The organism is Pseudomonas sp. N-137, assembly GCF_034555295.1.
Taxonomy (GTDB): Bacteria; Pseudomonadota; Gammaproteobacteria; order Pseudomonadales; family Pseudomonadaceae; genus Aquipseudomonas; species Aquipseudomonas rhizophila.
In genome coordinates this window covers 1-57,508 of sequence record NZ_JAXUDQ010000004.1, presented here as the reverse complement: position 1 = coordinate 57,508, position 57,508 = coordinate 1, and the positions used below count along the sequence as shown (strand labels likewise).

General features: G+C 59.9%; 52 protein-coding genes. 27 read left to right on the top strand and 25 right to left on the bottom strand.

What is annotated here, in order from left to right; all coding sequences use genetic code 11:
* Positions 1-58: 58 nt before the first annotated feature.
* The 4 genes from T3A99_RS00635 to T3A99_RS00620 all read right to left on the bottom strand — a co-directional run bounded on the left by T3A99_RS00635 (position 59) and on the right by T3A99_RS00620 (position 6,738).
* A complete protein-coding gene (locus tag T3A99_RS00635; RefSeq protein ID WP_322833858.1) occupies positions 59-3,775 on the bottom strand; it encodes a calcium-binding protein in 3,717 nt (1,238 codons plus the stop codon).
* A gap of 138 nt (positions 3,776-3,913) precedes the next feature.
* Positions 3,914-4,543, bottom strand: coding sequence for a LysE family translocator (locus T3A99_RS00630; protein WP_047229631.1), 630 nt, complete (start codon positions 4,541-4,543; stop codon positions 3,914-3,916).
* Positions 4,544-4,604: 61 nt separating this feature from the next.
* Positions 4,605-5,954 (bottom strand): NCS2 family permease, encoded by a 1,350-nt coding sequence (locus T3A99_RS00625; RefSeq protein ID WP_076383799.1) that lies wholly within the window; start codon positions 5,952-5,954, stop codon positions 4,605-4,607.
* A 343-nt stretch (positions 5,955-6,297) separates the two neighbouring features.
* Positions 6,298-6,738, bottom strand: a complete 441-nt coding sequence (locus T3A99_RS00620; protein ID WP_047229629.1) for a MarR family winged helix-turn-helix transcriptional regulator — start codon at positions 6,736-6,738, stop codon at positions 6,298-6,300.
* An 82-nt stretch (positions 6,739-6,820) separates the two neighbouring features.
* Between T3A99_RS00620 and T3A99_RS00615 the strand changes: the two genes are divergently transcribed.
* Positions 6,821-7,987: a PLP-dependent aminotransferase family protein gene (locus tag T3A99_RS00615; protein ID WP_322833857.1), complete on the top strand. Its 1,167-nt coding sequence runs from the start codon at positions 6,821-6,823 to the stop codon at positions 7,985-7,987.
* Between the two features lie 143 nt (positions 7,988-8,130).
* On the opposite strand, the gene T3A99_RS00610 is transcribed toward T3A99_RS00615, so the two are convergent.
* From T3A99_RS00610 to T3A99_RS00590, 5 genes are all read right to left on the bottom strand, one after another.
* Entirely contained in the window at positions 8,131-8,502 is a 372-nt protein-coding gene (locus tag T3A99_RS00610) for a glutathione S-transferase N-terminal domain-containing protein (RefSeq protein ID WP_047229660.1), read from the bottom strand.
* A 105-nt stretch (positions 8,503-8,607) separates the two neighbouring features.
* Positions 8,608-9,153 (bottom strand): GTP cyclohydrolase I FolE, encoded by a 546-nt coding sequence (gene folE / locus T3A99_RS00605; RefSeq protein ID WP_003204506.1) that lies wholly within the window; start codon positions 9,151-9,153, stop codon positions 8,608-8,610.
* A 77-nt stretch (positions 9,154-9,230) separates the two neighbouring features.
* Positions 9,231-9,788, bottom strand: coding sequence for a Smr/MutS family protein (locus tag T3A99_RS00600; RefSeq protein ID WP_025214971.1), 558 nt, complete (start codon positions 9,786-9,788; stop codon positions 9,231-9,233).
* A gap of 74 nt (positions 9,789-9,862) precedes the next feature.
* A complete protein-coding gene (locus T3A99_RS00595) occupies positions 9,863-10,183 on the bottom strand; it encodes a hypothetical protein (RefSeq protein WP_047229627.1) in 321 nt (106 codons plus the stop codon).
* A 131-nt stretch (positions 10,184-10,314) separates the two neighbouring features.
* Positions 10,315-10,905, bottom strand: a complete 591-nt coding sequence (locus tag T3A99_RS00590; protein ID WP_047229626.1) for a cysteine hydrolase family protein — start codon at positions 10,903-10,905, stop codon at positions 10,315-10,317.
* A gap of 266 nt (positions 10,906-11,171) precedes the next feature.
* Here T3A99_RS00590 and prmB point away from each other — a divergent pair, with 266 nt between their 5' ends.
* The gene (prmB, locus tag T3A99_RS00585; RefSeq protein ID WP_107321766.1) at positions 11,172-12,080 is read left to right on the top strand and encodes a 50S ribosomal protein L3 N(5)-glutamine methyltransferase; all 909 of its coding nucleotides are present in this window, start codon (positions 11,172-11,174) and stop codon (positions 12,078-12,080) included.
* A gap of 161 nt (positions 12,081-12,241) precedes the next feature.
* On the opposite strand, the gene T3A99_RS00580 is transcribed toward prmB, so the two are convergent.
* Positions 12,242-13,030, bottom strand: coding sequence for a hypothetical protein (locus T3A99_RS00580; protein ID WP_076383800.1), 789 nt, complete (start codon positions 13,028-13,030; stop codon positions 12,242-12,244).
* A 99-nt stretch (positions 13,031-13,129) separates the two neighbouring features.
* A complete protein-coding gene (locus T3A99_RS00575) occupies positions 13,130-14,095 on the bottom strand; it encodes an alpha/beta hydrolase (RefSeq protein WP_047229659.1) in 966 nt (321 codons plus the stop codon).
* A gap of 143 nt (positions 14,096-14,238) precedes the next feature.
* Here T3A99_RS00575 and aroC point away from each other — a divergent pair, with 143 nt between their 5' ends.
* Genes aroC through mtnC form a run of 5 tightly spaced genes read left to right on the top strand, consistent with a single transcriptional unit; the run spans position 14,239 to position 18,379 of the window.
* Positions 14,239-15,330 carry a chorismate synthase gene (aroC, locus tag T3A99_RS00570; protein WP_288913108.1) on the top strand — a complete coding sequence of 364 codons (1,092 nt, stop codon included), beginning with the start codon at positions 14,239-14,241 and terminating at the stop codon, positions 15,328-15,330.
* Positions 15,331-15,364: 34 nt separating this feature from the next.
* Positions 15,365-16,510, top strand: a complete 1,146-nt coding sequence (locus T3A99_RS00565) for an MFS transporter (protein ID WP_047229622.1) — start codon at positions 15,365-15,367, stop codon at positions 16,508-16,510.
* Positions 16,507-17,127, top strand: a complete 621-nt coding sequence (locus tag T3A99_RS00560; RefSeq protein WP_107321768.1) for a methylthioribulose 1-phosphate dehydratase — start codon at positions 16,507-16,509, stop codon at positions 17,125-17,127. The genes T3A99_RS00565 and T3A99_RS00560 overlap by 4 nt, the downstream gene beginning before the upstream one ends.
* An 18-nt stretch (positions 17,128-17,145) precedes the next feature.
* Positions 17,146-17,691 carry a 1,2-dihydroxy-3-keto-5-methylthiopentene dioxygenase gene (locus T3A99_RS00555; protein ID WP_047229620.1) on the top strand — a complete coding sequence of 182 codons (546 nt, stop codon included), beginning with the start codon at positions 17,146-17,148 and terminating at the stop codon, positions 17,689-17,691.
* A gap of 4 nt (positions 17,692-17,695) precedes the next feature.
* On the top strand, positions 17,696-18,379 hold the full coding sequence (gene mtnC, locus T3A99_RS00550; protein WP_274091340.1) for an acireductone synthase: 684 nt from the start codon (positions 17,696-17,698) through the stop codon (positions 18,377-18,379).
* Positions 18,380-18,421: 42 nt separating this feature from the next.
* Here the strand turns inward: mtnC and T3A99_RS00545 are convergent, their stop codons facing one another.
* On the bottom strand, positions 18,422-18,700 hold the full coding sequence (locus tag T3A99_RS00545; protein WP_042732342.1) for a DUF3509 domain-containing protein: 279 nt from the start codon (positions 18,698-18,700) through the stop codon (positions 18,422-18,424).
* Positions 18,701-19,054: 354 nt separating this feature from the next.
* On the opposite strand from T3A99_RS00545, the gene T3A99_RS00540 reads away from it, so the two are divergent.
* The 4 genes from T3A99_RS00540 to T3A99_RS00525 all read left to right on the top strand — a co-directional run bounded on the left by T3A99_RS00540 (position 19,055) and on the right by T3A99_RS00525 (position 22,432).
* Positions 19,055-20,881, top strand: coding sequence for a long-chain-acyl-CoA synthetase (locus T3A99_RS00540; protein ID WP_322833856.1), 1,827 nt, complete (start codon positions 19,055-19,057; stop codon positions 20,879-20,881).
* A gap of 94 nt (positions 20,882-20,975) precedes the next feature.
* Entirely contained in the window at positions 20,976-21,494 is a 519-nt protein-coding gene (locus tag T3A99_RS00535) for an ankyrin repeat domain-containing protein (RefSeq protein ID WP_047229617.1), read from the top strand.
* Positions 21,495-21,638: 144 nt separating this feature from the next.
* On the top strand, positions 21,639-22,169 hold the full coding sequence (locus tag T3A99_RS00530; RefSeq protein WP_076383801.1) for a hypothetical protein: 531 nt from the start codon (positions 21,639-21,641) through the stop codon (positions 22,167-22,169).
* 71 nt (positions 22,170-22,240) lie between these two features.
* The gene (locus T3A99_RS00525) at positions 22,241-22,432 is read left to right on the top strand and encodes a PLDc N-terminal domain-containing protein (protein ID WP_047229615.1); all 192 of its coding nucleotides are present in this window, start codon (positions 22,241-22,243) and stop codon (positions 22,430-22,432) included.
* 63 nt (positions 22,433-22,495) lie between these two features.
* Here T3A99_RS00525 and T3A99_RS00520 read toward each other — a convergent pair whose 3' ends face one another.
* From T3A99_RS00520 to gcl, 9 genes are all read right to left on the bottom strand, one after another.
* Positions 22,496-23,701, bottom strand: coding sequence for an MFS transporter (locus tag T3A99_RS00520; protein ID WP_322833855.1), 1,206 nt, complete (start codon positions 23,699-23,701; stop codon positions 22,496-22,498).
* Between the two features lie 161 nt (positions 23,702-23,862).
* Positions 23,863-24,861, bottom strand: coding sequence for a sulfate ABC transporter substrate-binding protein (locus tag T3A99_RS00515; RefSeq protein ID WP_047229613.1), 999 nt, complete (start codon positions 24,859-24,861; stop codon positions 23,863-23,865).
* Positions 24,862-24,955: 94 nt separating this feature from the next.
* Positions 24,956-25,777 (bottom strand): ion transporter, encoded by an 822-nt coding sequence (locus T3A99_RS00510; protein ID WP_047229612.1) that lies wholly within the window; start codon positions 25,775-25,777, stop codon positions 24,956-24,958.
* Between the two features lie 21 nt (positions 25,778-25,798).
* Positions 25,799-26,701, bottom strand: coding sequence for an urea transporter (locus T3A99_RS00505; protein WP_322833854.1), 903 nt, complete (start codon positions 26,699-26,701; stop codon positions 25,799-25,801).
* Positions 26,702-26,824: 123 nt separating this feature from the next.
* Positions 26,825-28,240: a pyruvate kinase gene (pyk, locus tag T3A99_RS00500; protein WP_322833853.1), complete on the bottom strand. Its 1,416-nt coding sequence runs from the start codon at positions 28,238-28,240 to the stop codon at positions 26,825-26,827.
* Positions 28,230-29,510, bottom strand: coding sequence for a glycerate kinase type-2 family protein (locus T3A99_RS00495; protein ID WP_047229609.1), 1,281 nt, complete (start codon positions 29,508-29,510; stop codon positions 28,230-28,232). The genes pyk and T3A99_RS00495 overlap by 11 nt, the downstream gene beginning before the upstream one ends.
* A gap of 150 nt (positions 29,511-29,660) precedes the next feature.
* Positions 29,661-30,551, bottom strand: coding sequence for a 2-hydroxy-3-oxopropionate reductase (locus tag T3A99_RS00490; protein WP_047229608.1), 891 nt, complete (start codon positions 30,549-30,551; stop codon positions 29,661-29,663).
* A 155-nt stretch (positions 30,552-30,706) separates the two neighbouring features.
* Positions 30,707-31,489 carry a hydroxypyruvate isomerase gene (gene hyi, locus T3A99_RS00485; protein WP_047229607.1) on the bottom strand — a complete coding sequence of 261 codons (783 nt, stop codon included), beginning with the start codon at positions 31,487-31,489 and terminating at the stop codon, positions 30,707-30,709.
* Positions 31,490-31,626: 137 nt separating this feature from the next.
* Positions 31,627-33,402, bottom strand: a complete 1,776-nt coding sequence (gcl, locus tag T3A99_RS00480) for a glyoxylate carboligase (protein WP_047229606.1) — start codon at positions 33,400-33,402, stop codon at positions 31,627-31,629.
* Between the two features lie 266 nt (positions 33,403-33,668).
* Between gcl and T3A99_RS00475 the strand changes: the two genes are divergently transcribed.
* Together T3A99_RS00475 and T3A99_RS00470 are read left to right on the top strand one after the other, a co-directional pair.
* On the top strand, positions 33,669-34,109 hold the full coding sequence (locus T3A99_RS00475) for a heme-binding protein (RefSeq protein WP_322833852.1): 441 nt from the start codon (positions 33,669-33,671) through the stop codon (positions 34,107-34,109).
* A 211-nt stretch (positions 34,110-34,320) separates the two neighbouring features.
* Entirely contained in the window at positions 34,321-34,779 is a 459-nt protein-coding gene (locus T3A99_RS00470) for an REP-associated tyrosine transposase (protein WP_274091348.1), read from the top strand.
* A 130-nt stretch (positions 34,780-34,909) separates the two neighbouring features.
* On the opposite strand, the gene T3A99_RS00465 is transcribed toward T3A99_RS00470, so the two are convergent.
* Positions 34,910-35,515, bottom strand: coding sequence for a TetR/AcrR family transcriptional regulator (locus T3A99_RS00465; protein WP_188252411.1), 606 nt, complete (start codon positions 35,513-35,515; stop codon positions 34,910-34,912).
* A 131-nt stretch (positions 35,516-35,646) separates the two neighbouring features.
* On the opposite strand from T3A99_RS00465, the gene T3A99_RS00460 reads away from it, so the two are divergent.
* Entirely contained in the window at positions 35,647-36,561 is a 915-nt protein-coding gene (locus tag T3A99_RS00460) for a DUF808 domain-containing protein (RefSeq protein WP_322833851.1), read from the top strand.
* A gap of 133 nt (positions 36,562-36,694) precedes the next feature.
* Here the strand turns inward: T3A99_RS00460 and T3A99_RS00455 are convergent, their stop codons facing one another.
* Together T3A99_RS00455 and T3A99_RS00450 are read right to left on the bottom strand one after the other, a co-directional pair.
* Positions 36,695-37,483 carry a VacJ family lipoprotein gene (locus T3A99_RS00455; protein WP_076383809.1) on the bottom strand — a complete coding sequence of 263 codons (789 nt, stop codon included), beginning with the start codon at positions 37,481-37,483 and terminating at the stop codon, positions 36,695-36,697.
* Positions 37,476-38,774 carry a serine/threonine protein kinase gene (locus T3A99_RS00450; RefSeq protein WP_160893106.1) on the bottom strand — a complete coding sequence of 433 codons (1,299 nt, stop codon included), beginning with the start codon at positions 38,772-38,774 and terminating at the stop codon, positions 37,476-37,478. Before T3A99_RS00450 ends, T3A99_RS00455 begins: the two co-directional genes overlap by 8 nt.
* A gap of 440 nt (positions 38,775-39,214) precedes the next feature.
* Here T3A99_RS00450 and T3A99_RS00445 point away from each other — a divergent pair, with 440 nt between their 5' ends.
* The 3 genes from T3A99_RS00445 (at position 39,215) to T3A99_RS00435 (ending at position 42,350) form a co-directional block, all read left to right on the top strand.
* Entirely contained in the window at positions 39,215-40,066 is an 852-nt protein-coding gene (locus T3A99_RS00445) for a glycine betaine ABC transporter substrate-binding protein (RefSeq protein ID WP_322833850.1), read from the top strand.
* A 317-nt stretch (positions 40,067-40,383) separates the two neighbouring features.
* Positions 40,384-40,695 (top strand): DUF485 domain-containing protein, encoded by a 312-nt coding sequence (locus T3A99_RS00440; protein WP_047229599.1) that lies wholly within the window; start codon positions 40,384-40,386, stop codon positions 40,693-40,695.
* Positions 40,692-42,350 (top strand): cation acetate symporter, encoded by a 1,659-nt coding sequence (locus tag T3A99_RS00435; protein ID WP_047229598.1) that lies wholly within the window; start codon positions 40,692-40,694, stop codon positions 42,348-42,350. Before T3A99_RS00440 ends, T3A99_RS00435 begins: the two co-directional genes overlap by 4 nt.
* 306 nt (positions 42,351-42,656) lie before the next feature.
* Here T3A99_RS00435 and gltA read toward each other — a convergent pair whose 3' ends face one another.
* Complete coding sequence (gene gltA / locus T3A99_RS00430) at positions 42,657-43,946, bottom strand: citrate synthase (protein WP_003204440.1); 1,290 nt, start codon at positions 43,944-43,946, stop codon at positions 42,657-42,659.
* Positions 43,947-44,310: 364 nt separating this feature from the next.
* Between gltA and sdhC the strand changes: the two genes are divergently transcribed.
* The 10 genes from sdhC (at position 44,311) to brnQ (ending at position 57,331) form a co-directional block, all read left to right on the top strand.
* Positions 44,311-44,685, top strand: coding sequence for a succinate dehydrogenase, cytochrome b556 subunit (gene sdhC, locus T3A99_RS00425; RefSeq protein WP_024780620.1), 375 nt, complete (start codon positions 44,311-44,313; stop codon positions 44,683-44,685).
* Positions 44,679-45,047: a succinate dehydrogenase, hydrophobic membrane anchor protein gene (sdhD, locus tag T3A99_RS00420; RefSeq protein ID WP_047230490.1), complete on the top strand. Its 369-nt coding sequence runs from the start codon at positions 44,679-44,681 to the stop codon at positions 45,045-45,047. The genes sdhC and sdhD overlap by 7 nt, the downstream gene beginning before the upstream one ends.
* Before the next feature lie 3 nt (positions 45,048-45,050).
* A complete protein-coding gene (gene sdhA, locus T3A99_RS00415; RefSeq protein ID WP_047230489.1) occupies positions 45,051-46,823 on the top strand; it encodes a succinate dehydrogenase flavoprotein subunit in 1,773 nt (590 codons plus the stop codon).
* An 11-nt stretch (positions 46,824-46,834) separates the two neighbouring features.
* Complete coding sequence (locus T3A99_RS00410; RefSeq protein ID WP_047230491.1) at positions 46,835-47,539, top strand: succinate dehydrogenase iron-sulfur subunit; 705 nt, start codon at positions 46,835-46,837, stop codon at positions 47,537-47,539.
* A gap of 262 nt (positions 47,540-47,801) precedes the next feature.
* Positions 47,802-50,633: a 2-oxoglutarate dehydrogenase E1 component gene (locus T3A99_RS00405; RefSeq protein WP_047230488.1), complete on the top strand. Its 2,832-nt coding sequence runs from the start codon at positions 47,802-47,804 to the stop codon at positions 50,631-50,633.
* A 42-nt stretch (positions 50,634-50,675) separates the two neighbouring features.
* Positions 50,676-51,899: a 2-oxoglutarate dehydrogenase complex dihydrolipoyllysine-residue succinyltransferase gene (odhB, locus tag T3A99_RS00400; RefSeq protein WP_047230487.1), complete on the top strand. Its 1,224-nt coding sequence runs from the start codon at positions 50,676-50,678 to the stop codon at positions 51,897-51,899.
* A gap of 109 nt (positions 51,900-52,008) precedes the next feature.
* On the top strand, positions 52,009-53,454 hold the full coding sequence (gene lpdA / locus T3A99_RS00395) for a dihydrolipoyl dehydrogenase (protein WP_047230486.1): 1,446 nt from the start codon (positions 52,009-52,011) through the stop codon (positions 53,452-53,454).
* A 196-nt stretch (positions 53,455-53,650) separates the two neighbouring features.
* Complete coding sequence (gene sucC / locus T3A99_RS00390; RefSeq protein WP_003179235.1) at positions 53,651-54,817, top strand: ADP-forming succinate--CoA ligase subunit beta; 1,167 nt, start codon at positions 53,651-53,653, stop codon at positions 54,815-54,817.
* Positions 54,817-55,701, top strand: coding sequence for a succinate--CoA ligase subunit alpha (gene sucD / locus T3A99_RS00385; protein ID WP_014339581.1), 885 nt, complete (start codon positions 54,817-54,819; stop codon positions 55,699-55,701). Before sucC ends, sucD begins: the two co-directional genes overlap by 1 nt.
* 316 nt (positions 55,702-56,017) lie before the next feature.
* Positions 56,018-57,331 (top strand): branched-chain amino acid transport system II carrier protein, encoded by a 1,314-nt coding sequence (gene brnQ, locus T3A99_RS00380; RefSeq protein WP_047230485.1) that lies wholly within the window; start codon positions 56,018-56,020, stop codon positions 57,329-57,331.
* Positions 57,332-57,508: the final 177 nt, after the last annotated feature.

The following is a 57,508-nucleotide window of genomic DNA, read 5'->3' as shown; positions in this document are numbered from 1 at the left end:
ACAGGTGCACTACATATGTATGGCGTGTGAAAGAAACCGTCGAAGACGTTCTTCAAGGTCAGGTAGGTTCGGGAGACGCCTCAGCCAATGAGAGGAACCAGCTCAATTGCGAGAGCCTTATGCCGAAGACTGCGCTCAGCGCTAACGCCCGCGCAAACATCACTGAGTTGTCCAAAGTGAAGCCTTCTATCAGCTCCACGCATTTTTCCCGCAACAGACGAAGTGTGTCATCACCCAGGGGCGGTGTCTGATTGAGCCCCTCGCGGGCCAGATCCTGATAGATCTTGAGGGCGTGGTCACACAGGTCTGTTTTTCTCAGGTTCGCCGCCTCAATGACTCGGGACTTATCGGTGTCAAGGATCCATTTACGGGTTCTGAGGTTGTAGCTCAGTGTGCCGGGAGACCCATCTTTGACAGCAACGTGAAGAACCTTCAGTTCTTCGGATGTCAGGCTCGACAGTTCGCTGGGCAATGGGATGTTGGGGTCAGTGAGCGGGGCAAAATACCGGCCATCAAGCGCTTCTACATAAACCCGCTCAAACAGGCTGTCGACAGCATGAACAACGCCTTGTGCAGTGATGACTCGTATCGGGTCGACAAGGTCATCAGCTTCATAGACGGGAAGATGGATGGTGGTTCCACCTATTTGCAGCAGGTTGGAGGACAGTTTTATCTCGACTTGGCCCAGGCGCGTGGCATCCAACTCCCATAGGGAGGCACGGGGTAACCGAGGATTGGCGCCGGCCAATGCACCTGGCGTGGACAGGCGTAACGTCATGTTCGGGCTCAGGTGAACCAGGTAGGTGGCGCCTTCGCCAATCAGGACTTCGATACCCGTTTGTTCCGTGGGCGATGTCAGCAGGGCGCAGGTTGCCCAACTGCGCATGTAATAAGGTTTTTTGTCCAAGGGTTGTAGATAGGCGTACTTCTTTTTGGTAGGCGTCAATGGCAATGGAACGTCTGTTTTCCATTCCACCGGATCTTTCCCTATGAATGTTTCGTCCAGCAACAGGCCATAGTCGGGCGAGGGTTGGACCATACGGTACGACGAGCCGTCGTTCAGGGTGAGGATAAAAGTATGATGCGAACCGAGGGCGGAAAATGCACGCCGACCGGTCTTCGCGTTTTGCGCGCTATAGCGCTCATCGGAACTTGCCAGATTTTTCAATACGACTTGGCGAACACCAAAGTGCAAGGTCAGGCCACATTCGCCATATTTGATGCTGTCCCCTTCATCTTTCTGAGTGACATGAGCCTTGTAGTAGGCCTCGATACGGGTCAGCTCGGCGTTGGCGTAGTTAAGATGAAGGGTGGTGGAAAATTCGCTTTTTTGTTTGACCTTGAGTGTGGTCAGTTCATTGAGATGTGAAACATAGTAGCTGGTGTCTTTGTCATGGCTGATCGGCTGCTCGCTTCGATCAGGCAGGATAGCCGGGTTGCGGGGTGTGCCTGGCTGCACCACAACTGTTTCAATGTCGAGCGGGCTGCTGGATTCGATCGTATCGGGCAGGTCGGGTACCAAATGGTAGCCATCCTGGGTGATGAACGTCAGTCTGTTGTTTTGTAAGGCTCTTGGAAAAGCAGAGTCTTCATAGACTTCCCTGATGGTGACTTTGCGAAACTCCCGGTCGCTTGCATCAAAGCATGAAGTAATGACCAGATGACCGTCTTCAATTCGCCAGCTTTCAATCAGGTCAGCTCTCCAGTCCAGTGCGATGACGCTATTGTCCACACCATTTTCGGTGATGGAAACGTGGCCGGGTTTATGAGCGATGGCATAGATATCCTCACCCGGTCCGCCGTCTGCGTTGCGGTTATTTCCATTGAGAATGAAAATTCGGTCATCTCCCGCGCCGGCGTCGATTGAATCGTTGCCGCGGGACCTGATGATGTTTGGGCCGGCTGTCCCCTTGATGATGTTGGCACCACCCTCGGGAATTTCTACGTTTTCAATGCTTTCAAGGTCCGCATGGCGATGAGGCTTGCTCTGCGTGTCATGACTTTTTTGAGTGATGATGGACACTTGCCCGGCGTCCAGGTCGACCTGGTAACCCAGACGCGGCTCCTGATGACTGCTGCTACGGCCCGACAACACCACGGTGTCGTTGCCCAAGCCACCCACCAGGTTATTTGCTGACGTTTCACTGAGGGTTTCCGTGGAGCCTTCAAAGATAAACACGTCGTCTTTTGTGCCCCCGGTCAGTTTTTTAACGCCCGCCCCGTAGTGAAAGACGTTTGGCTTGTTTTCGACGCCTTCAACGATGTCGTTGCCGCCGCCGATGTACCAATGGATAGCTTTATGTTCGGCCGACGTTTCAATGACTGCGCCGGGCGTCTGAGCCGTAACGCCTTTACGCGCATCGATCCGGTCGTCGTTGTCTTTGATCTTCGGACGGACTGTCGTCGCCCGGTACCTGGCACCGGTCCACCAGTTCCAGGTGTTGTAAGGCACCGGTTCGAGTTCCACGCTGAATGTACCGTTTACGATTGCCTCAGTGCTGTCTTTCAGTGGGCCTTTGAGCAAGTGCGAGGCATTGGCCTGCAGCAGCTTTGTATGTTCGGCGGTAGCCTTGGCGATGGTGTAGCGATCCTGGATATCTTTATCAGGGCCCATTGCCCAGAAGGCCAACCAACCGGTGCGCAGACGCTCGTGCACGGTGAGTTCTATATAGTCGTCGATGTCATCGACTTGACGAACCGCGCCCCAGATTTGTGAGCCAACCACCAGGATAAGTCCGGCGGCAAGGCCCACTGGACCGGCTGAACCAAATCCCGCCAGCGCCGCTATGCCAATGGTTAAGGTCATCGCGGCGCTGGTGACGCTCAAGGCTGCGCTGACATAGTGGTCGGTGGCTTCTTTGCCAGTGGCGTGGGCAGCCGCCTTGAAAGAATCAACCGCAGCAATGATATCGAAAGGAAGTGTCAGGACGCTGGCAATCAGCCCACTTCCACGGGCGAGGCGCGTGGCAAAGGTCGTTTTGGCAAAGCCCTCGAGGGAGCGTTGGCCGGCCCTGATCATCTGAGAGGCTTGTCTGGTCACCGCAGCTTCGACACCGATTGAAGCGACTTCGGCGGCCACGCTGGTCCCATTGAAAATGGTCTGGTAGGAGTCCTTGTTACGGATGGCGTCTTGCAGGCCGCGCAGACCGCTATAGATTCCGAAGGCCTGAAGTCCAAGTCCTGTAGGGATGAGGATATTGCTCTTGGTTGTATTTGCCCAACTGAATGCTCCATGGCTAAGCCCTTGTATATCGAGCCTTTGGGCCGATTTCAGGAGTTTTTCCAGCGTGCTCCGATGGCTGGCGGGTTCGGCCTGTGTTTCAGGCGTTTGCCTCAATAATGGGGGCGCGGCGGGTGAGCGCTGGCTCGCCATTTCAAACAGCAACGTGGGCAGCCGATAGTCGTTTGCGTCGGCGGTCAGTTTGAGCCGTGTTTCAATATTGTTTGCGTTGAACTGTAACGAGTTCACGAAAAAACGATTGGGGCTGCGGAAAAAAGTATTGTCGCCGTTCAGCGGCTGTCCATCGGTGGTTGCGCCTAACGCATCCAGGGCTGAACGGGTGACAGTCACGGAACCGATGTGCAGCGGGCCGTAAAGTCTATCGACGATTTCGAGTTGGGCTTGTCTATGTTCGTGCTCCGGACTCAGCTGCGTCCCATCGGCAGTCTTGAAATCGAGTGTTTCGATGGTGTGCTTATTTGTAGGCACGCCTAAGTCGGTAATGACTACGGCATAGTCCTCGGGCACCGGGCCGGGCTGGAAAATCTGGGCCATTGTGAACGTCCTTGTTCAACGATGATTGAGTGGCCCTATATGTAAGATGCTTCCTGGCGGGGTGTATATCGATGGGTTGTTTCTACGTTTTGCGAAAGCCTCGAGTAAAAGATGAGGCTGTTTCGCAAAGTCAGGGACTCAGTGAGTCGACATCAAAGAGGCCGCGCCCGCACCGCCAAAGAGGCCTGCGCTGATGCGGTTGAACCAACTCTGGCCTTTACCCGTTCGCAGATACCGCGCCGCGCCGTGGGCGCCGAGGCCGTAAGCCAGCTTGCAGAGCAGGTCAAGAACGGTCCAGGTGGCGATCATGATCAGCAGTTGCGGCAGGAACGGTTGTTCGGCGCTCAAGAACTGCGGCAGGAAAGCGGCGAAGAACAGAATGTCCTTGGGATTGCTGGCACCCAGCACGAATGCCCGGCCGAACAGGGCGCGAAAGCGCGGGATGGCTGCGGCCTGGGGCACTTCGGCACCCTGGGACGGCTGGCGCGATTGCTGCCAGCTCTGCCAGGCCAGGTAAAACAGATACAACGCGCCGACCATCTTCAGGGCGCTGAACAGTTGCTCTGACGCCAACAACAGTGCGCCGAGGCCCAGCGCCGATGCGCTCAGCAGGCAAATCGAGGCGATCACGCCACCCAGAAACGCCGGATACGAACGGCGCAGGCCATAGTTCAGGCTGTTGCCGATCATCAGCAACGACAGTGGGCCGGGGATGAGGATCACCACCAGAGCGGCGCCGCTGAACAACAGCCAGGTTTCCAGATTCATTGCTTTGCTCCTGATGCAAGAACGCCTCACCCGACGGGGTGAGGCTGATGAATAATCCCGCCTACAAGAAGATGAACTTGGCGATGAAGATCGCGCAGAGCACCCACAGACTGACAGAAATTTCCTTGTGTTTACCCGTGCCGGCCTTAAGCACCACATAGGTGATGAAGCCCAGCGCAATACCGTCGGCGACCGAAAAGGTCAGGGGCATCATGATGGCCGTGACGATGGCCGGGATGCTGTCGGTCGCTTCGTCCCATTCGATGTGGGCCATGCCCCCCATCATCAGCATGGCGACATAGATCAAGGCCCCCGCGGTAGCGTAGGCGGGGATCATCCCGGCCAAGGGTGCGAAGAACATCGCGGCAATAAATAGCACACCAACCGTCACGGCGGTAAGCCCTGTACGGCCACCCGCCGCGACACCGGCGGCGCTTTCCACGTAGCTGGTTACCGGCGGCACGCCGACCATGGCGCCGAACACGCTGGAGGCGCTGTCGGCTTTCAACGCCTTGGACAGGTTCTCGATCTTGCCATCAGGTTTGACCAACCCGGCACGCTGGGCAACGCCCATCAGGGTGCCGGCGGTGTCGAACATGTGCACGAACAGGAAGGCCAGCACTACGCTGATCATGCTGACGTTGAATACGCCGACCACATCCATCGCCATCCAGGTGGGCGCCAGGCTCGGAGGCGTCGACATGACCCCGTTGTATTGCACCAGTCCCAGGCCCCAACCGGCCAGGGTCACGGCGATGATGCTGATCAGGATCGCGCCGAACACGCGGTGATAGCTGAGCACGGCGATCATCAGGAAACACACCGCAGCCAGTAACGGGCCGGGCTCGTGCAGGGAGCCGAGCTTGATCAGGGTAGCGGGGCTGTCCACGACGATGCCGGCGGTCTTCAGGCCGATCAGTCCGAGGAACAACCCGACTCCCGCACCCATGGCATAACGCAGGCTCACCGGAATGCTGTTGAGCAGCCACTCACGCACCCGCGACAGGGTCAGGAACATGAACAGCACCCCGGAAACAAACACCGCGCCCAATGCGGTTTCCCAGTTGTAGCCCATGGTGCCGACCACGGTGTAGGTGAAAAACGCGTTCAGGCCCATGCCCGGTGCCAGGCCCACCGGCCAGTTGGCGTACAGGCCCATCAACAGGCAACCCAGGGCGGCGGCGATGCAGGTCGCGACGAATGCGGCGCCGTGATCGATGCCGGCGTCGGCCATGATGTTGGGGTTGACGAAAATGATGTAGGCCATGGTGATGAAGGTCGTCAGACCGGCAATCAGCTCGGTCTTCACCGTGGTGCCATGCAAGCTGAGTTTGAAGATGCGCTCCAGCCAGCCAGTGCGTAGTGGCGGCGAGAGGTCCAGCGTCCGGGCTTCGGGTTTGCGGCTTTCCACAGCGAGTACTCCTCAAGAGTTTTATTGTTATTTCCAGCACGCCCGCCCCCTGAGGGTGGCGGCGTTGCTTTGAGGCAGGTAAGGCCGGCGAGGTTTTTTGACCTTATGGTCAAGAACTCGCACGAAGCGAATTATGCTTTTGTATACAAATAAAGCAAATAATGTTTTCTATGTTGTCGACGAAAAGTCTGGGAGGTAGGGATATATCGACTGTGAGGACGCCATCGCGAGCAGGCTCGCTCCCACAGGGGAGCTGCGTCGTTCACAAAATTTGTGCGCATGGGGGATCCATTGTGGGAGCGAGCCTGCTCGCGATGGCGCCGGTTCTGACGCTACAAATCCCTCAGCTCGCCGAACCCTTGCCCAATCCCAGGTTCACCGCCAACCACCCATTCACCGCTTCCTCCCCAGCCTCGGCAAATACCCGCTCGAGCAATTTCACCTGCTCGCGACGCAACGCCTGTTCGAAGCGCTCGCCCTCGGCCGTCAGTTCCAGCAGCCGCTTACGCTTGTCCGTCTCGGAGGCGACGCTGTTCACCAGGTGCATTTCCATCAACTGCCGCAACGGCATGTTCAACGCCTGTTTGCTCACGCCAAGCAGCGTCAGCAATTCCTTCACGCTCAGGGATGGGTAGCGGGCGATAAAAAAAACGATGCGCTGATGCACCCGGCTCAGCCCGCGACGCTCAAGCATTTCATCGGCCTTGGCGGTAAACGCCTGGTAACCGAAGAAGAACGCTTCCATGGCCATTTGCTGGGAGGCCGGGTTTTTAAGGTCAAGCATGTTGACGTATCCAGAGAGGTCGGAGTAATTTCGGTCAACCAGTTTGACTCATTTTTCCAGTGACCCGCTACAGGTGACCCCCATGGCTTTTTCCGAACGTGTCTCGCGCCTCAAAAGTTCTTTGATTCGAGAAATCCTCGCCGCCGCGCAGCGTCCTGAAGTGATGTCGTTCGCCGGTGGCCTGCCGGCCGAAGCCATGCTGCCGAAAGTCGAATGGGCGGCCATGCCGGTGTCCATGGGCCAATACGGCATGAGCGAAGGTGAACCGGCCTTGCGCGAAGCCCTGGCGGCACAGGCGCGGTCATTGGGCCTGGCGTGTGAAGCCAGTCAGGTGCTGGTGGTCAGCGGCTCCCAACAAACCCTCGACCTGGCGGCCAAGCTGCACATCGATGTCGGCACTCAAGTCATGCTGGAAGCGCCGACCTACCTGGCCGCGTTGCAGATTTTCCAGCTGTTTGGCGCCGACTGCATCACGGTGCCCCTGGAGGCCGATGGGCCTGATCTGAAACAGTTGCGAGCCCGGTTGGAACAGCATCGCCCCGCGTTCATCTACCTGATTCCCACCTTCCAGAACCCTTCGGCGGTGCGCTACAGCGAGGCCAAGCGCGATGCCGTGGCGGCGCTGCTGGATGAGTTCGGCGTGACCTTGGTGGAAGACGAGCCCTACCGCGAGCTGACCTTCGACGGCGGCAGCGCCACGCCGATTGTCAGTCGCTTGAAGAAGGCCAGCTGGATCTACACCGGCACTGTGTCGAAAACCCTGTTGCCCGGGCTACGTGTGGGTTACCTGATCGCCAGCCCGGATCTGTTCCCACACCTGCTGCGGCTCAAGCAGTCGGCGGACCTGCACACCAATCGCATCGGTCAGTGGCAGGCATTGCAATGGATCGGCACCGAGCAGTACCAAAGCCATTTGAGCGAGTTGAGGGATTTTTACCGGGATCGTCGGGACCGGTTCCAGGCGGCGCTGCAAACACATTTTTCCGATATCGCGCATTGGAACGTGCCTCAGGGCGGGCTGTTTTTCTGGCTGACCCTCAAGCAACCGCTGGACACCCGCACCTTGCTCGACGCCGCGCTGGCTGCCGACGTCGCGTTCATGCCGGGAGAGCCGTTCTTTCCCGAGCCGGACAAGCATCCGGGGCACCTGCGGTTGAACTTCAGCCACATTGACCCGGCGCGGCTGGATGAGGGGCTTAAGCGGTTGGCGGGGGTGGTGCGGGAGGCTTTGGCGGTAAAAGCAGCCTGACTTATGTGGTGACTGGACTGGCCCTATCGCGAGCAGGCTCGCTCCCACAGGGTTCAGAGTCGATCACAAAACCCAGTTATCCACAGTTCCATTGTGGGAGCGAGCCTGCTCGCGATAGGGCCCGCAAATACACCATAAAACTATCAGACTGCCGCAAACCGCTTATCCAGATAATCAATGATCACCTTGGACTCATACATCCAGGTGGTCTCGCCGTTCTCTTCGATGCGCAGGCACGGTACTTTGATCTTCCCGCCTTGCTCCAGCAGCGTCTGGCGATCCTGCTCGTTGTTTTTTGCATCCCGCAAGGCCACCGGCACGTTGAGGCGGTGCAGGGTGCGGCGGGTCTTCACGCAGAACGGGCAGGCGTGGAACTGATAGAGCGTCAGGCTGCGGGCGGCCTGATTGACTTGCGCCTGGGCTTCGGCCGGACGTTGCTTCTTGCCGGGGCGGGTGATGAAGTCGATGAAAATAATCAGCTGGCCCAGGCCAACTCGCAGCGCTTTGACGATCACGGTATTAAGCCTCACGACAGGGAAGAAGAGGGCGCGCAGCTTACCTGATTTTTCACGGGCGAAAAAAAACCGGCGATCAATGCCGGTTTTTTTCATGCGGGGGGGTTACTTGATCAGGCTGAGGAACTCGCTGCGGGTCGCGGCGTTTTCGCGGAACTCGCCAAGCATCACCGAGGTGATCATCGAGGAGTTCTGCTTTTCCACACCGCGCATCATCATGCACATGTGCTTGGCTTCGATCACCACCGCCACGCCCAGGGCACCGGTCACCTGTTGGACCGCGTCGGCGATCTGGCGGCTGAGGTTTTCCTGGATCTGCAGGCGACGTGCGTACATGTCGACGATGCGTGCGACTTTCGAAAGCCCCAGCACCTTGCCACTCGGAATGTAGGCCACATGGGCCTTGCCGATGAAGGGCAGCAAATGGTGCTCGCACAGCGAGTACAACTCGATGTCCTTGACCAGCACCATTTCGCTGTTGTCGGAGCTGAACAAGGCACCGTTGGTGACTTCTTCGAGGGTCTGTTCGTAACCGCGGCAGAGGTACTGCATGGCCTTGGCAGCGCGCTTGGGCGTGTCGAGCAGGCCCTCGCGGGAAACGTCCTCGCCCAGTTGGCCGAGAATCGCGGTGTAATTCTGTTCCAGAGACATGAAACTACCTGTGGGATTTTACGCAAAGGGCAAGGGTACGGTGGCGGACACGGCGCTGCAAGCTCGGCAATCGGGTGCTACTCGTCGCGGCCTTCCATCATGGTGCGCTTGAGCATCACGTACACCGCCCCGGCGCCACCGTGTTTCGCCTGGCAGGAGGTGAAGCCCAGCACTTGCGGGTGCTGGCGCAGCCAGGTGTTGACGTGGCTCTTGATCATCGGCCGCTTGCCGTCCAGCCGCACGGCCTTGCCGTGGGTGACGCGCACGCAGCGGATTTCGAATTTGGTGGCTTCGGCCAGGAAGGCCCAGAGGGTTTCCCGGGCTTTTTCCACGGTCATGCCGTGCAGGTCGAGGCTGCCTTCGAAGGGAATCTGGCCAACCTTCAGCTTGCGCATCTGGCTTTCCTGAACGCCGTCGCGAGCCCACATCAGCTCGTCTTCAGGACCTACGTCGATCACGAACTGGTCGGACAAGCCATCCACGGTGGTGGCGTCGGTGCGCACCGTGGCGGCCTGGCGCAGCTTGGCGATTTGTGCGCGATCCGCCTTGGGTTTGCCGGTTTCGGCACGGTCGTGCTTGATCGGTTTAACACCCTGGATCGCACTTTTGAACAGGGAAAAGTCGTCGTCTTGCATATCAGCCTCCGCGAAGGCCGGCCAGTTTACCCAACTCCTGCGGGATCCGGCGCGACAAAACGTCGGGCGGCGGGTCAGTCGTGCTTTTTCATCAAGTGAGGAGCCATGGCCAGCTCCAGGGATTGGCGGGCCCGACGGCGGCAAAGGCGCCACAGCCACACGCCCAACAGCAGTACCAGCAAGCCGATCACCAGAATGATCGTGGAGCCGAGCGGGGTTGCGTTCAACTCGCCCAGGGCGGGCGGGCGACCCAGCAGGCTGGCGGCGCCGGCCATCGACAGCAGTACACCGAGCGTTGCCAGGAGCGCCGCGAGCGCGGCACCGAAACGCAAGCGCCAGTTGCTCGGGCCTTTGGGCCGCAAGCGACGTGCGTCAAAACCATCGGATAACTTCATTCCGACCTTCCTCAATGGGTATCGGCCCTTCGACCGGAAGATGTTCGGGTTGTTCCTGACACTACGGCAATTGCGGCAAATGAGAGGCTTTTGCGGATAAGCGGCGCAACGGGCCGCTTATCGAAGGGGTGTCAGATGAAATCGCGGGTCAGGGCCAGGGTGGCGAAGTTGTCCGCCATGATCGCCATTTCGGTCTGGTGCACGTGTTCGGCGCTCAGGACTCCGCCCTTGTGCGGCAGATCGCGAGTGGCGCAGGCGTCTTCGACCAGAGTGCAACGAAAGCCCAGGTTCTTGGCGGCACGCACGGTGGTGCTGACGCTGGAATGGCTCATGAAACCACAAACGATCAGGTCCAGGGGGCCGAGGTCCTCCAGGCGCTTTTTCAGTTCGGTGCCGTGAAACGCGCTGGGCAGCAGTTTTTCCACCACGGTTTCGTCGCCCTGGGGTTCCAGGCCGCTAATGAACTCCCCGCGTTCGCCCTGTGGGTCGAATAGCCCGCCATGGGTGCCCAGGTGACGCACATGCACGATCGGCCGGCCGGCAGCACGGGCCGCGCCGAGCAATTGCTTGATGTTCGCGACCGCCGCATCCATGCCACTCAACGCCAGGGGGCCGGCGAGGTATTCTTTCTGGGCATCGATGATGATCAGCGTCGCTTGACTCAGATTGGCCGCCGCGTAACCGCGACCGCTGAGTTGAAACATCGTTTTTGGAACGGACATTCTGGGGCTCCTTCGAGTGGGGCTTTTGCGACATTCTCCTCTGGCTGAGCGGTTCTGTGAATCGCTTCCATCGCAAGGGCCGTCGTTGCTGGCCTACAGCCTTGTCAAGATGTCTGTCTTGTTCAATAGTCAGCGCGAAAAACGGATAAATCCTACATCTGCCCCGTCCTTTTTCGTGCGTGTTTGAGGTGTGTTTGAGGCGTGCTTTGGTGAGGGGAGTGTTTGGCTGGTAGACTCGCCAGTCGTTTTTTCTGGAGTTTGCCGCCGTGATCACTTCCCGTCTCCGTACCCTGCGCGACCATATACGTTGGGCCGTCAGTCGTTTCCATGGAGAGGATCTGTTTTTCGGCCATGGCACCGACAATGCGTGGGATGAAGCCCGGCAACTGGTGTTGGGCGCGTTGCATCTGCCGTGGGAGATTGCCGATAGCTACCTGGACTGCCGTCTCGAAGATGAAGAGCTGGTCCATGTGCAACGCCTGCTGCGCCGACGCATCGCCGAACGCATCCCGGCGGCCTACCTGCTGGGTGAAGCCTGGTTCTGCGGAATGTCTTTCATCGTCGACGAGCGCGTGCTCATTCCACGCTCGCCCATTGGTGAACTGATCGAAAACCGTTTTGCGCCCTGGCTGGGTCAGGAGCCGGTACGGATTCTCGACCTCTGCACCGGTTCCGGCTGCATCGGCATCGCGTGTGCTTTCGAATTCCCGGAGGCGGAGGTGGTGCTGGCTGACCTGTCGTTCGAAGCGTTGGAAGTGGCCAACCAGAACATCGAGCGTCACGGCGTCGACGAGCGCGTGTTCACTGTCCAGGGGGATGGTTTCGAGGGCTTGCCGGGCCAGCGTTTCGACCTGATCGTGTCGAACCCGCCCTATGTCGATGCCGAAGATTTCGCCGACATGCCCCAGGAGTATCAGCACGAGCCGGAGCTGGGCCTGGCCTGTGGCGATGATGGCTTGAACCTGGTACGCCGGATGCTGGCCGAGGCCGCCGACCATCTGACCGAGAAGGGTTTGTTGATTGTCGAGGTGGGCAACAGCCAGGTCCACGTCGAGGCGTTGTATCCGGAAGTCGATTTTGCCTGGCTGGACTTCGAACGCGGCGGGCATGGTGTGTTCATGCTCAGTGCCGAACAGTGCCGTCAGCATCAGGCGTTGTTTGCTTCGCGGGTTTGACGACAATTGATCTGACGGGCGCGCCCGGGTCTGTCACCGAGGATGCAAACCTGTGGGAGCGAGCCTGCTCGCGATGAGGGGGTGTCAGTCAGTTTGAAGACTGCTGACACGACGCCATCGCGAGCAGGCTCGCTCCCACAGGGGTTAGGCGGTGTTCAGTCTTAGCTACGCGTCGCAATCCAGATCAACAACCCGGCCTGGAACATGGCAAATGCCACCAGGCAGGTGATGGTGAAACGCAGGCCGTTGTCTTCGCGTTTGAACTTGGCGACCTTTTCTTCCTGCTGCTTGAGTTTGACTTCCTGCTCCGCCAGGTTCTGCTCGGCTTGCTGGAGCATCTGCGCGGCTTCGAGAATTTCCACGAACTGCAGTTTTTCGGTGTTCCAGTCCCCCAGCAGATTGCCAACCTCGGCTGGCTTGACGCTGCCTTTGAGGTGCTGGGCGTCGGCGTAGACCACTTCGAAACCATGGGCTTTCAGGAAGTGGTCGCGGCGCAGGCGGGTGTCTTCGTTCAGCGCGTCCTTGTTATTCAGGTCGCTGCCATCGACCCGGTAGCTCGACCAGCGCTTCTTGGCCCAGGTAATGCCCTGTGCGGCGAGGAAGCGGCCAATGCCACGGTTCAGCGGCTCGACCTGCAAGCTGTCCGGGGAAAAATACAGGCGTTTATCGACGTGGTCGGCCCAGACGTCCAGGTGATTCTGTTCCTTGCGCACCCGCTGGCCCGGCAACTGGATGCTCATGCGCAGCAAACTGCGCTCCTTGCTGTGGCGCTCGGCATAGCTGAATTCGACAAACCGCAGCGGCCGCGCACCCGTGGCACGGTCGGTCTTGAGCGGTGCCAGCCGGAGCATTTTATGGTGCTCGGCCTGCACATCCGCCCAAGGCAGCTCCGCCACTGGAGCGGCGGGCGTTTCGGCGGGGGTGTCGGGTGAAGTTTGAGTGTCAGTCATAACGGCAAAATCCTGTCCAGGCCGGCCCGTCGGCAGCCATGGCGCTGTCCGACACCGGTCTATCGGCCGTTTTTGCCAGGACTGGAGGGGAAAAACCGCTTATCGAGCGGGTAATGAGCTAATAAAACCCAGAATGTGCGTACCCAGTTCGGCCGCCAGGGGCAGGTTTGGATTTTTGTAGGAGGCCAATTGCCGCTCCATGTCGTTGGGGACGATGCGCATGACATGGTTCATGCCCTTGATCAGCGCCAGCTCGGCGTCGGGTTTGGCGGCTTGCAACTGCCTGGCGTCATCGACGCTGACTTGAATGTCATGGCTGCCCTGGATAATCAACGCTGGCATCTTCAGCGCCGCGAAAGCCTGGGCCGGCGTCTGGCGGAACAGCGATATCAGGTAGGGCTGCACGCTAGGGCGAAAGATGACCTGCAGTTGCGGCGGCACATTTGGGTCGAGCCGACCGGCCTTGAGGCTGTCCAGCAGCTCATTGGCGCGCACCATCAGGGGGGGAGGCAGGCGGCTGCTCAGTTGTTGACGCAGCACCTGGTCGATCGGCCGGGCACTGCCGGACAGCGAGATGACCGCAGCTGCATTGGCCTGGGGCGCGGCGAGACTGGCGATCAACGCGCCTTCGCTATGACCCAACAGGATCAACGGACCCATTCGCGGATCGGCAGCCAGTTTGCGGCTCCAGGCCACGGCGTCGGCCACGTAGGCTTCGACGCTCAGGTTGCGTTCGTCCGGGGTCGCCGCAAGGCTGGCGGCCACCCCGCGTTTGTCATAGCGCACGCTGGCGATGTTGTGCTTGGCCAGCACCCAGGCCAGGCGCTTGAGGCTATCGTTGCGCCCGCCGTCGGGGTTGTTTCCGTCACGGTCGGTAGGACCCGACCCGGAAATGATCAGGACAACCGGCACCGGTGCGTCGGATTTGGGTAACAGCAGCGAGCCGAAAAGCTCGCCGTTGCCGGTGTCGAGGCTGATCGGTCGTTGCAGGACGGTGGCCTGGGCCAGGCTGGAAAGCAGGCCGGTCAACAGGGCAAGGCTCAAGGCAAGCAGTTTTAACATCATCACGCCATTAGTTACGAAGGTGCCGGTTGGACTGACAGGCATCGATAAGGTTCGAGGATGAACTCGTCGGGGAGCCTGCGTATACTGGCGCCCACTACGAATCCAAGGTTGAGTCTCTCAGCGTTTTTCACGGAGCACCCTGCATGTCCGGCAATACCTACGGCAAGCTGTTCACCGTTACCACCGCGGGCGAAAGCCATGGCCCGGCGTTGGTCGCCATTGTCGACGGCTGTCCGCCGGGCCTGGAGATTTCCCTGGACGATCTGCAGCGTGACCTGGACCGGCGCAAGCCGGGCACCAGCCGCCACACCACCCAGCGCCAGGAAGCCGATGAAGTCGAGATCCTCTCCGGCGTGTTCGAAGGACGCACCACCGGCTGCGCCATTGGCCTGCTGATCCGCAACACCGACCAGAAGTCCAAGGACTACTCGGCCATCAAGGATCTGTTCCGCCCGGCCCACGCCGACTACACCTACCACCATAAATACGGCGAGCGCGACTACCGTGGCGGCGGCCGCAGTTCGGCCCGGGAAACCGCCATGCGCGTGGCGGCCGGCGCGATTGCCAAGAAGTACCTGGCCAGCCAGGGCATCGTGATTCGTGGCTATATGAGCCAGTTGGGTCCCATCGAAATCCCGTTCAAGACCTGGGAGTCGGTGGAACAGAATGCCTTCTTCTGCCCCGACCCGGACAAGGTGCCGGCCCTTGAGGCCTACATGGACCAATTGCGTCGCGACCAGGATTCGGTCGGCGCGAAGATCACCGTGGTGGCCGAAGGTGTGATGCCGGGCCTGGGCGAGCCGATCTTCGACCGTCTCGACGCCGAACTGGCCCACGCGCTGATGAGCATCAACGCGGTGAAGGGTGTGGAAATCGGCGCCGGTTTCGCTTGTGTCGCCCAGCGTGGCACCGAGCACCGCGACGAACTGACCCCGCAAGGTTTCCTCAGCAACAATGCTGGCGGCATCCTCGGTGGCATTTCCTCGGGCCAGCCGATCGTGGCGCACCTGGCATTGAAGCCAACCTCCAGCATCACCACGCCGGGGCGCTCCATCGACATCCATGGCAATCCGGTGGACGTCATCACCAAGGGCCGTCATGACCCGTGCGTCGGCATCCGCGCCACGCCAATCGCCGAGGCGATGATGGCGATCGTGCTGATGGACCACCTGCTGCGTCATCGTGGCCAGAACGCCGATGTGCGAGTCAGCACCCCGGTGCTGGGCCAGCTTTGATGGCTGACCTGCCGACCGCCGTGGCCTGACGACCATGGCGGCTCTGCCGTACTGGCGGCTCTCCAGTTTCTATCTGTTCTATTTCGCGCTGCTCGGTTCGACGGCGCCGTTTTTGGCGTTGTATTTCGATCACCTGGGGTTCAACGCGGCGCGCATCGGCGAGCTGGTGGCGATCCCCATGCTGATGCGCTGTGTGGCACCGAATATCTGGGGCTGGCTTGGGGATTACACCGGTCAGCGCCTGGCGATCGTGCGTTTTGGCGCCATTTGCACGCTGCTGACGTTCTCGCTGATCTTCATCGACCAGAGCTACGCCTGGCTGGCGCTGGTCATGGCGCTGCACGCGTTCTTCTGGCACGCGGTGTTGCCGCAGTTCGAAGTCATTACCCTGGCCCACTTGAGCGGGCAAACTTCGCGCTACAGCCAGATCCGCCTGTGGGGCTCCATCGGCTTCATCATTACCGTGGTTGCGCTTGGCCGGCTGTTCGAATGGTTGAGCCTGGACATTTACCCGGTGGCGCTGGTGCTGATCATGGGCGGCATCGTGCTCGCCAGCTTCTGGGTCCCCAATGCCCAGCCGACACAGGGGCCGCGAGTCGCGGGGGAAGGTTTTCTGCGGCAATTGCGCAACCCTGGGGTGCTGGCGTTCTATGGGTGCGTGGGGCTGATGCAGGTCAGCCACGGGCCGTATTACACCTTTCTGACGCTGCACCTGGAAGGCCTAGGCTACAGCCGCGGGTTGATCGGTATGCTCTGGGCCATTGGCGTGGTCGCGGAAGTCTTGATCTTCCTGCTGATGAGCCGGATCCTGGCGCGGTTTTCCGTGCGTCGGGTGCTGCTGGTGAGTTTCCTGCTGGCGGCGTTGCGTTGGCTGCTGCTGGGCTCACTGGCCGAATTTCTCTGGGTCCTGTTGTTTGCCCAGGTGCTGCACGCGGCGACCTTCGGCAGTTTTCACGCCGCTGCCATCCATTTCGTGCAACGTAGCTTCGGCCCACGCCAGCAAGGCCAGGGCCAGGCGTTGTACGCCGCCCTGGCTGGCATGGGCGGGGCGTTGGGCGCGTTGTATTCCGGCTACAGCTGGAACGCCCTGGGTGCCAGTTGGACTTTCAGTATCGCCAGCCTCGCAGCCTTCGCTGCAGCCGTTATCATTGCCACACGTATGCAAGAGGACAGGCCATGAGCCTTACCCGTGAACAGCTCGCCCGGGAAATCATCGACGCCGGGCGTTTTTTGTATGGCCGCGGCTGGTCCCCGGCCACCAGCAGCAATTATTCGACCCGGCTTGCCCCTGACCAGGCCTTGCTCACCGTGTCCGGCAAGCACAAGGGGCAACTGGGCCTGGATGATGTGCTCGCCACCGACCTGGACGGCAACAGCCTGGAGCGCGGCAAGACACCCTCCGCCGAAACCCTGCTGCACACCCAGCTGTATCGCTGGCGCCCGGAGATCGGCGCGGTGCTGCATACCCATTCGGTGAATGCCACGGTGTTGTCGCGCCTGACCCACCAGGCTTTCATCGACTTTGAAGACTACGAACTGCAAAAAGCCTTCAGCGGTGTGTCGACCCACGAATCCTGTGTCCGCGTGCCGATTTTCGACAACGACCAAGACATCGCGCGCCTGGCCGGCCAGGTGCAGCCGTGGCTCGAGGCTCACCCCGATTGCGTCGGCTACCTGATTCGCGGGCATGGCCTGTATACCTGGGGGCCGAGCATGAACGATGCCCTGCGCCAGATCGAAGCGTTCGAGTTCCTGTTTGAGTGTGAGCTCAAGACCCGCGCACTCCTGAACCGTTAATTTGCTGGAGCCCTAACCATGAGCAGCCTGTCCGTCTATCACGTCTCAAGCCCCGACATTCCGAACAAGGTGCTGACCCATTTCGAAGACATCGCCGCGACCCTGGCCGATAAAGGTGTTCGCTTCGACCGCTGGGAAGCGGCAACGAAAATCCAGCCAGGCGCCGGCCAGGACGAAGTGATTGCCGCCTACAAGACCCAGATCGACCGGTTGATGACCGAGCGCGGCTACGTCACGGTCGACGTCATCAGCCTCAACAGCGATCACCCGCAAAAAGCCGAACTGCGGGCCAAATTCCTCGATGAACATCGCCATGCTGAAGACGAAGTACGATTTTTCGTCGCCGGTCGTGGCCTGTTTACCCTGCACATCGACGATTACGTCTACGCCGTACTGTGCGAAAAGAATGACCTGATCTCGGTGCCTGCGGGCACGCCGCACTGGTTCGACATGGGCGAGCATCCACATTTCGTTGCCATTCGCCTGTTCAACAACCCGGAAGGTTGGGTCGCGAAGTTCACTGGCGACGACATCGCCAGCCGTTTCCCGCGCCTGGAGGACTGAGCCTGTGTCGATCAAAGCCATTCTCACTGACATCGAGGGCACCACCAGTGCGGTGAGTTTCGTGTTCGATGTGTTGTTTCCCTATGCCGCCAGGCATCTTCCGGATTTCGTTCGTCAGCATGCCAACCGCGCCGACGTCGCCGAGCAATTGGCAGCGGTGCGGCAGGACAATGGTGAGCCGGGGGCTGACACCGAGCGCGTCATCGCGATTCTGCTGGAGTGGATCGCCGAAGACCGCAAGGCCACGCCGCTCAAGGCGTTGCAGGGCATGGTCTGGGAGCAGGGGTATCAGGCGGGGCAGTTGAAAGGGCACGTTTACCCGGACGCGGTGCAGTCACTGCAGCGCTGGCATCAGCAAGGTTTACGGCTGTTCGTTTATTCCTCGGGCTCGATCCAGGCACAGAAGCTGATTTTCGGTTGTTCCGAGGCTGGCGATCTGTCGCCGTTGTTCAGTGGTTATTTCGACACCACATCGGGACCCAAGCGGGAAGTCCAGTCCTACCAGCGCATCAGCGCGGCGGTGGGCGTAGCCCCGGAGGAGATTCTGTTTCTGTCGGACATCGTCCAGGAACTGGATGCGGCCCGTGATGCCGGCATGGCTACGTGCGGAGTGGCGCGCGAGGGCGGTGAGCTGCAAGGGCATGTCACGGTGGACAGTTTTGCCCGGATCGATCCTGCGCGTTTTTGATAGAGGAGTGTGGGAGCGAGCAAGCTCGCTCCCACAACACGATCAGGCGCTGTGGTAGGTCGGCAGCGCAAAACGATGCTGGCTTTGCAGCATGGCGATCTGCGGCAACTCGCTGGCCTGTTCCGCCAGGTCGCGACGGATTGCGCTGATTGCCCAGGACAGTTGGTCCCCGGCGTGCAACTGGGCGTAGGAAATTGTGCGTTTAAACAGTTTGCCTTCGCTGTTGCGCAAGGTCAGCAGGATACCGCCATCCGGGCGGGCCTGAGTGGTCACTTCGTAGTTGGAGAAGAGGGACGCAAACTTTTCTTGAATCATGTTCATATTTGACTGCTCCATGGTGGTGGCAAACCGTGGAGAGGTAGTTGCAGTGTCTGTGCCAGCGTTGGGCTTGATTAAAAAACGTTATAAAACAATCAGTTAACAATTCCTCCTATTTTTGCTTTCGTGCAACTTGCATGAATGGCCATCGTGCATCCTGCATTTTGCGTGGTCGGCTGATCTTTTGTTGAACCAAATGGATTTCTGGCGCTCATGCTCCGCCTGTCCGGAACGGTGGATACAAAACATTGCAAAAACCGCATGTACAGCGCCGGAATCGCTGGCGTAATTTCGAGCGCAATTGAGCTCCAGCCCGACAACAAGAACCCAGACCCACGAGGTCGAACGGGAGTGACCATGAGTCGTACATCCAGCGACGCCATTACCTGGGGCAAGATGCTGCGCAAGCTACCCACTATTGCCAGAGCCATTCCCCGTATCGTCAAAGGCATGAAGCTCGCCAACGTCCAGGACCCGACCCAGCCTTGCGGCCTGGGCTGGTGTTTCGAACAGGCCACCCAGCGCAATCCCCAAGGGCCGGCGTTGTTGTGTGGCGACACGGTATTGAGTTACGCGCAGGCCAACGAACAGGCCAATCGCATCGCTCATTACCTGTTGGCACAGGGCATCGGCAAGGGCGACTGCGTGGCGATTTTCATCGAGAATCGGCCAGAGATGCTGGTGACGGTGCTGGCGGTGGCGAAGGTCGGTGCGGTCAGCGCCATGGTCAACACCTCGCAGACCGGGGACGCGCTGGTGCACAGCCTGGCGTTGGTCACGCCTGTCGCGGTGGTGGTCGGGGCAGAACGGGTCGCGGCCTTCAACGACGTGCGAGCCCGCACCTCACTGTCCGGCCACCGAACCTGGTGGGTCGCCGACCAGGACAGCGCCGTCGTTCCTTCCGGTTTTGTCGATCTGATAAGTAGCAGCGCCAGCCATCCAGGTGACAACCCGGCCAGCAGTCAGCAGGTTTTTTTCAACGACCCATGTTTTTATCTCTACACCTCGGGCACTACCGGGCTGCCCAAGGCCGGGGTGTTTCGCCACGGGCGCTGGATGCGCACTTCCACCAGTTTCGGCCTGATCGCCCTGGACATGCAGCCCGCGGATGTCTTGTATTGCACGCTGCCGCTGTACCACGCCACGGGCCTGTGCGTGTGCTGGGGAGCGGCGATCTGCGGCGCCTCGGGGTTTGCGATCCGGCGCAAGTTCAGCGCCAGCCAGTTCTGGAGTGACGTTCGCCGTTACCGGGCCACCACCCTGGGCTATGTCGGTGAATTGTGTCGCTACCTGGTCGACCAGCCCGCCAGTGCCGAGGACCGGCGGCACGAGGTCCGGAAGATGATCGGCAACGGCTTGCGCCCCGGGGCATGGTCGGCCTTCAAGACGCGTTTTGGTGTCGACCATATCTGCGAGCTGTACGCGGCCAGCGACGGCAATATCGGCTTCACCAATGTGCTGAATTTCGACAACACCGTCGGATTTTCCCTGATGGGCTGGGAACTGGTGCAGTACGACCATGACAGCGGGGCGCCGTTGCGCAACCTGCAAGGCCGGATGCAGAAAGTACCCAAGGGAGAACCGGGCCTGCTGATGGCGCGCATTGACGACAAGGCGCCGCTGGACGGTTACACCGATCCGGCCAAGACCGAAAAAACCATCTTCAAGGATGTCTTCGTTCCTGGTGACCGTTACTTCAATACCGGTGACCTGCTGCGCAACATCGGCTTCGGCCATGGGCAGTTCGTTGATCGCCTCGGTGATACCTATCGCTGGAAGGGCGAGAACGTCTCCACCACGGAAGTTGAAAACGTATTGCTACAGCACGCGCAAATCGCCGAGGCGGTGGCTTATGGCGTCGAAATCAATGGCACCAATGGCCGCGCCGGCATGGCGGCGATTACTCCGTCCGAATCCCTGGCTACCCTGGATTTTACTGAGCTGTTGCAATTTTTGCAGTGCAAGTTGCCGGCCTATGCGGTGCCGTTGTTCTTGCGCATCAAGGTAAAAATGGACACCACCGGCACCTTCAAATACCAGAAAAACCGCCTCAAGAGCGAAGCCTTCGACCCGTGCGCCACGGACGATGAGCCGGTCTACGCCTGGCTGCCCGGCACCGCGACCTACGTGCGGGTCGACCGGCAACTGGCGGCGCAGATTCAGCAGGGACAGTACCGTTATTGATTCTGACTATGCACGGTGCAGAGAAAAAAGGGATGACAGGCCTGGAGTCCCTCGGGAAACTAGCCGCTTTGCGAAGACTTAAGTGGAGTTTCCCATGTCCGATACAAGCCGCCAGATGACCCCGGAAGAGGCTGCGGAGTTTGCCGAACAGGTGTTCAATGTCGCACGCCAGGGTGACGCCGCCATGATGGCCGCCTTGCTGAGCAAAGGTTTGCCCCCCAACCTGCGCAATCACAAGGGTGACACCTTGCTGATGCTGGCCGCTTACCACGGGCATGTGGAGACGGTGAAGGTATTGCTGGAAAACAAGGCTGATCCGGAAATCCGCAATGACAATGGCCAGAGCCCGATTGCCGGTGCGGCGTTCAAGGGCGACCTGGCCGTGGTCACCGCGCTGGTAGACGGCGGGGCGCAGGTGGAAGGCTCGTCCTTCGATGGTCGCACCGCGTTGATGATGGCGGCGATGTTCAATCGTGTGGAGATCGTCGATTACCTGATCAGCAAAGGCGCCGACCCCAAGGCCAAGGATGCAAACGGCGTCTCGGCGCTGGATGCAGCCAGGACCATGGGCGCGGTGGATACCACGGCGCAGTTGGAGAAGTTGTTGGGTTGATCCCTATCTTTTGGGGCTGCTTTGCAGCCCAGCGGGGATAAATCACCTCGCCACAAAAGCTCCCAGGCCACAGCTTTCTGACTCAATCAATGTGATGCGCTATCCTGCGCGCCCTCAAAACCCAATCGCCACAGGATTTTCCCCATGAAAGCCGCACTCGTCGAACTCATCAGCAAAATAAGCTCCGGCTGCCTGGGCGATGCGGACGTTGCGAAAATCGCTGACGAAGCGGCCCAGGCCTACGCCGACCCGGCGGCTTTTCTGGCGGCCAACCCGGACATCAACTACGACGATAGCTTCCCGATTCCACTGGGCGAGTGGGTGGTGGTGGGGAGTCTGCCGGACACCGTATTGTTTCAGGCCGACACTTATGTAGAGCTGTTCGAACAGATCGTTGCCTCGTTCGGCCCCGGTGTGGCCTTCAACCTCAAGCCCAAGCAACTGGCGAAAACCGAAGCCCTGACGGCGCTCAATCGCATCCAGATCCAGATGAGCAGTCTGAACAAGGAAAACGGCGGTTATGTGCTGATGAATTTCAGCCAGTTGCTCGACGATGAACTGCAAATGGTTCTGGTGTATGGCAACGACGTGCCACGCGTGCTGGAGCTGTGCGCCGAAGTCGGCATCGCCGCCGCGCCGGCCCTGGAAGCGTTGAAGGTTGCGATCCACGTCTGACGCAATAAAACGGAACCCTCGCCGGGCCCCCGCTATCCTAAGTGGGCATATCACCATCTGGGAGCGACACCATGGGTTCCACCTTCAACGGCCTGATTGGCCTGATCATCCTGGCGCTCGATATCTGGGCGATCATCAATGTGCTCAAGAGTGGCGCGGGAACGGGGGCAAAAGTCCTGTGGGTGCTGTTGATCCTTCTGTTGCCGGTGCTGGGCCTGATCATCTGGGCGATTGCCGGGCCGCGAGGCAACGTGCGGATCTGACCGCTTTTTGATGTTGCCCGGCAGGCCTCGGCCGCCGGGCATTGCGACCCTGTCGCGACGGTATCAGGCCGTCGCCAGTGCGTGTTTTTTCGAGGTCTTCAGGAAACTCAGCAAGGCCAGCAGCGGGAAGCCGCTGCCGACGATCACCACCCATAACCAGCCGCCGTGCTCGTACACCGCGCTGGCAATCGATGAACCAAACGCGCCGCCGACGAAGATGCTGGTCATGTACAGCGCATTGAGACAACTGCGGCTTTTGGCATCGAGGGCATAGATGGTGCGCTGGCCCAGGACCATGTTCATCTGCACACAGAAATCCAGCACCACGCCCGTAACCGCCAAGCCGATGACGCTGTAGAGCGGATGGATGAACGCTGGCAGAAAACTCAGGCTGGCCAACAGCATTGCCAGCAACGAAGCGATGCGGGTATGACCGGCATCCGCCAGGCGACCGGCAATGGGCGCGGCGATGGCGCCAATGGCACCGACCAGGGCGAACAGGGCGATTTCAGTTTGCGACAGGCCATGATTGCGCGACAGCTCCAGCGGCACGGCGGTCCAGAACAGGCTGAAGGTGGCGAACATGCAGGCCTGGTAAAAGGCTCGTTGGCGCAACAATGGCTGCTGGCGCAACAGGGTGCCGAGCGAGCCCAGCAGTTGGCCATAAGAGGCGCTGTGGTCGGGTTGGCGCCTGGGCACGGTCAATGCGAGGACGATGCTGATCGCCGCCATCAAGGCGGCGGCGATCATGAACATCGCCCGCCAGCCGAAGTGATCGGCCACCACGCTTGAGATCGGCCGCGCCAGCAGGATCCCCAGCAGCAGGCCGCCCATGATCCCGCCCACGACCCGCCCTCTGGACTCTTCCGGGGCCAAGTGCGCGGCCAGCGGGATCAGGACTTGCACCGACACCGAACTGAACCCCACCAGCAGCGAGACCAGCAGGAACACGTTCGGCTGGTCGGTGAACGCTGCCGCCAACAGACTGGCAATCGCCACAACGGTGGTGAGGATCATCAGGCGACGGTTTTCCAGCAGGTCCCCCAGTGGCACCAGGAAAAACAGGCCCAGGGCATAACCGATCTGAGTCAGCGAGACGATCAGGCTGGCCATGGTGCTGCTCAGGCCGACGTCGGGTGCAATCAGTTCGATGATGGGTTGGGCGTAGTAGATGTTGGCGACAATGGCGCCGCAGCAGAAGGCGAAGAGCAGGACCATGCCGCGAGTCAGACTTGTACCGGCGGGCACGGAGGAGGGATGGGCACTCATGGCAATCTCATTAGTAGCTTGAAAGGATGGCGTGAGGCTAAAGAGTTAGCGGGCTCTGGAACAGGCTTTGTGGCTGATATCGGACATGCTTGCTATTGATGATGAAACAGGCGTGATCGTTCCCACGCGGAGCCTGGGAACGATCAAATGTGGATAGGACGTTATTGCCCGCTGTAGATCTGATCGAAAACCCCACCGTCATTGAAGTGAGTCTTCTGCACTGTGCGCCAGTCGCCGAAGGTTTTTTCCACGGACAGGAAGTCCACTTTCGGGAAACGGTCGGTGTATTTCGCCAGTACCGCCGGGTCCCGTGGGCGCAGGTAGTTGGCGGCGGCGATTTCCTGGCCTTCGGGCGACCACAGGTACTTGAGGTAGGCCTCGGCGGCCTCGCGAGAACCTTTCTTCTCAACCACTTTATCGACCACGCTCACCGGTGGCTCGGCTTCGGCAGAAACGCTCGGGTAGATCACCTCGAACTGGTCGCGGCCAAATTCGCGGGCGATCATCTCGGCTTCGTTTTCAAAGGTCACCAGTACGTCGCCGATCTGGTTGGTCATGAAAGTGGTCGTCGCGGCACGGCCACCGGTATCCAGTACCGGCGCCTGCTTGAACAGTTTGCCGACGAAGGCTTTGGCCTTGTTCTCGTCACCGCCATTCTTGAGCACATACCCCCAGGCCGACAGGTAGGTGTAGCGACCGTTGCCGGAGGTCTTCGGGTTGGGCACGATCACCTGCACGCCGTCCTTGAGCAGGTCGGGCCAATCCTTCAGTGCTTTCGGGTTGCCCTTGCGCACGATGAATACGGTGGCTGAGGTGAACGGGGCACTGTTGTTCGGTAAGCGGGTGACCCAGTTTTCGGGCACCAGTTTGCCGTTATCCGCCAGGGCATTGATGTCGGTGGCCATATTCATGGTGATGACGTCAGCTGGCAGCCCGTCGATCACCGAGCGTGCCTGCTTGCTGGAACCGCCGAAAGACATCTGCACGATGATGTTTTCGTTGTGCTCGGCCTGCCAGTGTTTCTGGAAAGCCGTGTTGTAGTCCTTGTAGAAATCACGCATCACGTCGTAGGAAACGTTGAGCAGGGGCGGGGCGGCGTGGGCCAGGCTGCCAAAGGTCAGGCCAGCGGCGAGAAGGGAGGCACCAAAGAAGTTCTTCACTGCGAATTCCTTTTTATTTGAAAGGGGTTCCGGGCAATTAGCCGGCACACTAGCGGCAAGCCAATAGGCCATCAAGCATTAAAAAGTGCTTTGCTTATTCCAGTTTCTTAAACAGCGCATTGCCGCAACGGGAGCAGAACGCAGCTCCATGATCGTGGTTGTTTTTGCTGCAGACCGGACAATCATGCTTGAGCTGGTCACCGCGCATGGCCGTGGCCAGCTCAGCGGTGAAAATGCCCGTCGGCACGGCGATGATCGAGTAACCGGTGATCATCACCAGCGACGAAACCACCTGGCCCAATGCCGTCTTGGGCACGATATCGCCAAAGCCCACGGTGGTCAGTGTGACGATGGCCCAATAGATGCCCTTGGGAATGCTGGTGAAACCGTTCTCGGGGCCTTCAATGACGTACATCAAGGTGCCGAACACGGTCACCAGGGTCGAGACGCTGACCAGGAACACGATGATTTTCTGCTTGCTCCCCCGCAGCGCCGCCAGTAGGTAGTTGGCTTGCTTGAGGTAAGGGCTGAGCTTGAGCACGCGGAATATCCGCAGCATGCGAATGATGCGAACGATCAGCAGATACTGGGCGTCGCTGTAGTACAGCGCCAGGATCCCGGGCACGATCGCCAGCAAGTCCACCAGGCCGTAGAAGCTGAACGCATAACGCAGGGGCTTGGGCGAGCAGTACAGGCGCAGGCCATATTCGACGATGAAGATGAAGGTGAACCCCCATTCGATGGCGGCCAGCAGGGAGGCGTAGTTCTGGTGCACGCTGTCGATGCTGTCGAGCATCACGATCACCAGGCTGGCGAGGATGATCAACAGCAGTGTGCTGTCGAAGCGCCGGCCGGCCACGGTGTCGGTCTGGAAAATGATCACGTAGAGGCGTTCACGCCAGTTGCTGCTATCCATAACCTTCGCCTGAACCAATAGTCAGCGAAGCCTAGGGTGATTGCCCCGCAAAGCGCAAGGCGCAGTGTCCCGACTGGCCTGTTGCCACACTCGGTGGGTGGCATGAACCAGCCAGCAGGCCAGGATGAAGGGCGCGGTCAGCGGCGCCAGACCGAGGGCAAGAAAGCCCGGTGTGAGTATGAGCGCCAGCACAATACCCGCCAGCGGCAACCATCGCTGGCGGCGTTGTTGGCTGAGGGCCAGCGCCACCAGGGCCGGGTTATAACCGCCGAGCCCCGAAAGGGCTTGGGTCGTGTCGTGATGCAGCAGGGAGAACCCCAGGCCAGCGGCTGAACCCAGCATCGCCCACCCGGCGGCGCGTGGATTGGCAATCAACAATCCCACAGCGATCAGCGCACCGGCGAATGGCTGGTCGAGAAACATGACCTGACCGAGTCCGCTCCAACAAGCGGCCAGCAAATTGGCCATCGTCAGTTCAACTGAAATGGGTGAGGGCTGTGCCGGGGCAAAACTCAGCAGCAACCAGCCCAGCGCCACGAACGGCGCGGTGTAGGCGGGCAGGCACTGAGGGCCACGGCTGCGCTTGAGCCATTGCTCGGTCAACATCGCGCTGAGGCCGCCGCTGGCAATAATCAATGGCGGCAACACGGCTGACCAGGGTAACGCGAGGCTCAATAGCAAGCCCAGCAGGATGCCGTTGTAACTGAACAGTCCGGCCTGTCGATCAACCTTGGCATAACCGCGTCGCTGGGCGGTGAGCAACCCGGCCACGCCGCCGAGCAACGCACCGCCAAACAAGGCGGGTGCGGTGAAGAGAATCGCCAGCAGGCACAGCAGACCGAACAGCGGATGACGCTGGAGGAAAATCTGGCTAAAGCCGTTGAGCAGGGCGGTGGCCCAGTCGGGGCAGTGGGTGTTGGGCATGGTGGGTATGTCTGATGGGACGGAGTTGCCCTTATCGCGAGCAAGCTCGCTCCCACACTGGATTTGCGGCGATCACAAACCCCTGTGGGAGCGAGCTTGCTCGCGATGAGGCCAGTACAAACGCTAGATCAACGTCTCGATGCGCAACGAATTGGTCGACCCCGGCTGCCCGAACGGCACGCCGGCTGTGATCAGCAGGGTGTCGCCACGCTGGGCCATGCCCTGGGCCTGGGCAATTTCCAGGGCGGTGGAACAAACTTCATCCACTTGCTTCAACCGGTCATTGACCACCGAATGCACGCCCCAGGCCACCGTCAGACGGCGGGCTGCTTGCAGGTTGGGCGTGAGGTTGAGGATCGGCACCGTCGGCCGCTCCCGCGCCGCCCGCAGGCTGGAGCTGCCCGATTCGCTGTAGTTCACCAGCACCGCTACCGGCAGTACATTGCTGATACGCCGGATTGCGCAACTGATGGCGTCCGACGCCGTGGCTTCGGCCTTCGGCCGGCTGACATCCAACTGCGCCTGGTAATCCGGGCCGTTCTCCACCTGGCGGATGATCTTGCTCATCATCTGCACGGCTTCGAGGGAGTAATCGCCCGACGCGGTTTCCGCCGACAGCATCACTGCATCGGCCCCTTCAGCCACGGCGTTGGCCACGTCGGTGACTTCGGCTCGGGTGGGTGCGGGAGAAAAACGCATGGATTCGAGCATCTGCGTGGCCACCACCACCGGTTTACCAAGGGCGCGGCAGGTGCCGATGATGTTCTTCTGGATCTGCGGCACGCTTTCGGCCGGCACTTCGACACCCAAGTCACCCCGGGCAACCATGATCGCGTCGCTCAGTTCGGCGATCTCCCGAAGCTGGGTCACCGCCGACGGTTTCTCGATCTTGGCCATCAGGAATGCCTTGTCGCCAATCAACGCACGCGCCTCGCGGATGTCCTCGGGGCGCTGCACGAACGACAGCGCCACCCAGTCCACGCCCAGCTCCAGGCCAAAGCTCAAGTCGCGACGGTCCTTGGCGGTCAGCGGGCTCATGTCGAGCACGGCCTGGGGCACATTCACGCCTTTGCGGTCTGACAGTTCGCCGCCGTTGAGCACTTGGGTGTCGATGGCATCGGCGTGTTTGGTGGTCACACGCAGGCGCAGCTTGCCGTCGTCCAGCAGCAGGTCCATGCCCGGCTCCAGGGCCGCGATGATCTGTGGGTGGGGCAGGTTGACCCGCTGTTCATCGCCGGGCGTGGCGTCCAGATCCAGGCGCAGGGCCTGGCCGCGTTGCAGCAGCACTTTGCCGTCGGCGAGTGTACCCACGCGAAGTTTCGGGCCCTGCAAGTCCATCAGAATGCCCAGTGGGTAGTTGAGCTGCTGCTCGACGTCACGAATCCACTGGTAGCGCTGGGCGTGGTCGGCATGCTCGCCGTGGCTGAAGTTCAGGCGGAAAATATTCACGCCGGCTTGCACCAGTTCACGGATGTCATCGATCCCACGGGTTGCGGGGCCAAGGGTCGCGAGGATCTTGACCTTTTTATCAGGCGTCATGTTTGGGGTTCTCAAGAATCAGGATGGCGCGAAAGTCGTTGACGTTGGTGCGCGTCGGCTCGGTAACGATCAACGCCTCCAGCGCGGCGAAGTAGCCGTAGCCATTGTTATTGTCCAGCTCGTCGCTGGCGCTCAGGCCCAGTTCGGCGGCTCGGCGATAGCTGTCCGGGGTCATGATGGCGCCGGCGTTGTCTTCGGAACCGTCGATGCCGTCCGTGTCACCGGCCAGTGCGTAAATGCCGGGATGGCCCTTGAGGCTGTCGGTCAGGCTGAGCAGGAATTCTGCGTTGCGTCCGCCCCGGCCATTGCCGTGCACGGTGACTGTGGTTTCGCCGCCGGAGAGGATCACGCATGGCGCCGCCAGAGGCTGGCCGTGCAGGGCGATTTGCCGGGCGATACCGGCGTGGACTTTGGCCACTTCCCGGGATTCGCCTTCCAGGTCGCCGAGGATCAACGGGCTGAAACCGGCCTGGCGGGCTTTCACCGCCGCCGCTTCCAGTGATTGTTGGGGACGGGCGATCAATTGGAAGTGACTGCGGGCCAGGCGCGGGTCGCCGGGTTTGACGGTTTCCGATTCCGGGCTTTGCAACCAGTTGCGCACCGAGGCCGGTACTTCAATGTTGTAGCGCTTGAGGATCGCCAAGGCTTCGGCCGACGTACTGGGGTCGGCCACGGTGGGGCCGGAGGCGATGACCGTGGCGAGGTCGCCGGGCACATCGGAAATCGCGTAGGTGTAGACCGTCGCCGGCCAGCAGGCCTTGCCCAGGCGCCCGCCCTTGATTGCCGAGAGATGTTTGCGCACGCAATTCATCTCGCCGATGGTGGCACCGGACTTGAGCAAAGCCTTGTTGATCGATTGCTTGTCGGCCAGGGTGATGCCAGCTGCCGGCAGCGCCAGCAACGCCGAGCCGCCGCCGGACAGCAGGAAAATCACCCGGTCGTCTTCGTTGAGGTTGCTGACCAGCTCCAGCACCCGTTGGGCCACCGCCAGGCCCGCCGCATCAGGCACCGGGTGAGCGGCTTCCACTACTTCGATCTTCTGGCAAGGCGCGCCATGGCCGTAGCGGGTCACCACCAAACCGGTGACGTCGCCCTGCCAGCAGCGCTCGACCACCTGCGCCATCGCCGCGGCGGCCTTGCCGGCGCCGATGACGATCACCCGGCCGCTGCGATCGCTGGGCAGATACTGTTCAAGGACATGCTGCGGATGGGCCGCATCGATGGCTGTGGCAAACAGCTCGCGCAGCAATTGTTGCGGATCGACCGACATGGCGGACTCCCGATTTTTATTATTGGATGAAGCGACTCGATTCCCTGTGGGAGCGAGCCTGCTCGCGATGGCGTTAATCCAGTCACTTTATGTGTTGAATGTAAGACCGCTATCGCGAGCAGGCTCGCTCCCACAGGGGTTAGTGCAGGTTTACTTGTCGCGAATCGAGAAATTCGCCATGTGCTCCAACCCCTTGATCAACGCCGAGTGATCCCAGTTGCTGCCGCCGATGGCCGCGCAGGTGCTGAAAACTTGCTGGGCGTTGGCGGTGTTGGGCAGGTTGATGTTCAGCTCCTTGGCGCCTTGCAGGGCCAGGTTCAGGTCCTTCTGGTGCAGGCTGATGCGGAAGCCCGGATCGAAGGTGCCCTTGATCATGCGCTCGCCGTGTACTTCCAGGATCTTCGAAGAGGCAAAACCGCCCATCAACGCTTCGCGAACCTTGGCCGGATCGGCGCCGTTTTTCGCGGCGAACAGCAGGGCTTCGGCCACGGCCTGGATGTTCAGCGCGACGATGATCTGGTTCGCCACTTTCGCGGTCTGGCCGTCGCCGTTGCCACCCACCAGGGTGATGTTCTTGCCCATGGCCTGGAACAGCGGCAGGGCGCGCTCGAAAGCGCCGCTGTCGCCGCCGACCATGATGCTCAGTGTGGCGGCCTTGGCGCCGACTTCACCACCGGACACGGGGGCATCGAGGTATTGCGCACCTTTTTCATTGATCCTGGCCGCGAACGCCTTGGTGGCGGTGGGGGAGATCGAGCTCATGTCGATGACCACCTTGCCCGTGCCCACGCCCGCCGCGACGCCATCGGCGCGAAACAGCACGTCATCGACCTGCGGGGTGTCCGGGACCATGACGATGATGAACTCGGCTTCCTGGGCGACTTCCTTCGGGTTGGCCAGCGCCACCGCGCCGCCGGCCAGCAGATCGGCGGGGGCCGGGTCGTGGTGCTGGCTCAGGAACAGACTGTGCCCGGCCTTTTGCAGGTTCATTGCCATGGGGTGGCCCATGATGCCGGTGCCGATGAATCCGATTTTAGCCATGAGAAAATCCTCTTGTTTTTATTACTGCTTCAGCAAATGAGACTGCTTTCCTGTGGGAGCGAGCCTGCTCGCGATGTCGGTTTCACATTCAACGAATAGGTTGGCTGGACTACAGCTATCGCGAGCAGGCTCGCTCCCACAGGGGATTTTTTGGGTCAGACTGCGTTATGGCTTTTCAGCCACCCCAGACCCGCTTCCGTGCTGGTCAGCGGCTTGTATTCGCAGCCGACCCAGCCCTGGTAACCGATGCGGTCCAAGTGTTCGAACAGGAAGCGGTAGTTGATCTCGCCGGTTCCCGGCTCGTTGCGTCCCGGGTTGTCCGCCAGTTGCACATGGTTGATCTGACCCAGGTGCGCCGACAGGGTCCGGGCCAGGTCGCCTTCCATGATTTGCATGTGGTAGATGTCGTATTGCAGGAACAGGTTGGCGCTGCCCACCTGCTCGCGGATCGACAGGGCCTGGGCGGTGTTGTTCAAGTAGAAACCGGGAATGTCGCGGGTGTTGATGGCTTCCATCACCAGCTTGATGCCTTTGGCCTGCAGCTTCTCGGCAGCGTATTTCAGGTTGGCGACGAAGGTTTTCTCCACCAGGGCCTTGTCGCAGTTCTGCGGACAAATGCCGGCCAGGCAGTTGACCTGGGTGTTGCCCAGCACCTGGGCATAAGCGATCGCCAGGTCAACGCCCGAGCGGAACTCTTCAACCCGGTCCGGCAGACAGGCAATGCCGCGCTCGCCCTTGGCCCAGTCGCCGGCCGGCAGGTTGAACAACACCTGGGTCAGGCCATTGGCCTGGAGCAGCGCCTTGAGCTCGGCGGAGCTGTAGTCATAAGGGAACAGGTATTCGACACCCGTGAAACCGGCCTTGGCGGCCGCTTCGAAACGGGCGAGGAAATCCTGCTCGGTGAACAGCATGGACAGGTTGGCTGCAAAACGCGGCATGGTGGTCTCCTATAAATAGTTGGCAGGCCCCCTGTGGGAGCGAGCTTGCTCGCGATAGCGGTGTGTCTGCTTGCATCCATGTTGAATGTAGCGCCGTCATCGCGAGCAAGCTCGCTCCCACAGGAGTGCGTCGGCATTCAATCGAGCAACGAAATCGCTGTCGGCGCATCGTTGCCCACCAGCGCCAGGTCTTCGAATTCGTTGACTGCGTTGATCTCGGTGCCCATGGAAATGTTGGTCACCCGTTCCAGGATGATCTCGACGATCACCGGCACCTTGAACTCCTCGATCAACTCCTGGGCCTTGCGCAGCGCCGGCTGGATGCCGGACGGTTCGAACACCCGCAGCGCCTTGCAACCCAGGCCCTCGGCCACGGCGACGTGGTCCACGCCATAACCGTTGAGTTCCGGGGCGTTGAGGTTGTCGAAGGACAGTTGCACGCAATAGTCCATGTCGAACCCGCGCTGGGCCTGGCGGATCAACCCCAGGTAGGAGTTGTTCACCACCACGTGGATGTACGGCAGCTTGAACTGCGCGCCTACCGCCAGCTCTTCGATCATGAACTGGAAGTCATAGTCGCCCGACAGCGCCACGACCTTGCGGCTCGGGTCGGCCTTGACCACCCCCAGTGCCGCCGGAATGGTCCAGCCCAACGGGCCGGCCTGGCCGCAGTTGATCCAGTGGCGCGGTTTGTAGACGTGCAGGAACTGCGCCCCGGCGATCTGCGACAGCCCGATGGTGCTGACGTAGCAGGTGTCCTTGCCGAAGACCTGGTTCATTTCTTCGTACACACGCTGGGGTTTGACCGGCACGTTGTCGAAGTGGGTCTTGCGCTGCAGGCTGGCCTTGCGCTGCTGGCAGTCCTGCAGCCAGGCGCTGCGGTTTTTCAGTTTGCCGGCGGCTTGCCATTCGCGGGCGACTTCGATGAACGCCGTCAGTGCCGAAGCGGCGTCGGACACGATGCCCAGGTCGGGGGTAAACACACGGCCGATCTGGGTCGGCTCGATGTCCACATGAATGAAGGTGCGGCCTTCGGTGTAGACATCCACCGAACCGGTGTGGCGGTTAGCCCAGCGGTTGCCGATACCCAGCACCACGTCCGATTTGAGCAGCGTCGCATTGCCATAGCGGTGGGAGGTTTGCAGGCCGACCATGCCGACCATCAGCGGGTGATCGTCAGGGATGGTGCCCCAGCCCATCAAGGTAGGGATGACTGGGATGCCGGTCAGTTCAGCGAACTCCACCAGTAGCTCGCTGGCATCGGCGTTGATGATCCCGCCGCCGGCCACCAGCAAGGGGCGCTCGGCCTGATCGAGCATGGCCAGGGCCTTTTCGATCTGCACGCGGTTGGCGGCGGGTTTGGCCAGGGGCAGCGGTTGGTAGGCGTCGATGTCGAATTCGATCTCGGCCATCTGCACGTCGAACGGCAGGTCGATCAACACCGGGCCCGGGCGACCGGAGCGCATCTCAAAGAAGGCTTTCTGGAAAGCGTACGGCACCTGGCCCGGTTCCAGAACGGTGGTGGCCCACTTGGTCACCGGTTTGACGATGCTGGTGATATCCACAGCCTGGAAATCTTCCTTGTGCAGGCGGGCGCGGGGCGCTTGGCCGGTGATGCACAGGATCGGGATCGAGTCGGCCGAAGCGCTGTAGAGCCCCGTCACCATGTCGGTCCCCGCCGGCCCCGAGGTGCCGATGCACACGCCAATGTTACCGGCCTTGGTGCGGGTGTAGCCCTCGGCCATGTGGGAGGCGCCTTCAACGTGGCGAGCGAGGACATGATCGATGCCACCCACCTTTTGCAGGGCAGAGTACAGCGGGTTGATCGCGGCACCCGGGATGCCGAAGGCGGTGTCCACGCCTTCACGGCGCATCACCAGAACGGCGGCTTCGATTGCTCTCATTTTGCTCATGATTTTGTGCCTCTTACGTTTTGTAATTGTATACAAGTGGCTTTGCGCTGAGTGTATTCACGGCGGACGGCGCAGGTCAATCCATTTCCTCAAGCACCTGTTTCATTCGTCGGAAGGCCGTAAATGCTGTGGCTTTTCGTCGATAAGGTTACGTTGTTGGATTTATTGTATACAAAAAATATTATCATTGTGTTCTATTGTTTGCGTCTGGTACTGCTGATGGCAATGCCAGGAACGCTTCCCACAACAAAAAAAGGACAGCACCTATGAGCGCTTTAACCTTGAAAGTCGCCGTCAACCTGACGGGGCAAGCCCTTGCCGCAGGCCGTGAAATCAGCGCTGCACCGCTGACCATTGCGGTCCTGGACAGCGGCGGCCATCTGATTGCCTTGCAACGCGAAGACGGCGCGAGCCTGCTTCGCCCGCAGATCGCCATTGGCAAGGCCTGGGGCGCCATCGCCCTGGGCAAGGGCTCACGCTTGCTCGCCCAGGACGCCCAACAACGCCCGGCGTTCTTTGCCGCTTTGAATGGGTTGGGGCAGGGCAGCGTCGTACCGGCCCCGGGTGGGGTGTTGATCAGGGATCAGGAGGGGAGGGTGCTGGGGGCGATTGGTGTCAGTGGGGATGTTTCGGATGTGGATGAGCAGGTGGCGGTCAGGGCGGTGGAGGCGCTGCAGTTGAGGGCGGATGTCGGGGTGGTTGCTTGATTTTGTGGTGAATGGACTGGCGTCATCGCGAGCAAGCTCGCTCCCACAGGGTTTGATGTTGGACACATAATGTCTGAACACCGCAAACCCTGTGTGGGAGCGAGCTTGCTCGCGATGATGACCTCCCAGACACATCCAGCCAAGAGTCTGCCCGGTATTCAAAATCCACTGATCTAGCCTTTGATGACCTGATCATTGGAGAGGCGAAGGAATGCCTGATTTACCTGCTTCACATCGCTTGCGTACTGGCCGCTACGGTGAGTTGAATCGAATCTATTTATTGACCTCTAACACGGCTGAGCGAAAGCCGATTTTTCAGGATTTCGCTTTAGGCAGGTTGGTCGTTGAACAGTTTCGGTGTGCCCAGGATGAGGGATGGGCGAAGTCACTGGCTTGGGTGGTCATGCCTGATCATTTCCATTGGTTGATTGAATTGCGGCAAAGCCCGTTGAATGAGTTGATGCAAAAAACCAAGTCCTTGAGTGCTCGGGCGGTGAACATATCCACAGGGCAGAGAGGTCGCCTTTGGCAACCGGGATACCATGACCGCGCACTGCGGCGGGAAGAAGAGTTGATCATAATGGCGCGCTATGTCGTCGCTAACCCGTTGCGGGCAGGTCTGGTGAAGCGGCTTGGCGATTATCCGCTGTGGGATGCCATTTGGCTTTGACTTGAAATCGAGTTGTCTTCAATCGCGAGCAAGCTCGCTCCCACAAGGGATTCAGGTTTGCTAGCAGAACCTATATTCACAACAAAACCTGTGGGAGCGAGCTTGCTCGCGATAAAGGCAACTCGATCTATCAGCCTGGCTCACACCCTTTCAACACCAACCGAATAATCGTCTGCGCCGCCGCTTCGTAATCCGCCTCATCCAGCTTCGCCTTGCCGGTCACGGCGCTGATCTGCCAGTCGAAATCGGCATAGGTCTGGGTGGCGGCCCAGATGCTGAACATCAGGTGGTTGGGGTCGATGGGGGCGATCTGGCCGCGGTCGATCCAGGTCTGGATGCAGTCGATGTTGTGCCGGGCCTGGGCGTTGAGTTGTTCCACCAGGTCGGCGCTCAGGTGCGGGGCGCCGTGCATGATTTCGCTGGCGAAGACTTTTGAGGCGAAGGGCAGGTCGCGGGAGATGCGGATCTTGGAGCGGATGTAGTGGCTCAGCACTTCGCCGGGCACGCCGTCGGCGTTGAACGGGGTCGAGGCCTGGAGGATTGGCTCGATGATACTTTCCAGCACCTCGCGGTAGAGGTTTTCCTTGGATTTGAAATAGTAGTAGACGTTGGGTTTTGGCAGGCCCGCCTTGGCCGCGATATCGCTGGTTTTGGTCGCCGCGAAGCCCTTGTCGGCAAACTCTTCGCTGGCGGCACGCAGGATCAGTTCTTTGTTGCGCTCGCGGATAGTGCTCATAAACCCAGGGGTTCCTTGCCTGTTCTGGCGGTTGCGCATGGTAGCACCGGCCTCGCGAAGCGCTCAAGAATGCCCCGCGGCCACGTCGGGCGCGCTATGCTGCGCAGCATTATTGTTCAAGGAGTTCCTCCATGGCCGGAAGCAGTTTGCTGTTACTGATCGACGATATCGCCACAGTGCTCGACGATGTTGCATTGATGACCAAGATGGCCGCCAAGAAAACCGCCGGCGTGCTCGGCGATGACCTGGCGCTCAATGCCCAGCAGGTGTCAGGCGTGCGTGCCGAGCGGGAAATACCGGTGGTCTGGGCGGTGGCCAAGGGGTCGTTCATCAACAAACTGATCCTGGTGCCGTCGGCGTTGGCCATCAGCGCTTTCGTGCCCTGGCTGGTGACGCCACTGCTGATGGTGGGGGGCGCCTACCTGTGCTTCGAAGGGTTCGAGAAACTGGCCCACAAGTTCCTTCACAGCAAGGCGCAAGACCAGGCCGAGCATGCGCAACTGGTCGAGGCCGTGGCCAATCCGGCGGTCGATCTAGTGGCCTTCGAAAAGGACAAGATCAAAGGTGCGATACGCACCGACTTCATCCTCTCGGCGGAAATCATCGCCATCACCCTCGGCACCGTCGCTGATGCACCGCTGACCCAGCAGGTGATCGTGCTGTCGGGTATCGCCATCGTCATGACCGTCGGCGTCTATGGTTTGGTGGCCGGGATCGTCAAGCTCGATGACCTGGGGTTGTGGCTGACGCAGAAGCCGGGGCAATGGTCCAAGAGCGTCGGTGGCGCCATCCTGCGCGCCGCGCCCTACATGATGAAAGGCCTGTCGGTGATCGGCACGGCGGCGATGTTCCTGGTGGGCGGCGGCATCCTGACCCATGGCGTGCCGGTGGTGCATCACTGGATCGAAGGTGTGACGGCCAGTGCTGGCGGCGCCGGGTTCATCGTGCCGTTGCTGCTTAATGCGGTGGCCGGGATTGTGGCGGGGGCGCTGGTGTTGGCGGGAGTGATGGTGGTGGGCAAGGTCTGGAAAGCGCTGAAAAGCTGAATCTGACAACACATGACAACTGTGGGAGCGAGCCTGCTCGCGATAGCGGTCTACCAGCCAACATACATGTTGAATGGCAGGCCCTCATCGCGAGCAGGCTCGCTCCCGCAGTGGGTTTTGGGGTGGCCGGGAGTTACTCGGCAATCTGCAACTTGCGCGACTCGGTATACACGTAACGCACCTTCTCATATTCGAATGGCGAGTTCAGTTGGCCATAGCGGAAGCTGGTCTGGTGGCGCTTGTCCACGGCGCGCAGGAGCAGCAGTTCCGGGTGGTTGCCGCTGACTTCTGAAACGTTGAGGAAGTTGATCGCCGATTCAGCCGTGTAGTCCACCAGCAATCCCGAGGTGTCGCGAAGGTTCGAAGGGCCGAAGATCGGCAGTACGAAATACGCGCCGCCGGGCACGCCATAGAAGCCCAGGGTCTGACCGAAGTCTTCGCTCTGGCGCGGCAGGCCCATGGCGGTGGCCGGGTCCCACAGGCCGGCGATGCCGACGGTGGTGTTGAGCAGCAGGCGTGCCGTGGTTTCCATCGAACGCTTGCCCTTGAATTGCAGCAGGCTGTTCATCAGGTTCGGCACGTCCCCCAGGTTATTGAAGAAGTTGCTCACCCCGGTGCGCAGGAAACCTGGCGTGATGTAACGGTAACCATCGACGACTGGCAGGAAGACCCACTGATCGAATCGATAATTGAAGTGGTAAACGCGGCGGTTCCAGGACTCCAGCGGGTCATAGACGTTCAGGGCGTTGAGGGTCGAGCGTTCGAACTCGCGCTGGTCCAGCCCGGGGTTGAACTTGAGCTTGCTCAACGGTTCCTTGAAACCGTCGGAGTCCACCACCACAGGCGCGTTGGCCTTGCTGTTATCGGCGTGGACCATGCCAGCACTCATTAACGCGGCGATAAGCAGGAGATATTTAGCCACGGAAGAACTCCAGCATGGCGTCGCTGTTGACGCGGTAGTTTAGGTTGCCGCAGTGGCCGCCCAATGGGTAAACCGTCAGGCGGTCGCCAAAGGTCTTGCGCAAGAAGCCCAGATCGCCCGGGCCGAGGATGACGTCGTCGGCGTTGTGCATGACGGCAATCTTCGGACTGTCGTGCAGGTAATCCTTGAGCGCATAAAGGCTGACCTGATCGATCAGTTGCAACAGGCTGCCGCCGTCGGTGCGCGCGCGCCACATCGGAATCACCTGCTCGGTGAGATAGCAGTCGAAATCGCATTGCAACGCGCGCTTGAGGAACGGCGTCAGGCTGGTGCTTTCGGTAATCGGGAATTTGGGCGGGATGATCAGGCCGCGACGGTTGATCAGGTCCGAGGTGAATGCAATGTCGGCCGCCGAGAAGCGGAACGAAGTGCCGATCAGCATCGCCATCTGCTCGTTGGTCAGGTGCTGCTTGGACTGCTGGAAGTCATAGAGCAGGGCATCGTTGAGATCGATGTAGCCTTTTTGCTGAAAGTAACGAGTCAGCTTGTTGAGCACCAATTCATAAAAAGTGGTGGTGTTGTTGATGCCCTTGACCTCGGTCTGGACCAGTTTGTCCAGGTTGGTGATCGAGGTGTAGAGGTTGACCGGCGGGTTGAGCAGCAGCACTTTCTTGAAGTTGAAGCTGCGTCGGGTTTCATCCAGATGCGCGACGAAAGCCGCGTCCAGGGCGCCGAGGCTGTAGCCGGTGAGGTAATACTCGGTCACGGGCAACTTGGGGTTCTGCGCGCGCACGGCCTGCATCACCCGGTACATGTCTTCGGCGTCTTCCTTGGTGATGCCGGGTGTGGCGAAGCGCGAAGCGGCACTCATGAAGTCAAAGCTGGTGGGCGACGACAGCTGCACCACGTGGTAACCGGCCTTGTAATAGAGGCGCTTGAGGTATTCGTTGAGGCTGCTGTCGTATCGCGCGCCGGTGCCGGCGATCAGGAAGATCAGCGGCGCGGGCTTGTCCTGGGTCGCCATGCGGTAGGTGAGGCTTTTCACCGGCCAGAAATTGTCTGGCAGGATGAACTCGCGTTCCGGGCGCAGGGTCAGGCTGTGGTCCGCCTGGTCGATATCTTCGATCGGGGGCAGTTCCGGGCGCAGGTCCGGTGGCGTAGTGGCGATGGTCGCCTCGAACGGGTTGGTCAAGGGGTAGCCATAGCTGGCGGCATCGATGTCCACCGCCAGCGCGGACGCACTCAGAATAAGGCCACCGGCGAGGGCAGCGAAGCGCAAGGAATGGAGCATGACTGGATCCCTTAAAGGAAGATGCCGATTGAAGTTCGCAGGCTATGACCGCCGAAGTGAAGCCAAGTGCCATGATTGGCATAAAACAAGCACAAAACAGGCACAAACGGGGCGCGATAGTAGCGCGAAGATACACGTTCACGCGTGGTAGCGGCTAGATATCTGGCGGTTTGCCGAATTCGGGCGTGACCGGCAGGAGAGCATTTTTGTTGGCCCGAATGGCGCAGGCAGGTAGCTGGCGTTCTGATGTCGTTTCTCGTTGCTTCAACGTCGCAGGCAGAGCAGGTTCCAGATCGGCGCAGGTTGATGATCAACGAGTCAGTACTCCACTGACGTTCGAACCGGTTTTGCAGGCGAGCGTGATGGGGGCGCTGTGCACCATAACAATACGTTGACGCCGCTCGGCATCCGTCGGGCGCAGCACTTTCGGGGAAGTAACGATGAGAATGCGACGACTCTTGGGCGCAGGTGCCGCACTGGTACTGGCGATCAGCTCCACACTGGCCAGCGCCGAAACCAAAACCCTGAGCATCGGTTATGTCGATGGCTGGTCCGACAGCGTCGCGACCACCCATGTGGCGGCCGAAGTCATCAAGCAGAAACTGGGCTATGACGTGAAGCTGCAAGCGGTTGCGACCGGGATCATGTGGCAAGGCGTAGCCACTGGCAAACTCGACGCGATGCTCTCGGCCTGGCTGCCGGTGACCCATGGCGACTACTGGACCAAGAACAAGGATCAGGTGGTCGACTACGGTCCGAACTTCAAGGATGCAAAAATCGGCCTGATCGTGCCGGAGTACGTCAAGGCCCAGTCCGTGGCCGACCTCAAGACCGATGACAGCTTCAAGAACCGCATTGTCGGTATCGACGCCGGTTCAGGTGTCATGATCAAGACCGAGCAGGCCATCAAGGATTACGACCTGACCGGGTATCAACTCAAGGCCAGTTCCGGCGCCGGCATGATTGCCGAGCTGACCCGTGCCGAGAAGAAAAAAGAATCCATCGCCGTCACCGGTTGGGTGCCGCACTGGATGTTCGCCAAGTGGAAACTGCGCTTCCTGGAAGACCCGAAAGGCGTTTACGGCGCGGCTGAAACCGTGAACAGCATCGGCAGCAAGGAGCTGGACACCAAGGCGCCGGAAGTGGTCGCGTTCCTGAAGAAGTTCCAGTGGAACTCGAAAGACGAAATCGGCGAGGTCATGCTGGCGATTCAGGAAGGCGCCAAGCCGGACGTCGCTGCCAAGGATTGGGTTGCCAAACACCCGGAGCGCGTGGCGGAGTGGATCAAGTAATCGACTTGGTCTGACTGTTCCGAAAGCCGCATGACTGTGTGTCATGCGGTTTTTTTGTGCCCGAAATTCCTGGATTCCCCACAATCCCCTTGTGGGAGCGAGCTTGCTCGCGATAGCGGTACATCTGCTTGCATCCATATTGAATGTAGCGCCTCCATCGCGAGCAAGCTCGCTCCCACAGGAGGGCAATTGTGAAAGTGTGCGGGAAACCGGCAGCACCGTCATGTCGTTCTAATACTAAGGTCGTCTGGAACCTGGCCTTCAGCCGCATAGAGTAGAGCTGTTCCAATTAAATCTGTGCTGCGAGGATAAAAACAATGAACGACAGCATTTACCTCTCGATTCAAAACAGCCCGCGCTTCAAGGAGCTGGTGAGAAAAAGAGAAAAGTTCGCCTGGATTCTCTCGGCGATCATGCTTGGGTTGTATTCAGGCTTCATTCTTCTGATTGCCTACGGGCCGCATGTTCTCGGGGCCAAGATTTCGCCCGAGTCCACCATTACCTGGGGTATCCCCATAGGTGTCGGCCTGATCGTCTCGGCCTTCATCCTGACCGGTATCTACGTGCGACGCGCCAACGGTGAGTTCGACGATCTGAACAATGCGATTCTCAAGGAGGCTCAGCAATGATCCGGCGTCTAATGGCTCTGTTGAGCATCGCAGCTTTCGCACCGGGGGCCTGGGCGGCTGAAGCCCTGACCGGTGCCGTGCAGAAACAACCGCTTAACGTTTCGGCCATTGTCATGTTCGTGGCTTTCGTTGGCGCGACCTTGTGCATTACCTACTGGGCGTCCAAGCGCAACAACTCGGCAGCCGACTACTATGCTGCGGGCGGGCGGATCACCGGTTTCCAGAACGGCCTGGCGATTGCCGGTGACTACATGTCGGCGGCGTCCTTCCTGGGGATTTCCGCGCTGGTGTTCACGTCTGGCTACGACGGTCTGATCTACTCCATCGGCTTTTTGGTCGGCTGGCCGATCATTCTGTTCCTGATCGCCGAGCGCCTGCGTAACCTGGGTAAATACACCTTTGCCGACGTGGCGTCCTACCGCCTGGGGCAAACCCAGATCCGCACCTTGTCTGCCAGCGGCTCGCTGGTCGTGGTGGCTTTCTACCTGATCGCGCAGATGGTGGGTGCCGGTAAGCTGATCCAGCTGCTGTTCGGCCTGGATTATCACGTTGCGGTGATTCTGGTCGGTATCCTGATGTGCCTCTACGTGCTGTTCGGCGGCATGCTGGCCACTACCTGGGTACAGATCATCAAGGCGGTGCTGTTGCTGTCGGGCGCTTCGTTCATGGCGCTGATGGTCATGAAGCACGTCAACTTCGACTTCAACATGCTGTTCTCCGAGGCGGTCAAGGTTCACGCCAAGGGTGAAGCGATCATGAGCCCTGGTGGCCTGGTCAAGGATCCGATCTCGGCGTTCTCCCTGGGTCTGGCGCTGATGTTCGGTACCGCTGGCCTGCCGCACATTCTGATGCGCTTCTTCACCGTGAGTGACGCCAAGGAAGCTCGCAAGAGCGTGCTGTACGCCACTGGCTTCATCGGTTACTTCTACATCCTGACCTTCATCATCGGCTTCGGCGCGATCCTGCTGGTCAGCACCAACCCGGCCTTCAAGGACGCGGCAGGTGCCTTGCTGGGTGGCAACAACATGGCGGCGGTGCACCTGGCTGACGCGGTGGGTGGCAGCATCTTCCTGGGCTTCATCTCGGCCGTAGCCTTTGCCACCATCCTGGCGGTAGTGGCGGGTCTGACCCTGGCTGGTGCCTCGGCGGTGTCCCATGACCTGTATGCCAGTGTCGTCAAGAAAGGCAAAGCCAACGAGAAGGATGAGATCCGCGTGTCGAAGATCACCACCATCGCCCTGGCGGTGCTGGCGATCGGCCTGGGCATCCTGTTCGAGAAGCAGAACATCGCGTTCATGGTGGGCCTGGCGTTCTCCATCGCGGCGAGCTGCAACTTCCCGGTACTGCTGCTCTCGATGTACTGGAAGAAACTGACCACCCGTGGCGCCATGATCGGCGGCTGGCTGGGCCTGGTCAGTGCGGTGGGCCTGATGGTGCTCGGTCCGACCATCTGGGTGCAGATCCTGGGGCACGAGAAGGCGATCTTCCCGTATGAATACCCTGCGCTGTTCTCGATGGCCATTGCCTTCGTCGGCATCTGGTTCTTCTCCGTCACCGACAAGTCGGCTGAAGGCGTGAACGAGCGTGCACTGTTCTTCCCGCAGTTTGTGCGTTCGCAGACTGGTCTGGGGGCGAGTGGGGCGGTTAACCATTGATGTAGCGAGAAGTGCTTGAAGAAATACCCCGGTCGAGAGGCTGGGGTATTTTTTTGTGCCGGGTTTAAGGATGGCAGGGCTGCCGTCATCGCGAGCAAGCTCGCTCCCACAGGGGATTTTCAGTGAGTACAGGTTCTGTGTTCACAACAGGTCAACTGTGGGAGCGAGCTTGCTCGCGATGACGTCGGACCTGTCAATGCCGCTTCTGGATCAGATGAAAAGAGGCACAAACAAAACAGCCCCTGCTCTTATATAAGAAGCAGGGGCTGTTTCGGTGCAGCTCAAGACCTCATTGCAAGGCAGGTCTTACTTGCGGTCTTCCAGCTGGGTGATGTCACGCGACTCGTAGCCGGTGTACAACTGGCGCGGGCGGCCGATCTTGTACGGGCTGGAGAGCATTTCTTTCCAGTGGGAGATCCAGCCCACGGTCCGCGCCAGGGCGAAGATCACGGTGAACATGCTGGTTGGAATGCCGATCGCCTTGAGGATGATCCCCGAGTAGAAGTCGACGTTCGGGTACAGCGAGCGCTCGATGAAGTACGGGTCGGTCAGGGCGATCTCTTCCAGGCGCATGGCCAGTTCGAGTTGCGGATCGTTCTTGATCCCCAGTTCCTTGAGCACTTCGTCGCAGGTCTGCTTCATGACGGTGGCGCGCGGGTCGCGGTTCTTGTAGACCCGGTGACCGAAGCCCATCAGCTTGAACGGATCGTTCTTGTCCTTGGCCTTGGCGATGAACTTGTCGATGTTCGAGACATCGCCGATTTCATCGAGCATGGTCAATACCGCTTCGTTGGCACCGCCGTGGGCTGGGCCCCAGAGTGCGGCGATACCGGCGGCGATACAGGCGAACGGGTTGGCACCCGAGGAGCCGGCCAGGCGCACGGTGGACGTGGAGGCGTTCTGCTCGTGGTCGGCGTGGAGGATGAAGATCCGGTCCATGGCCTTGGCGAGCACCGGGCTGATCGGTTTGATCTCGCACGGGGTGTTGAACATCATATGCAGGAAGTTTTCTGCATAAGTCAGGTCATTGCGCGGGTACATCATGGGCTGGCCCATGGAGTACTTGTAGACCATGGCTGCCAGGGTCGGCATCTTTGCCACCAGGCGGATCGCGGAGATTTCGCGATGCTGGGGGTTATTGATGTCCAGGGAGTCGTGGTAGAAGGCCGAGAGGGCGCCGACAACGCCGCACATGACGGCCATCGGGTGGGCATCGCGACGGAAGCCGTTGAAGAAGGTCTTCAACTGTTCGTGAACCATGGTGTGGTTCTTCACGGTGCTGACGAACTGGGCCTTTTGCTCTGCGGTTGGCAGCTCGCCGTTGAGCAGCAGGTAGCAGGTTTCCAGGTAGTCCGACTTTTCAGCCAGTTGTTCGATCGGGTAGCCGCGGTGCAGCAGGATGCCGTTGTCGCCGTCGATATAGGTGATTTTCGACTCGCACGAAGCGGTCGACATGAAACCCGGGTCAAAGGTGAAACGGCCCGTGGCCGTCAGGCCCCGTACGTCGATTACATCGGGACCAACGGTGCCGGTTAAAATGGGCAGCTCGACGGGGGCTGCGCCCTCGATGATCAACTGCGCTTTTTTGTCAGCCATGTGGCCTCCTATTAATGCTTGGAATCATCAGACAGACCCCCCACGCAGGGCCCGCACCACTATAGTGAGATAAATTCGAATGTCAATTTGCCTAAAGTCTTGCTCCAGAAGGCTTTAACCGGACTTTTTCCGCGAAATTGCCTGCCGTTTACGCCTTTTGCTTCATATGTGCAATGCGCTATTAGGGGAAGGTGAACGCGTTGTCATTAGTAGCCTAACTGTCTATACTCGGCCACCGACCGCCAGGGGCTTTTGGGCCTGCTTTCTTGGGGGTCGTCACTCCCTGGGTGGTGAGTACCTGACCAGTGCGCGCCCCAACAACTTTGCCCTGATTGTTAGGGGCTCTTCAGTGTGAAAAAAAGCCGTGAAAAGCCAACGACCTGTAAACCTAGACCTAAGGACCATCAAACTCCCAGTCACTGCTTACACGTCCATTCTTCACCGTATCTCCGGTGTCATTCTCTTCGTCAGCCTGGCCATCATGCTTTATGCATTGGACAAGTCGCTCGACTCGGAAGAAGGCTTCGGTCAGGTGAAAGCGTGTCTGACCAGTCCGCTAGCCAAGCTAGTGATTTGGGGCATCCTGTCCGCCTTGCTGTATCACTTGGTTGCCGGTGTGCGCCACTTGATCATGGACATGGGCATCGGTGAGACGCTGGAAGGCGGCAAGCTGGGCTCGAAAATCGTTATCGCCGTTTCCGTGGTGGTAATCGTTCTGGCAGGAGTCTGGATATGGTAACCAACGTCACGAACCTTTCCCGTTCGGGCCTCTATGACTGGATGGCGCAGCGTGTGTCTGCGGTCGTTCTCGCGGCTTACTTCATTTTCCTGATCGGATATGTCGTAGCAAACCCTGGCCTTGGCTATGCCCAATGGCACGAACTGTTCGCAAACAACTGGATGCGTATCTTCAGTCTGCTGTCGCTTGTCGCACTGGGCGCTCACGCCTGGGTCGGCATGTGGACCATCGCGACCGACTACCTGACGCCGATGGCGTTCGGCAAGTCGGCGACTGCCGTACGTTTCCTCTTCCAGGCAGTATGCGGCGTCGCGATGTTTGCGTACTTCGTCTGGGGTGTGCAGATTCTTTGGGGTATCTGATTCATGGCTAACATTCCTACGATTTCTTTCGACGCCATCATTATTGGTGGCGGCGGTGCCGGCATGCGCGCTGCGCTGCAACTGGCACAGGGCGGTCACAAGACTGCCGTGATCACCAAGGTTTTCCCGACCCGTTCGCACACTGTTTCCGCCCAGGGCGGCATCACCTGTGCCATCGCTTCGGCTGACCCGAACGATGACTGGCGCTGGCACATGTACGATACCGTCAAGGGTTCCGACTACATCGGTGACCAGGACGCTATCGAATACATGTGTCAGGAAGGTCCGGCTGCGGTTTTCGAACTGGACCACATGGGCCTGCCGTTCTCGCGTACCGAAACCGGCCGTATCTACCAGCGTCCGTTCGGCGGTCAGTCCAAGGACTACGGCAAGGGCGGCCAGGCTGCGCGTACTTGCGCGGCGTCCGACCGTACCGGTCACGCACTGCTGCACACCCTTTATCAGGGCAACCTGAAAGCCGGTACCACGTTCCTGAACGAGTACTACGCCGTTGACCTGGTGAAAAACCAGGATGGCGCTTTCGTCGGGGTGATCGCGATCTGCATCGAAACCGGCGAAACCACCTACATCCGCGCCAAGGCTACCGTGTTGGCGACTGGCGGTGCCGGCCGTATCTACGCGTCCACCACCAACGCCCTGATCAACACCGGTGACGGTGTCGGCATGGCGCTGCGTGCTGGCGTGCCGGTACAAGACATCGAAATGTGGCAGTTCCACCCGACCGGCATCGCCGGCGCCGGTGTACTGGTCACCGAAGGTTGCCGCGGTGAAGGCGGTTACCTGATCAACAAGCACGGCGAGCGTTTCATGGAGCGTTATGCTCCGAACGCCAAAGACCTTGCCGGTCGCGACGTAGTTGCCCGTTCGATGGTGAAAGAAATCATCGCCGGCAACGGTTGCGGTCCGAATGGCGACCACGTGATGCTCAAGCTCGACCACCTGGGCGAGGAAGTGCTGCACAGCCGTCTGCCAGGCATTTGCGAACTGTCGAAGACCTTCGCTCACGTCGACCCTGTCGTTGCGCCGGTTCCAGTAGTTCCAACCTGCCACTATATGATGGGCGGCGTTGCCACCAACATTCACGGCCAGGCGATCACCCAGAACGCCGAAGGCGTGGACGAAATCATCCCTGGCCTGTTCGCAGTGGGTGAAGTGGCTTGCGTATCGGTTCACGGTGCCAACCGTCTGGGCGGCAACTCGCTGCTCGACCTGGTGGTATTCGGTCGCGCTGCCGGCCTGCACCTGGAAAAAGCGCTGACCGAGGGTATCGAGTATGACGATGCCACCGACGCCAACATCGAAGCCGCCCTGGCGCGTCTGTCCGCTCTGAATGAGCGTACCGAAGGCGAAGACGTGGCGACACTGCGTCGCGAGCTGCAAAACTGCATGCAGAACTACTTCGGTGTGTTCCGTACCGGCGAGTACATGCAGAAGGGTATCGCTCAGCTGGCTCAATTGCGTGAACGAATCGCCAACGTGAAGATCAACGATAAGTCGCAGGCGTTTAACACTGCACGTATCGAAGCGCTGGAACTGCAGAACCTGCTGGAAGTGGCCGAAGCCACCGCCATCGCGGCAGAAGTGCGCAAAGAGTCCCGTGGTGCCCATGCCCGCGAAGACTTTGAAGACCGTGATGACGAAAACTGGTTGTGCCACACCTTGTTCTTCCCGGGTGAAAAACGTGTCGCCAAGCGTGCGGTGAACTTCTCGCCGAAGACCGTTCCGACGTTTGAACCCAAGATCCGGACTTACTAAGGGTGGCCGCCATGTTGCAAGTCAGTGTTTATCGCTACAACCCTGATCAGGACGCCGCGCCGTTCATGCAGGATTTCCAGGTCGATACCGGTGGTAAAGACCTGATGGTGCTGGACGTGCTGGCCCTGATCAAAGAGCAGGACGAAGGTTTTTCCTACCGTCGTTCCTGCCGCGAGGGCGTTTGCGGCTCCGACGGCATGAACATCAACGGCAAGAACGGCCTGGCGTGCATCACGCCGCTGTCCGCCGTGGTCAAGGGCAACAAGCTGATCGTTCGTCCGCTGCCAGGTTTGCCGGTTATTCGTGACCTGGTCGTCGATATGAGCATCTTCTACAAGCAATACGAGAAGGTGAAGCCATTCCTGCAGAACGATTCGCCGGCTCCGGCCATCGAACGTCTGCAGTCCCCGGAAGAGCGTGAAAAGCTCGACGGTCTGTACGAGTGCATCCTGTGCGCCTGCTGCTCGACCTCGTGCCCATCCTTCTGGTGGAACCCGGACAAATTCCTGGGCCCGGCCGCTCTGCTGCAAGCGTATCGCTTCCTGGCAGACAGCCGCGACACCAAGACGTCCGAGCGTCTGGCTGCACTGGATGACCCGTTCAGCGTATTCCGCTGCCGCGGGATCATGAACTGCGTCAACGTCTGCCCGAAAGGCCTGAACCCGACTAAGGCCATCGGTCACGTACGTAACATGCTGCTGCAAAGCGGCGTGTGATTCAGCTGCTGTACCCGTAGAACCGCTGTACCCGTACAGGTCGGGGCGTGGGCTTCAACCCGCGTCCTGGCTATAACCAGAACCGCCGCTCACAAAGCGGCAGTTCTTATTTTGAAGAAATGAGACAAGCAGGGGCATCCGGGCTGGTACCCGGACTATCAGCGTGATCCTAAGTGGCTTGTTTTGGTCGCTGCATTCGGACTTCTGCAAGTTTGCTCGGTGTTTTCGCCGATGGTGTTCCCCAAATCGAGGGTGACCAAGCATGCAAGAAAGCGTGATGCAGCGCATGTGGAACAGTGCCCACCTCTCCGGTGGTAACGCTGCCTATGTGGAAGAGCTCTACGAGCTCTACCTGCACGACCCTAACGCTGTGCCAGAAGAGTGGCGCACCTACTTTCAGAAGTTGCCGGCTGACGGTAACTCTGCCACTGATGTTTCGCACTCGACAATTCGCGATCATTTCGTGCTGCTGGCAAAGAACCAGCGCCGCGCTCAACCGGTGTCTGCCGGCAGCGTGAGCAGTGAGCACGAGAAGAAGCAAGTTGAAGTGCTGCGACTGATCCAGGCCTACCGGATGCGCGGCCACCAGGCAGCCCAGCTGGACCCGCTGGGGCTGTGGCAGCGTCCTGCACCTGCAGACCTGTCGATCACTCATTACGGCTTGACCAATGCCGATCTTGATACGACCTTCCGTGCCGGCGACCTGTTCATCGGCAAAGAGGAAGCGAGCCTACGCGAAATTCACGAAGCGTTGCAGCAGACATATTGCCGCACCATCGGTGCCGAATTTACGCACATCGTCGATTCCGAGCAGCGCCAGTGGTTCCAGCAGCGTCTGGAAAGCGTTCGTGGCCGTCCGACCTTCTCCGCTGACGTCAAGAGCCACTTGCTCGAGCGCGTCACTGCCGCCGAAGGCCTGGAAAAGTACCTGGGCACCAAATACCCGGGCACCAAGCGTTTCGGCCTGGAAGGTGGCGAAAGCCTGATCCCGCTGCTGGACGAACTGATCCAGCGCTCCGGTTCCTACGGCACCAAGGAAGTCGTCATCGGCATGGCCCACCGCGGCCGTCTGAACGTGCTGGTCAACACCTTCGGCAAGAACCCGCGCGAGCTGTTCGACGAGTTCGAAGGCAAGAAGAAGGTCGAGCTGGGCTCCGGTGACGTCAAGTATCACCAGGGTTTCTCGTCCAACGTGATGACCACCGGTGGCGAAGTTCACCTGGCGATGGCCTTCAACCCGTCCCACCTGGAAATCGTTTCTCCGGTGGTCGAGGGTTCGGTCCGTGCCCGTCAGGATCGTCGCAACGACCCGACTGGCGAAAAAGTCCTGCCGATTTCCATCCACGGTGACGCTGCATTCGCAGGTCAGGGCGTGGTCATGGAAACCTTCCAGATGTCGCAGACTCGCGGCTTCAAGACCGGCGGTACCATTCACCTGGTGATCAACAACCAGGTCGGCTTCACCATCAGCAACCCGGAAGACTCGCGTTCCACCGAGTACTGCACCGACGTTGCGAAGATGATCCAGGCACCGATTCTCCATGTGAATGGCGATGACCCGGAAGCCGTGCTGTTCGTGACCCAGTTGGCCATTGACTACCGCATGCAGTACAAGCGTGACGTGGTGATCGACCTGGTCTGCTACCGTCGTCGCGGCCACAACGAGGCCGACGAGCCAAGCGGCACCCAGCCTCTGATGTACCAGCAGATCGCCAAGCAGCGCACCACCCGTGAGCTGTATGCCGAGCGCCTGACCCAGAGCGGTGTGCTGGACGCTGAGCGCGTCCAGGAAAAAGTCGATGAATATCGCAATGCCCTGGACAATGGCCTGCATGTTGTAAAAAGCCTGGTCAAAGAGCCGAACAAAGAGCTGTTCGTGGACTGGCGCCCGTATCTGGGTCATGCCTGGACCGCTCGTCACGACACTCGTTTTGATCTCAAGACCTTGCAGGAACTGTCCGCCAAGCTGCTGGAAATTCCGGAAGGCTTCGTGGTCCAGCGTCAGGTCGCGAAAATCTACGAAGACCGGCAGAAGATGCAAGCCGGCGGCCTGCCGATCAACTGGGGTTATGCCGAAACCATGGCATACGCGACCCTGGCGTTCGAAGGTCACCCTGTGCGCATCACCGGCCAGGACGTAGGCCGCGGCACTTTCTCGCACCGTCACGCGGCGTTGCACAACCAGAAAGACGCCAGCACCTACATCCCGCTGCAACACCTGTACAAAGGCCAGCCACGTTTCGACCTGTACGACTCGCTGCTGTCCGAGGAAGCCGTCCTGGCGTTCGAATATGGCTACTCCACCACCGAGCCGAATGCGCTGGTGATCTGGGAAGCCCAGTTCGGCGACTTCGCCAACGGTGCCCAGGTGGTTGTCGACCAGTTCATCACCAGCGGCGAGCACAAGTGGGGCCGTCTCTGCGGTCTGACCATGCTGTTGCCACACGGTTATGAAGGGCAGGGGCCGGAGCACTCTTCGGCACGTCTGGAGCGTTACCTGCAGCTGTGCGCCGAGCACAACATCCAGGTGTGCGTACCGACGACCCCGGCTCAGATCTACCACTTGCTGCGCCGTCAGGTGATTCGCCCGCTGCGCAAGCCGCTTGTAGTGCTGACACCGAAGTCATTGCTGCGTCACAAGCTGGCGATCTCGACTCTGGAAGATCTGGCCGAAGGCTCGTTCCAGACCGTTATCCCGGAAATCGACGCTCAGGATCCGGCCAACGTCGGTCGCGTGGTTCTGTGCAGCGGCAAGGTCTATTACGACTTGCTGGAAAAACGCCGTGCCGAAGGCCGTGACGATATCGCCATCGTGCGTCTCGAGCAGCTGTACCCGTTCCCGGAGGACGACCTGGTCGAAATCCTGGCTCCGTACAAAAACCTGAAGCACATCGTCTGGTGCCAGGAAGAGCCGATGAACCAGGGTGCGTGGTACTGCAGTCAACATCACATGCGCCGCATCATCAGCGCTCACGACAAGTCGCTCGTACTTGAGTACGCCGGCCGTGACGCTTCTGCTGCACCTGCTTGTGGTTATGCATCGATGCACGCCGAGCAGCAGGAACAACTGCTGCAAGATGCCTTTACCGTTTAATGCCTTCGCGCACCTGAAACCGAATTTAAGGAACCACAGATAATGGCTATCGAGATCAAAGCCCCCACTTTCCCGGAATCGGTTGCCGATGGCACGATTGCCACCTGGCACAAAAAACCGGGCGACGCGGTCAAGCGCGACGAACTGATCGTCGACATCGAAACCGACAAAGTTGTCCTGGAAGTGTTGGCCGAAGCTGACGGCGTCCTGGGCGCCATCGTCAAGAACGAAGGCGACACCGTTCTGTCGGCCGAAGTGCTGGGCTCCATCGAAGCGGGCGGCGCTGCTGCCGCTGCTCCGGCTGCTGCTGCCGCACCGGCCGCCGCTCAGGCTGCTGCTCCTGCCGCTGGCGGCGAAGACGATCCAGTCGCCGCTCCCGCTGCTCGCAAGCTGGCTGAAGAGAATGGCATCAACATCGCTTCCGTTGCCGGCACCGGCAAGGGTGGTCGTGTGACCAAGGAAGACGTGGTTGCCGCGGTTGCCGCCAAGAAAGCCGCTCCGGCCGCTGCGCCAGCCAAGGCTGCCGCGCCTGCCGCTGCCGCTCCGGTGTTCGCTGCCGGTGATCGCGTTGAAAAACGCGTTCCGATGACCCGCCTGCGTGCCAAGGTTGCCGAGCGTCTGGTTGAAGCCCAGTCGAACATGGCAATGCTGACCACCTTCAACGAAGTCGACATGACCGAAGTCATGGCCCTGCGTTCGAAGTACAAGGACCTGTTCGAGAAGAGCCACAACGGCGTACGCCTGGGCTTCATGTCGTTCTTCGTCAAGGCTGCCACTGAAGCACTCAAGCGCTTCCCGGCCGTCAACGCGTCGATCGACGGTTCCGACATCGTTTACCACGGTTACGCCGACATCGGTGTTGCGGTCTCCAGCGACCGTGGCCTGGTGGTTCCGGTCCTGCGTAACGCCGAACTGATGAGCCTGGCTGAAATCGAAGGCGGCATCGCCACCTTCGGCAAGAAAGCCCGTGACGGCAAGCTGTCCATCGAAGAGATGACCGGCGGTACGTTCACCATCACCAACGGTGGTACATTCGGTTCGATGATGTCGACCCCGATCGTCAACCCGCCACAAGCGGCGATCCTGGGCATGCACAACATCCTGCAACGCCCGATGGCGATCAATGGTCAGGTCGTGATTCGTCCGATGATGTACCTGGCATTGTCCTACGATCACCGTCTGATCGACGGTAAAGAAGCCGTGACTTTCCTGGTAACCATCAAGAACCTGCTTGAAGATCCGGCTCGTCTGCTGCTGGATATCTGATTCGCCGCAAGGGCCGGTCGGTTGACCGGCCTCTTGCTGAAATAACCGGTTTCGTCCCACGACGGTCTCCACAAGTGACCGTCCGGTTTGATTCGAGAAGGAATGACTCATGACTCAGAAATTCGACGTGGTAGTGATTGGTGCGGGCCCTGGCGGCTACGTAGCGGCCATCAAGGCTGCGCAACTGGGCCTCACCACTGCCTGCATCGAGAAATACACCGACAAGGAGGGCAAACTGGCCCTCGGCGGTACTTGCCTGAACGTCGGTTGCATTCCGTCCAAGGCGCTGCTGGACAGCTCCTGGAAGTTCCATGAAGCGCAGGATGGCTTGGCCATCCACGGCATTGGCGGTGTCAACCGCGAAAACGTCACCATTGACGTACCTGCCATGGTTGGCCGCAAGGCCAACATCGTCAAAGGCCTGACCTCTGGCGTTGCCACCCTGTTCAAGGCCAATGGCGTGACCTCGATCCAGGGCCACGGCAAGCTGCTGATGGGCAAGAAGGTCGAAGTGACCAAGCCAGACGGCTCGGTTGAAGTGATCGAAGCCGAGAACGTCATCCTGGCACCGGGCTCGCGTCCGATCGACATTCCGCCGGCTCCGGTGGACCAGAACGTGATCGTCGATTCGACCGGCGCTCTGGAGTTCCAATCCGTACCAAAACGCCTGGGCGTGATCGGCGCGGGTGTTATCGGTCTGGAGCTGGGTTCGGTCTGGTCGCGCCTGGGCGCGCAAGTAACCGTCCTCGAAGCACTGGACACCTTCCTGATGGCCGCCGACACCGCGGTTTCCAAGGAAGCGCTGAAAACCCTGACCAAGCAAGGCCTGGACATCAAGCTGGGCGCTCGCGTGACCGGCTCCAAGGTCAACGGCGAAGAAGTCGTGGTGAACTACACCGACGCCAACGGCGAACAGACCATCACTTTCGACAAACTGATCGTTGCGGTTGGCCGTCGCCCAGTGACCACTGACCTGCTGTCCGCCGATTGCGGCGTGACCCTCGATGAGCGCGGCTTCATCGCGGTTGACGAGCAATGCGCAACCGACGTTCCGGGTGTCTACGCCATCGGTGACGTGGTACGCGGCATGATGCTGGCGCACAAAGCGTCCGAGGAAGGCATCATGGTGGTCGAGCGCATCAAGGGCCACAAAGCCCAGATCAACTACGACCTGATCCCGTCGGTTATCTACACCCACCCGGAAATCGCATGGGTCGGCAAGACCGAGCAAACCTTGAAAAACGAAGGTGTTGAAGTTAACGTCGGCACCTTCCCGTTCGCAGCCTCCGGCCGTGCCATGGCAGCCAACGATACCGGTGGTTTCGTGAAAGTCATCGCTGATGCCAAGACGGATCGCGTATTGGGCGTTCACGTGATTGGCCCAAGCGCTGCCGAGCTGGTACAGCAAGGCGCGATCGGCATGGAATTCGGCACCAGCGCTGAAGATCTGGGCATGATGGTCTTCTCCCATCCGACCCTGTCCGAAGCCTTGCACGAAGCGGCCCTGGCCGTAAATGGCGGTGCCATCCACGTGGCCAACCGCAAAAAGCGTTAATAGACAATAAGAAACCACGGCGGTATGGCCCGTCGTGAGCCTTGCGAGCAAGACTCACCGCGGAATATCCGCTGGACGCAGCCTTGCGTAGCGGCACCGGTCAACCGGAACGCTACGCAAGCAGCAGTCACAGGTGGTGCGGCACCATAACGGTGCAGCACCGAATGCGCAGTACCTAACGAAGACGGTAATAAGCATGAATCTTCACGAGTATCAGGGTAAGCAGCTGTTCGCTGAGTACGGCCTGCCAGTATCCACCGGCTACGCGGTAGACACCCCGGAAGCGGCAGCAGAAGCTTGCGACAAAATCGGCGGCAGCGAATGGGTTGTCAAAGCCCAGGTTCACGCCGGTGGTCGCGGTAAAGCGGGCGGCGTCAAGCTGGTTCGCAGCAAAGAAGACGCCAAAGCCTTCGCACAGCAGTGGCTGGGCAAGCGTCTGGTGACCTACCAGACTGACGCCAACGGTCAGCCAGTCACCAAGATCCTGGTTGAATCGTGCACTGATATCGCTAAAGAGCTGTACCTGGGCGCTGTCGTTGACCGTTCGAGCCGCCGTATCGTGTTCATGGCTTCCACCGAAGGTGGCGTGGACATCGAGAAAATCGCTCACGATACCCCTGAGAAAATCCTCAAGGCCACCATCGATCCACTGGTTGGCGCCCAGCCATTCCAGGGTCGCGAGCTGGCATTCCAGCTGGGCCTGGAAGGCAAGCAGGTCACTCAGTTCGCCAAGATCTTCGTAGGCCTGGCCAAGCTGTTCCAGGACCACGACCTGGCGCTGCTGGAAGTGAACCCGCTGGTGATCAAGGCCGACGGCGATCTGCACTGCCTCGATGCCAAGATCAACATCGACGCCAACGCCATGTACCGTCAGCCTAAGCTGAAGACTTTCCACGATCCGTCGCAAGACGATCCGCGCGAAGCGCACGCTGCCAAGTTCGAACTGAACTACGTGGCCCTGGAAGGCAACATCGGCTGCATGGTCAACGGTGCTGGCCTGGCCATGGGTACCATGGACATCGTCAACCTGCATGGCGGCAAGCCAGCCAACTTCCTCGACGTGGGCGGTGGTGCTACCAAGGAACGCGTAACCGAAGCGTTCAAGATCATCCTGTCCGACACTAACGTCGCTGCAGTACTGGTCAACATCTTCGGCGGCATCGTTCGTTGCGACATGATTGCCGAAGGCATCATCGGCGCCGTGAAAGAAGTCGGCGTGAAAATCCCGGTTGTTGTTCGCCTCGAAGGCAACAACGCTGAGCTGGGCGCTAAAGTACTGGCAGAAAGCGGTTTGAACATCATCGCTGCTACCAGCCTGACCGACGCTGCTCAACAAGTCGTTAAAGCTGCGGAGGGCAAATAATGAGCGTCCTGATCAATAAAGACACCAAGGTTATCTGCCAGGGTATTACCGGTTCGCAAGGTAGTTTCCACACCCAGCAAGCTCTGGAATACGGCACCAAGATGGTTGGTGGCGTAACGCCGGGCAAAGGCGGCACCGAACACCTGGGCCTGCCTGTCTTCAACACCGTCAAAGACGCTGTTGCTGCCACTGGCGCCACCGCCAGCGTGATCTACGTTCCAGCTCCTTTCTGCAAGGATTCCATCCTTGAAGCAGCGTTCGGCGGCATCAAGCTGATCGTCTGCATCACCGAAGGCATCCCGACCATCGACATGCTGGAAGCCAAGGTCAAGTGCGACGAGCTGGGTATCACCCTGATCGGTCCTAACTGCCCAGGCGTGATCACTCCAGGCGAATGCAAGATCGGCATCATGCCAGGTCACATTCACTTGCCAGGCAAGGTCGGTATCGTTTCCCGTTCCGGCACCCTGACTTACGAAGCCGTCAAGCAGACCACTGACGCCGGTTTCGGTCAGTCGACTTGCGTCGGCATCGGCGGTGACCCGATCCCGGGCTCCAACTTCATCGACATCCTGAAGCTGTTCCAGGAAGACCCGAAGACCGAAGCGATCGTCATGATCGGTGAGATCGGCGGTTCGGCTGAAGAAGAAGCGGCTGCCTACATCAAGGCTAACGTGACCAAGCCGGTTGTTTCCTACATCGCGGGTGTGACTGCTCCTCCGGGCAAGCGCATGGGCCATGCTGGTGCAATCATCTCTGGCGGCAAAGGCACTGCGGACGAGAAATTCGCCGCTCTGCAAGACGCAGGCGTGAAAACCGTGCGTTCGCTGGCAGACATCGGCAAGGCCCTGGCCGAGCTGACTGGCTGGGAAATGAAGAAGTAAGCTTCGGCTGACTTTTTTGTTCCAGCAACAAAGGCCACCTTCGGGTGGCCTTTGTCGTTTTCGGATGAGGGAATTGCAATCAGCAACCCATTTAGATGCAAAAACGCGACACGGAAATGTCGTGTATCGGATAGTTCGCCCTGTAACAGTGCGTTATTCGCACTAATTCGTTAGGCTAGCCGCCATTTTTGCGACTGTGGCTCACAAGGACGCGGTGCGCTAAACGGGTTGGTCTTATACGGATCGGCAGCATTTCCCTCCACCCTCAAGGGAAGTCCCTCTCTAAATTCCGATTCAGCAGTGTGGTTTCCTTAAAATGAAAGTGTTGAAAGGCCAGGACATCCTGGCGCTTGGTTTCATGACCTTTGCCCTGTTCGTCGGGGCTGGCAACATCATCTTCCCGCCGATTGTCGGTTTGCAGTCCGGGCCCCATGTCTGGATGGCGGCGCTGGGCTTTCTGGTCACGGCGGTCGGGCTACCGGTCATCACCGTCGTTGCGCTGGCCAAGGTCGGTGGGGCGATGGATGCCTTGAGCAGTCCTATCGGCAAGGTGGCCGGTGGCCTGCTGGCGGCTGTGTGCTACCTGGCCGTCGGGCCGCTGTTCGCCACTCCGCGCACCGCCACAGTCTCCTTCGAAGTCGGGCTGGCGCCGTTGACCGGCGAAAGCCCGCTGGCGCTGTTTCTCTACAGTGCGGTGTATTTCCTGCTGGTGTTCTTCATCTCGCTCTATCCCGGTCGCTTGCTGGACACCGTCGGGCGATTCCTTGCCCCGCTGAAAATCATCGCCCTGGCCGTGCTGGGCATTGCCGCGTTTGCCTTGCCCGCCGGCGATATCGGCGTGGCGACACCGCAATACGTGGCCGCGCCATTCTCCCAAGGGTTCATCAACGGTTACCTGACCATGGATACTCTGGGCGCATTGGTGTTTGGCATCGTCATCGTCAATGCGATCCGTTCCCGGGGCGTTGAATCGCCTGCCTTGATCACCCGCTACGCCATCATCGCCGGGCTGATCGCCGGGGTCGGGCTGGCGCTGGTCTATGTCAGCCTGTTCCGCCTGGGGTCTGGCAGCCATGAAGTGGCTGCGGGCGCGACAAACGGCGCGGCTGTGCTGCATGCCTATGTGCAACACACGTTCGGCAGCCTGGGCAGCGGTTTCCTGGCGGTGCTGATTTCCCTGGCGTGCCTGGTCACTGCAGTTGGCCTGACGTGCGCCTGTGCCGAGTACTTCAGCCGTGTCTTGCCGCTGTCGTACAAAACATTGGTGGTCATCCTGGCGGCGTTTTCGCTGCTGGTGTCGAACCTCGGACTGACCAAGCTGATCGCTTTCTCGATCCCGGTCCTGACCGCGATTTACCCACCGTGCATTGCCTTGGTGGCCCTGAGCTTCTGCAAGGACTTCTGGCATGAGCAGGGGCGTATTGTCGGCCCGGTCATGCTGGTGTCGTTCCTGTTCGGCCTGATCGATGCGCTTAAAGGCGCCGGACTGGCGGATTGGATGCCGACGCAAATGGCCCACCTGCCATTGAGCGAGCAGGGCCTGGCCTGGCTCGTGCCGTCGGTGATGACCCTGGCGGTTGCGTTGGTGTGTGATCGTCTGCTGGGCAAGCGCAGCGAAGCCTTGGCCTGAGTTGCCGCGGCCTGCCACGAGTGGGCCCACCGGTAAAAAACCAATGCCCCGTATCCATCGATACGGGGCATTAATGAGATGGTCACCCCCACACCCTGCAAGGGCTACGCTTTCGCAGGGTGTTTTGTTTTCGGAGGCCATCATTATGAGCGAGTCAGCGCTGATCGGGATCGATCT

Coding starts and splice junctions, on each gene's coding strand:
- T3A99_RS00635 (WP_322833858.1), bottom strand. CDS start 3,775: ATGGCCCAGATTTTCCAGCCCGGCCCGGTGCCCGAGGACTATGCCGTA.
- T3A99_RS00630 (WP_047229631.1), bottom strand. CDS start 4,543: ATGAATCTGGAAACCTGGCTGTTGTTCAGCGGCGCCGCTCTGGTGGTG.
- T3A99_RS00620 (WP_047229629.1), bottom strand. CDS start 6,738: ATGCTTGACCTTAAAAACCCGGCCTCCCAGCAAATGGCCATGGAAGCG.
- T3A99_RS00615 (WP_322833857.1), top strand. CDS start 6,821: ATGGCTTTTTCCGAACGTGTCTCGCGCCTCAAAAGTTCTTTGATTCGA.
- folE (WP_003204506.1), bottom strand. CDS start 9,153: ATGTCTCTGGAACAGAATTACACCGCGATTCTCGGCCAACTGGGCGAG.
- T3A99_RS00600 (WP_025214971.1), bottom strand. CDS start 9,788: ATGCAAGACGACGACTTTTCCCTGTTCAAAAGTGCGATCCAGGGTGTT.
- T3A99_RS00595 (WP_047229627.1), bottom strand. CDS start 10,183: ATGAAGTTATCCGATGGTTTTGACGCACGTCGCTTGCGGCCCAAAGGC.
- T3A99_RS00590 (WP_047229626.1), bottom strand. CDS start 10,905: ATGTCCGTTCCAAAAACGATGTTTCAACTCAGCGGTCGCGGTTACGCG.
- T3A99_RS00580 (WP_076383800.1), bottom strand. CDS start 13,030: ATGACTGACACTCAAACTTCACCCGACACCCCCGCCGAAACGCCCGCC.
- T3A99_RS00575 (WP_047229659.1), bottom strand. CDS start 14,095: ATGATGTTAAAACTGCTTGCCTTGAGCCTTGCCCTGTTGACCGGCCTG.
- aroC (WP_288913108.1), top strand. CDS start 14,239: ATGTCCGGCAATACCTACGGCAAGCTGTTCACCGTTACCACCGCGGGC.
- T3A99_RS00565 (WP_047229622.1), top strand. CDS start 15,365: ATGGCGGCTCTGCCGTACTGGCGGCTCTCCAGTTTCTATCTGTTCTAT.
- T3A99_RS00560 (WP_107321768.1), top strand. CDS start 16,507: ATGAGCCTTACCCGTGAACAGCTCGCCCGGGAAATCATCGACGCCGGG.
- T3A99_RS00555 (WP_047229620.1), top strand. CDS start 17,146: ATGAGCAGCCTGTCCGTCTATCACGTCTCAAGCCCCGACATTCCGAAC.
- T3A99_RS00545 (WP_042732342.1), bottom strand. CDS start 18,700: ATGAACATGATTCAAGAAAAGTTTGCGTCCCTCTTCTCCAACTACGAA.
- T3A99_RS00540 (WP_322833856.1), top strand. CDS start 19,055: ATGAGTCGTACATCCAGCGACGCCATTACCTGGGGCAAGATGCTGCGC.
- T3A99_RS00535 (WP_047229617.1), top strand. CDS start 20,976: ATGTCCGATACAAGCCGCCAGATGACCCCGGAAGAGGCTGCGGAGTTT.
- T3A99_RS00530 (WP_076383801.1), top strand. CDS start 21,639: ATGAAAGCCGCACTCGTCGAACTCATCAGCAAAATAAGCTCCGGCTGC.
- T3A99_RS00525 (WP_047229615.1), top strand. CDS start 22,241: ATGGGTTCCACCTTCAACGGCCTGATTGGCCTGATCATCCTGGCGCTC.
- T3A99_RS00520 (WP_322833855.1), bottom strand. CDS start 23,701: ATGAGTGCCCATCCCTCCTCCGTGCCCGCCGGTACAAGTCTGACTCGC.
- T3A99_RS00510 (WP_047229612.1), bottom strand. CDS start 25,777: ATGGATAGCAGCAACTGGCGTGAACGCCTCTACGTGATCATTTTCCAG.
- T3A99_RS00505 (WP_322833854.1), bottom strand. CDS start 26,701: ATGCCCAACACCCACTGCCCCGACTGGGCCACCGCCCTGCTCAACGGC.
- pyk (WP_322833853.1), bottom strand. CDS start 28,240: ATGACGCCTGATAAAAAGGTCAAGATCCTCGCGACCCTTGGCCCCGCA.
- T3A99_RS00495 (WP_047229609.1), bottom strand. CDS start 29,510: ATGTCGGTCGATCCGCAACAATTGCTGCGCGAGCTGTTTGCCACAGCC.
- T3A99_RS00490 (WP_047229608.1), bottom strand. CDS start 30,551: ATGGCTAAAATCGGATTCATCGGCACCGGCATCATGGGCCACCCCATG.
- hyi (WP_047229607.1), bottom strand. CDS start 31,489: ATGCCGCGTTTTGCAGCCAACCTGTCCATGCTGTTCACCGAGCAGGAT.
- gcl (WP_047229606.1), bottom strand. CDS start 33,402: ATGAGCAAAATGAGAGCAATCGAAGCCGCCGTTCTGGTGATGCGCCGT.
- T3A99_RS00475 (WP_322833852.1), top strand. CDS start 33,669: ATGAGCGCTTTAACCTTGAAAGTCGCCGTCAACCTGACGGGGCAAGCC.
- T3A99_RS00470 (WP_274091348.1), top strand. CDS start 34,321: ATGCCTGATTTACCTGCTTCACATCGCTTGCGTACTGGCCGCTACGGT.
- T3A99_RS00465 (WP_188252411.1), bottom strand. CDS start 35,515: ATGAGCACTATCCGCGAGCGCAACAAAGAACTGATCCTGCGTGCCGCC.
- T3A99_RS00460 (WP_322833851.1), top strand. CDS start 35,647: ATGGCCGGAAGCAGTTTGCTGTTACTGATCGACGATATCGCCACAGTG.
- T3A99_RS00450 (WP_160893106.1), bottom strand. CDS start 38,774: ATGCTCCATTCCTTGCGCTTCGCTGCCCTCGCCGGTGGCCTTATTCTG.
- T3A99_RS00445 (WP_322833850.1), top strand. CDS start 39,215: ATGAGAATGCGACGACTCTTGGGCGCAGGTGCCGCACTGGTACTGGCG.
- T3A99_RS00440 (WP_047229599.1), top strand. CDS start 40,384: ATGAACGACAGCATTTACCTCTCGATTCAAAACAGCCCGCGCTTCAAG.
- T3A99_RS00435 (WP_047229598.1), top strand. CDS start 40,692: ATGATCCGGCGTCTAATGGCTCTGTTGAGCATCGCAGCTTTCGCACCG.
- gltA (WP_003204440.1), bottom strand. CDS start 43,946: ATGGCTGACAAAAAAGCGCAGTTGATCATCGAGGGCGCAGCCCCCGTC.
- sdhD (WP_047230490.1), top strand. CDS start 44,679: ATGGTAACCAACGTCACGAACCTTTCCCGTTCGGGCCTCTATGACTGG.
- sdhA (WP_047230489.1), top strand. CDS start 45,051: ATGGCTAACATTCCTACGATTTCTTTCGACGCCATCATTATTGGTGGC.
- T3A99_RS00410 (WP_047230491.1), top strand. CDS start 46,835: ATGTTGCAAGTCAGTGTTTATCGCTACAACCCTGATCAGGACGCCGCG.
- T3A99_RS00405 (WP_047230488.1), top strand. CDS start 47,802: ATGCAAGAAAGCGTGATGCAGCGCATGTGGAACAGTGCCCACCTCTCC.
- odhB (WP_047230487.1), top strand. CDS start 50,676: ATGGCTATCGAGATCAAAGCCCCCACTTTCCCGGAATCGGTTGCCGAT.
- lpdA (WP_047230486.1), top strand. CDS start 52,009: ATGACTCAGAAATTCGACGTGGTAGTGATTGGTGCGGGCCCTGGCGGC.
- sucC (WP_003179235.1), top strand. CDS start 53,651: ATGAATCTTCACGAGTATCAGGGTAAGCAGCTGTTCGCTGAGTACGGC.
- sucD (WP_014339581.1), top strand. CDS start 54,817: ATGAGCGTCCTGATCAATAAAGACACCAAGGTTATCTGCCAGGGTATT.
- brnQ (WP_047230485.1), top strand. CDS start 56,018: ATGAAAGTGTTGAAAGGCCAGGACATCCTGGCGCTTGGTTTCATGACC.